This is a genomic window from Janthinobacterium sp. TPC_1, from assembly GCF_056037845.1.
On sequence record NZ_CP195157.1, the window covers coordinates 6,223,230 to 6,280,900 of the forward strand.

Annotated in this window: 48 protein-coding genes and 13 pseudogenes (1 of these 61 only partly in view); 11 read left to right on the forward strand and 50 right to left on the reverse strand. The window is 63.6% G+C overall.

The annotated features are described in order from the left end of the window. Positions 1-72: 72 nt before the first annotated feature. Positions 73-2,328, reverse strand: coding sequence for a CHASE2 domain-containing protein (locus ACQVLG_RS30185; protein ID WP_474292221.1), 2,256 nt, complete (start codon positions 2,326-2,328; stop codon positions 73-75). Next, positions 2,325-3,947, reverse strand: coding sequence for a GAF and HD-GYP domain-containing protein (locus ACQVLG_RS30190; protein WP_474292222.1), 1,623 nt, complete (start codon positions 3,945-3,947; stop codon positions 2,325-2,327). The genes ACQVLG_RS30185 and ACQVLG_RS30190 overlap by 4 nt, the downstream gene beginning before the upstream one ends. 188 nt (positions 3,948-4,135) lie before the next feature. On the opposite strand from ACQVLG_RS30190, the gene ACQVLG_RS30195 reads away from it, so the two are divergent. Next, positions 4,136-5,032 (forward strand): MBL fold metallo-hydrolase, encoded by an 897-nt coding sequence (locus ACQVLG_RS30195; protein ID WP_474292224.1) that lies wholly within the window; start codon positions 4,136-4,138, stop codon positions 5,030-5,032. 46 nt (positions 5,033-5,078) lie between these two features. Here the strand turns inward: ACQVLG_RS30195 and ACQVLG_RS30200 are convergent. The 8 genes and pseudogenes from ACQVLG_RS30200 to ACQVLG_RS30235 all read right to left on the reverse strand — a co-directional run bounded on the left by ACQVLG_RS30200 (position 5,079) and on the right by ACQVLG_RS30235 (position 10,127). Next, positions 5,079-6,093, reverse strand: a pseudogene (locus tag ACQVLG_RS30200) (inorganic phosphate transporter). 39 nt (positions 6,094-6,132) lie between these two features. Further along, positions 6,133-6,759, reverse strand: a complete 627-nt coding sequence (locus ACQVLG_RS30205) for a DUF47 domain-containing protein (protein WP_010400015.1) — start codon at positions 6,757-6,759, stop codon at positions 6,133-6,135. A gap of 94 nt (positions 6,760-6,853) precedes the next feature. Beyond that, the gene (locus tag ACQVLG_RS30210) at positions 6,854-8,239 is read right to left on the reverse strand and encodes a replicative DNA helicase (protein ID WP_034750488.1); all 1,386 of its coding nucleotides are present in this window, start codon (positions 8,237-8,239) and stop codon (positions 6,854-6,856) included. A gap of 135 nt (positions 8,240-8,374) precedes the next feature. Next, positions 8,375-8,830 (reverse strand): 50S ribosomal protein L9, encoded by a 456-nt coding sequence (rplI, locus tag ACQVLG_RS30215; RefSeq protein WP_034783456.1) that lies wholly within the window; start codon positions 8,828-8,830, stop codon positions 8,375-8,377. A 27-nt stretch (positions 8,831-8,857) separates the two neighbouring features. After that, a complete protein-coding gene (gene rpsR, locus ACQVLG_RS30220) occupies positions 8,858-9,148 on the reverse strand; it encodes a 30S ribosomal protein S18 (protein ID WP_010400024.1) in 291 nt (96 codons plus the stop codon). Positions 9,149-9,173: 25 nt separating this feature from the next. Then, complete coding sequence (gene priB / locus ACQVLG_RS30225; protein WP_474295849.1) at positions 9,174-9,494, reverse strand: primosomal replication protein N; 321 nt, start codon at positions 9,492-9,494, stop codon at positions 9,174-9,176. Beyond that, positions 9,494-9,884: pseudogene (gene rpsF, locus ACQVLG_RS30230) on the reverse strand (30S ribosomal protein S6). The gene priB and the pseudogene rpsF overlap by 1 nt, the downstream one beginning before the upstream one ends. 42 nt (positions 9,885-9,926) lie before the next feature. Continuing rightward, a complete protein-coding gene (locus ACQVLG_RS30235) occupies positions 9,927-10,127 on the reverse strand; it encodes a hypothetical protein (protein ID WP_474292226.1) in 201 nt (66 codons plus the stop codon). A 32-nt stretch (positions 10,128-10,159) separates the two neighbouring features. On the opposite strand from ACQVLG_RS30235, the gene lexA reads away from it, so the two are divergent. Continuing rightward, the gene (gene lexA / locus ACQVLG_RS30240) at positions 10,160-10,807 is read left to right on the forward strand and encodes a transcriptional repressor LexA (protein ID WP_230541238.1); all 648 of its coding nucleotides are present in this window, start codon (positions 10,160-10,162) and stop codon (positions 10,805-10,807) included. A gap of 204 nt (positions 10,808-11,011) precedes the next feature. Here the strand turns inward: lexA and ACQVLG_RS30245 are convergent. The 18 genes and pseudogenes from ACQVLG_RS30245 to leuC all read right to left on the reverse strand — a co-directional run bounded on the left by ACQVLG_RS30245 (position 11,012) and on the right by leuC (position 28,949). Then, positions 11,012-12,250 (reverse strand): annotated as a pseudogene (locus tag ACQVLG_RS30245) (cystathionine gamma-synthase family protein). Between the two features lie 43 nt (positions 12,251-12,293). Further along, positions 12,294-13,817 carry an amidophosphoribosyltransferase gene (gene purF / locus ACQVLG_RS30250; protein ID WP_230541096.1) on the reverse strand — a complete coding sequence of 508 codons (1,524 nt, stop codon included), beginning with the start codon at positions 13,815-13,817 and terminating at the stop codon, positions 12,294-12,296. Positions 13,818-13,856: 39 nt separating this feature from the next. Beyond that, positions 13,857-14,345, reverse strand: coding sequence for a CvpA family protein (locus ACQVLG_RS30255; RefSeq protein WP_474292228.1), 489 nt, complete (start codon positions 14,343-14,345; stop codon positions 13,857-13,859). 20 nt (positions 14,346-14,365) lie between these two features. Beyond that, positions 14,366-15,226: an SPOR domain-containing protein gene (locus ACQVLG_RS30260; protein ID WP_474292230.1), complete on the reverse strand. Its 861-nt coding sequence runs from the start codon at positions 15,224-15,226 to the stop codon at positions 14,366-14,368. Between the two features lie 142 nt (positions 15,227-15,368). Continuing rightward, positions 15,369-16,526, reverse strand: coding sequence for a bifunctional tetrahydrofolate synthase/dihydrofolate synthase (folC, locus tag ACQVLG_RS30265; RefSeq protein ID WP_474292231.1), 1,158 nt, complete (start codon positions 16,524-16,526; stop codon positions 15,369-15,371). A 244-nt stretch (positions 16,527-16,770) separates the two neighbouring features. Further along, on the reverse strand, positions 16,771-17,643 hold the full coding sequence (gene accD, locus ACQVLG_RS30270) for an acetyl-CoA carboxylase, carboxyltransferase subunit beta (protein ID WP_474292232.1): 873 nt from the start codon (positions 17,641-17,643) through the stop codon (positions 16,771-16,773). A gap of 197 nt (positions 17,644-17,840) precedes the next feature. Then, positions 17,841-18,644, reverse strand: a pseudogene (trpA, locus tag ACQVLG_RS30275) (tryptophan synthase subunit alpha). Positions 18,645-18,730: 86 nt separating this feature from the next. Beyond that, positions 18,731-19,981: a tryptophan synthase subunit beta gene (trpB, locus tag ACQVLG_RS30280; RefSeq protein ID WP_230541101.1), complete on the reverse strand. Its 1,251-nt coding sequence runs from the start codon at positions 19,979-19,981 to the stop codon at positions 18,731-18,733. Then, positions 19,974-20,657, reverse strand: a complete 684-nt coding sequence (locus tag ACQVLG_RS30285) for a phosphoribosylanthranilate isomerase (RefSeq protein ID WP_230541102.1) — start codon at positions 20,655-20,657, stop codon at positions 19,974-19,976. The genes trpB and ACQVLG_RS30285 overlap by 8 nt, the downstream gene beginning before the upstream one ends. A 22-nt stretch (positions 20,658-20,679) precedes the next feature. After that, positions 20,680-21,510 (reverse strand): tRNA pseudouridine(38-40) synthase TruA, encoded by an 831-nt coding sequence (gene truA, locus ACQVLG_RS30290; RefSeq protein WP_474292234.1) that lies wholly within the window; start codon positions 21,508-21,510, stop codon positions 20,680-20,682. A 145-nt stretch (positions 21,511-21,655) separates the two neighbouring features. Beyond that, positions 21,656-22,996 carry a motility hub landmark protein FimV gene (locus ACQVLG_RS30295; RefSeq protein ID WP_474292236.1) on the reverse strand — a complete coding sequence of 447 codons (1,341 nt, stop codon included), beginning with the start codon at positions 22,994-22,996 and terminating at the stop codon, positions 21,656-21,658. After that, positions 22,993-23,514, reverse strand: coding sequence for a type IV pilus assembly protein FimV (locus tag ACQVLG_RS30300; protein ID WP_474292238.1), 522 nt, complete (start codon positions 23,512-23,514; stop codon positions 22,993-22,995). Before ACQVLG_RS30300 ends, ACQVLG_RS30295 begins: the two co-directional genes overlap by 4 nt. Next, positions 23,475-24,140 (reverse strand): type IV pilus assembly protein FimV, encoded by a 666-nt coding sequence (locus tag ACQVLG_RS30305; RefSeq protein ID WP_474292240.1) that lies wholly within the window; start codon positions 24,138-24,140, stop codon positions 23,475-23,477. Before ACQVLG_RS30305 ends, ACQVLG_RS30300 begins: the two co-directional genes overlap by 40 nt. Before the next feature lie 261 nt (positions 24,141-24,401). Next, positions 24,402-25,529 (reverse strand): aspartate-semialdehyde dehydrogenase, encoded by a 1,128-nt coding sequence (gene asd / locus ACQVLG_RS30310; RefSeq protein ID WP_474292242.1) that lies wholly within the window; start codon positions 25,527-25,529, stop codon positions 24,402-24,404. Positions 25,530-25,574: 45 nt separating this feature from the next. Then, positions 25,575-26,644: pseudogene (leuB, locus tag ACQVLG_RS30315) on the reverse strand (3-isopropylmalate dehydrogenase). 11 nt (positions 26,645-26,655) lie between these two features. Then, positions 26,656-27,303, reverse strand: coding sequence for a 3-isopropylmalate dehydratase small subunit (gene leuD / locus ACQVLG_RS30320; RefSeq protein ID WP_474292244.1), 648 nt, complete (start codon positions 27,301-27,303; stop codon positions 26,656-26,658). Positions 27,304-27,354: 51 nt separating this feature from the next. Continuing rightward, a complete protein-coding gene (locus ACQVLG_RS30325; RefSeq protein WP_010400408.1) occupies positions 27,355-27,477 on the reverse strand; it encodes an entericidin A/B family lipoprotein in 123 nt (40 codons plus the stop codon). Between the two features lie 67 nt (positions 27,478-27,544). Then, positions 27,545-28,949: pseudogene (gene leuC / locus ACQVLG_RS30330) on the reverse strand (3-isopropylmalate dehydratase large subunit). A gap of 332 nt (positions 28,950-29,281) precedes the next feature. Here leuC and ACQVLG_RS30335 point away from each other — a divergent pair. Further along, positions 29,282-30,415 carry a S41 family peptidase gene (locus ACQVLG_RS30335; RefSeq protein WP_474292246.1) on the forward strand — a complete coding sequence of 378 codons (1,134 nt, stop codon included), beginning with the start codon at positions 29,282-29,284 and terminating at the stop codon, positions 30,413-30,415. Positions 30,416-30,467: 52 nt separating this feature from the next. On the opposite strand, the pseudogene ACQVLG_RS30340 reads toward ACQVLG_RS30335, so the two are convergent. Beyond that, positions 30,468-32,358 (reverse strand): annotated as a pseudogene (locus ACQVLG_RS30340) (chemotaxis protein CheA). Further along, positions 32,358-33,211 (reverse strand): annotated as a pseudogene (locus ACQVLG_RS30345) (protein phosphatase CheZ). Before ACQVLG_RS30345 ends, ACQVLG_RS30340 begins: the two co-directional pseudogenes overlap by 1 nt. A 467-nt stretch (positions 33,212-33,678) precedes the next feature. On the opposite strand from ACQVLG_RS30345, the gene ACQVLG_RS30350 reads away from it, so the two are divergent. The 7 genes and pseudogenes from ACQVLG_RS30350 (at position 33,679) to ACQVLG_RS30380 (ending at position 38,243) form a co-directional block, all read left to right on the forward strand. Continuing rightward, on the forward strand, positions 33,679-34,146 hold the full coding sequence (locus ACQVLG_RS30350; protein ID WP_230541112.1) for a universal stress protein: 468 nt from the start codon (positions 33,679-33,681) through the stop codon (positions 34,144-34,146). Between the two features lie 162 nt (positions 34,147-34,308). Continuing rightward, complete coding sequence (locus ACQVLG_RS30355; protein ID WP_034750556.1) at positions 34,309-34,953, forward strand: response regulator; 645 nt, start codon at positions 34,309-34,311, stop codon at positions 34,951-34,953. A gap of 340 nt (positions 34,954-35,293) precedes the next feature. Next, positions 35,294-36,105: pseudogene (locus tag ACQVLG_RS30360) on the forward strand (Crp/Fnr family transcriptional regulator). 261 nt (positions 36,106-36,366) lie between these two features. Beyond that, entirely contained in the window at positions 36,367-36,564 is a 198-nt protein-coding gene (gene hemP, locus ACQVLG_RS30365) for a hemin uptake protein HemP (RefSeq protein WP_034750559.1), read from the forward strand. Positions 36,565-36,649: 85 nt separating this feature from the next. Next, a complete protein-coding gene (locus ACQVLG_RS30370; protein WP_230541113.1) occupies positions 36,650-36,976 on the forward strand; it encodes a hypothetical protein in 327 nt (108 codons plus the stop codon). A gap of 170 nt (positions 36,977-37,146) precedes the next feature. Next, entirely contained in the window at positions 37,147-38,067 is a 921-nt protein-coding gene (locus ACQVLG_RS30375; RefSeq protein WP_474292248.1) for a DUF2325 domain-containing protein, read from the forward strand. Then, positions 38,064-38,243 (forward strand): DUF2325 domain-containing protein, encoded by a 180-nt coding sequence (locus tag ACQVLG_RS30380; RefSeq protein ID WP_474292249.1) that lies wholly within the window; start codon positions 38,064-38,066, stop codon positions 38,241-38,243. Before ACQVLG_RS30375 ends, ACQVLG_RS30380 begins: the two co-directional genes overlap by 4 nt. 59 nt (positions 38,244-38,302) lie before the next feature. Here ACQVLG_RS30380 and ACQVLG_RS30385 read toward each other — a convergent pair. From ACQVLG_RS30385 to ACQVLG_RS30405, 5 genes and pseudogenes are all read right to left on the reverse strand, one after another. Then, positions 38,303-39,666 (reverse strand): annotated as a pseudogene (locus ACQVLG_RS30385) (sulfite reductase subunit alpha). Between the two features lie 12 nt (positions 39,667-39,678). Continuing rightward, a complete protein-coding gene (locus tag ACQVLG_RS30390) occupies positions 39,679-40,719 on the reverse strand; it encodes an FAD:protein FMN transferase (protein WP_474292251.1) in 1,041 nt (346 codons plus the stop codon). Positions 40,720-40,745: 26 nt separating this feature from the next. After that, positions 40,746-41,570 (reverse strand): DUF4198 domain-containing protein, encoded by an 825-nt coding sequence (locus ACQVLG_RS30395; protein ID WP_474292252.1) that lies wholly within the window; start codon positions 41,568-41,570, stop codon positions 40,746-40,748. A gap of 12 nt (positions 41,571-41,582) precedes the next feature. Beyond that, positions 41,583-42,098 carry a DUF2271 domain-containing protein gene (locus tag ACQVLG_RS30400; protein ID WP_034783417.1) on the reverse strand — a complete coding sequence of 172 codons (516 nt, stop codon included), beginning with the start codon at positions 42,096-42,098 and terminating at the stop codon, positions 41,583-41,585. Between the two features lie 32 nt (positions 42,099-42,130). Beyond that, the gene (locus tag ACQVLG_RS30405) at positions 42,131-42,784 is read right to left on the reverse strand and encodes a PepSY-associated TM helix domain-containing protein (RefSeq protein WP_474292254.1); all 654 of its coding nucleotides are present in this window, start codon (positions 42,782-42,784) and stop codon (positions 42,131-42,133) included. Positions 42,785-43,045: 261 nt separating this feature from the next. Between ACQVLG_RS30405 and ACQVLG_RS30410 the strand changes: the two genes are divergently transcribed. Beyond that, positions 43,046-43,546 carry a pyridoxamine 5'-phosphate oxidase family protein gene (locus tag ACQVLG_RS30410; protein ID WP_474292256.1) on the forward strand — a complete coding sequence of 167 codons (501 nt, stop codon included), beginning with the start codon at positions 43,046-43,048 and terminating at the stop codon, positions 43,544-43,546. A 100-nt stretch (positions 43,547-43,646) separates the two neighbouring features. Here the strand turns inward: ACQVLG_RS30410 and ACQVLG_RS30415 are convergent, their stop codons facing one another. From ACQVLG_RS30415 to ACQVLG_RS30485, 15 genes and pseudogenes are all read right to left on the reverse strand, one after another. Then, positions 43,647-43,910 carry a hypothetical protein gene (locus ACQVLG_RS30415; RefSeq protein ID WP_474292257.1) on the reverse strand — a complete coding sequence of 88 codons (264 nt, stop codon included), beginning with the start codon at positions 43,908-43,910 and terminating at the stop codon, positions 43,647-43,649. 171 nt (positions 43,911-44,081) lie between these two features. Next, a complete protein-coding gene (locus ACQVLG_RS30420; RefSeq protein ID WP_230541121.1) occupies positions 44,082-44,471 on the reverse strand; it encodes a KGG domain-containing protein in 390 nt (129 codons plus the stop codon). 194 nt (positions 44,472-44,665) lie between these two features. Beyond that, on the reverse strand, positions 44,666-45,340 hold the full coding sequence (pdeM, locus tag ACQVLG_RS30425) for a ligase-associated DNA damage response endonuclease PdeM (protein WP_474292258.1): 675 nt from the start codon (positions 45,338-45,340) through the stop codon (positions 44,666-44,668). Next, positions 45,337-47,802: a ligase-associated DNA damage response DEXH box helicase gene (locus ACQVLG_RS30430; RefSeq protein WP_474292259.1), complete on the reverse strand. Its 2,466-nt coding sequence runs from the start codon at positions 47,800-47,802 to the stop codon at positions 45,337-45,339. The genes pdeM and ACQVLG_RS30430 overlap by 4 nt, the downstream gene beginning before the upstream one ends. 7 nt (positions 47,803-47,809) lie before the next feature. Then, a pseudogene (locus tag ACQVLG_RS30435) lies at positions 47,810-49,440 on the reverse strand (ATP-dependent DNA ligase). After that, entirely contained in the window at positions 49,433-50,473 is a 1,041-nt protein-coding gene (locus ACQVLG_RS30440) for a ligase-associated DNA damage response exonuclease (RefSeq protein WP_474292260.1), read from the reverse strand. Before ACQVLG_RS30440 ends, ACQVLG_RS30435 begins: the two are co-directional and overlap by 8 nt. Positions 50,474-50,561: 88 nt before the next feature. Continuing rightward, positions 50,562-51,503 (reverse strand): helicase-related protein, encoded by a 942-nt coding sequence (locus tag ACQVLG_RS30445; protein ID WP_474292261.1) that lies wholly within the window; start codon positions 51,501-51,503, stop codon positions 50,562-50,564. Beyond that, positions 51,485-52,246, reverse strand: a complete 762-nt coding sequence (locus ACQVLG_RS30450; RefSeq protein ID WP_474292263.1) for a RecQ family ATP-dependent DNA helicase — start codon at positions 52,244-52,246, stop codon at positions 51,485-51,487. Before ACQVLG_RS30450 ends, ACQVLG_RS30445 begins: the two co-directional genes overlap by 19 nt. Before the next feature lie 106 nt (positions 52,247-52,352). Beyond that, positions 52,353-52,466, reverse strand: a complete 114-nt coding sequence (locus ACQVLG_RS30455) for a hypothetical protein (protein WP_474292265.1) — start codon at positions 52,464-52,466, stop codon at positions 52,353-52,355. Between the two features lie 104 nt (positions 52,467-52,570). Beyond that, positions 52,571-52,753 (reverse strand): annotated as a pseudogene (locus ACQVLG_RS30460) (MAPEG family protein); the annotation flags it as partial. Positions 52,754-52,810: 57 nt separating this feature from the next. Further along, positions 52,811-55,075 carry a response regulator gene (locus ACQVLG_RS30465; RefSeq protein WP_474292267.1) on the reverse strand — a complete coding sequence of 755 codons (2,265 nt, stop codon included), beginning with the start codon at positions 55,073-55,075 and terminating at the stop codon, positions 52,811-52,813. A 241-nt stretch (positions 55,076-55,316) separates the two neighbouring features. Then, positions 55,317-56,213, reverse strand: a pseudogene (locus tag ACQVLG_RS30470) (PAS domain-containing protein); the annotation flags it as partial. Continuing rightward, positions 56,210-57,019 carry a sensor histidine kinase gene (locus tag ACQVLG_RS30475; RefSeq protein WP_474292269.1) on the reverse strand — a complete coding sequence of 270 codons (810 nt, stop codon included), beginning with the start codon at positions 57,017-57,019 and terminating at the stop codon, positions 56,210-56,212. The pseudogene ACQVLG_RS30470 and the gene ACQVLG_RS30475, both read right to left, overlap by 4 nt. Continuing rightward, the gene (locus ACQVLG_RS30480) at positions 56,998-57,354 is read right to left on the reverse strand and encodes a response regulator (protein ID WP_474295851.1); all 357 of its coding nucleotides are present in this window, start codon (positions 57,352-57,354) and stop codon (positions 56,998-57,000) included. The genes ACQVLG_RS30475 and ACQVLG_RS30480 overlap by 22 nt, the downstream gene beginning before the upstream one ends. A 48-nt stretch (positions 57,355-57,402) precedes the next feature. Continuing rightward, positions 57,403-57,671: the end of a chemotaxis protein CheB gene (locus ACQVLG_RS30485; protein WP_474292271.1), read on the reverse strand. It continues 379 nt past the right edge of the window; 269 of the gene's 648 nt are visible here — the last part of the coding sequence; its start codon lies beyond the right edge, outside the window — the gene reads right to left on this strand; the stop codon is at positions 57,403-57,405.

Consider the following 57,671-nt stretch of genomic DNA (forward strand, 5'->3'; position numbering starts at 1 on the left):
CGCAACGCAACAAACAGCGCGCGGAATGCTGAAAAAAGCCGCCATGGGAGTTTTTTCCGGCGCGACGACAGGCTATTTGCTTTGCAATTCCGTCACGCCATCCCAGCCGGCCGGCGGTGGCGTGTCGCGGTATTGCGCCAGGCGCGCCGCATAGAGCCGGTACAGGCCATCGTCGGGAAAGTCCGCCTGCAAGCGGGCCAGCTGCGCGCCAGCCGCCGCCCAGTCGCGCGCGCGCAGCCGGGCCAGCACCGCGTGCCAGCGCTCGATCTGCGCCAGTTCGGCCGCTGCGGCACCGGCCAGCAGGCAGCGCGGCTCGAAGATGGCCACCGCTTCCTGCTTGCCAAGCACGCGTATGCGATCGAGTTCGCGGTACAGGAATTGCGGGGCGGCCGCGCGCGTGGCCTCGCCCACCACGATGCCCACGCCATACAGCTTGCTGGCGCCCTCCAGGCGCGCGGCCAGGTTGACGCTGTCGCCCATCACGGTATAGGCGCGGCGGATGCGCGAGCCCATGTCGCCCACATGCATGGGCCCCGTATTGAGGCCGATGCCGATGCGCAGCGCCGGCCAGCCGCGCGCGCAAAACTGCTGGTTCAGCCGCGCCGCACTTTGCTGCATCAGCAGGGCGCTGGCCACGGCCCGGCTGGCGTGATCGCCAAAGGCGACGGGCGCGCCCCAGAACGCCATCACGGCGTCGCCGATGTATTTGTCCAGCGTGCCGCCGTGGCTGTCGCGGATATCTTCCGACATGGCCGTCAGGTATGCGTTGATGTATTCGCGCAGCGCGGCGGGCGCCAGCTGCTCGGAAATGGCCGTGAAACCGCGCACGTCGGCAAACAGCACCGTCAGTTCGCGGTTCTCCCCCTCCATCGTGTAGCGCTGTGGATCGTCGGCCATCTCGGCCACCAGTTCAGGCGCCACGTATTCGCCGAAACGGGCCACCAGCGCGCGGCCCTTGCGCACCTCGAAAAAATAGCCCCATGCCAGGTTGGCGATGAACAGCGCAAGGATCAGCAACAGCAGCACGGCGCCGCCCAGCACCAGGTCGTGCACGGCATACAGGTACAGGTTGATGCCGATGACGGCCGCCAGCGCGCCCACGCTGGCCAGCATCACGCCGGCCGGCGGCAGCACGGCCAGGGCGCCCGCCAGCAGCAGGCCGAACAGCACGAGCTGCACCAGTTCGAGCGCCAGCGCGTAGTCGGGCCGCGCCTTGAAGCGTCCGTCGAGCATGGACTTGATCAGGTTGGCGTGCACCTCCACTCCCGGATACTCGGCATTCACGGGCGTGGCACGGATATCGTTCAAGCCGGGCGCCGTGGTGCCCACCAGGACGATGGCGCCCTTCAACAGCGCGGGCGGCACAGTGCCGGCCAGCACGTCGGCAGCCGACACATAACGGAAGGCGCCGCCATCGGGACCTCCCGCACCGCGGTACTGCACCGTGGTCGTCAAGGCTTCGCCGACAGGAATCGCCAGCGCGCCGCGCGGCGTGAACAGCATGATGTGTTCGAGGCCGCCGCTGGCCAGTTCGCGCGCCGACAGGGTATCGGCCGTGCCCGTGAAACGAGGGGCGATGGCGCGCGCCTGCAGGTAGACGGCGACGGTGGCCAGCGACAGCGACGGATAATAGCCGTCGCCAATGCGCTGCAACAGGGTCGAGGAACGCACGACGCCATCGGCATCGGTCAGCGCCGTGAAGATGCCGGCCCCCTGCGCGGCCGCCTGCAGGGGCGCGATATTGGCTTCGTAGCCGCGCGCCACGTAGGCCGTGACCGTGCGCCCGTTCAAGTCGGCGACGGTAAAGGCGGGCTTGGGCAGCACGCCCTTCCTTTGCTGCTCCGAGACGCTGTAGCCGAGCACCACGGGCTGGCCGCGCATGGCGCCTGCAAACAGGCCGTCGTAGTCCATGGCCGGGCGCAGTTTTTCCAGTTGCGCCGGCAAGCCGGGCACGCCGGCCAGTTCGCCGCGCGCCAGGCCTTGCAGCACGGCGTAGCCGGAACTGGTGTCCGCTTCGGGAAACGAGATATCGAAGCCCAGCGCAGACACGCCGTAATGGCCGGTGAGCTGGCGCACCAGGCGCGCCTGGATGTCGCGGCTCCAGGGAAAGCGGCCCACGCGTGCCAGGCTTTGCTCGTCGATGTCGACGATGACAATGCGGCGGTCCAGCTGCGGCGTTTCGGCCCGCATGCGCCAGTCGCCCAGCATGGCGTCGAGGCGGGCAATATTCTCATTCCCGGCCAGGCACAGGACAGCCGCCGCCAGCGTCAGCACGATGCCCAGCAGCGACCGCGCCCCGTGCTTGCGCCAGGCCAGCGGCAGCTTCACGGGGTATAGCCCGGAATGGCCGCCTCGTCGACGGCATCGATCTGGCTCGGATGCATGTGCTTTTCAGCGAAGGTCAAATAGACTTTGCTGCGGATGAAGACGTCGAACAGCTCCGGGTCGATATGCCCGTTCAGGCTGAAATTGCCGAGGATGCGCAGCGATTCGGACAGCGGCTTGCCCTTTTTGTAGGGCCGGTCGCGCGCCGTCAGCGCCTCGAAAATGTCGGCGATCGCCATCAGCCGCGCCGGCACCGACATCTGCTCTTTCGTCAGCCCGCGCGGATAGCCCTTGCCATCCATGCGCTCGTGGTGGCCGCCCGCGTATTCCGGCACCTTCTGCAGGTGCTTGGGCCAGGGCAGCGCTTCGAGCATGCGGATCGACACGCTGATATGGTTGTTGACGATGGCCCGCTCGGCTGCCGTCAGGGTGCCGGCGCGAATGGTCAGGTTTTCCGTCTCGTCGGCGTCAAGAAAATCGCACAGTTGGCCGTCGGCCGCGCGCCAGCGGCGCCGAGCGATCTGCCGCACTCTTTCCTGGTCGGCCTGCGCCATGCTTTCGCCGCCTATGTTGACGCGCCGGATGAAGTCGCGCTCTTCGCGCAGCGCCGCCTGCTCCTGCGCCAGCGCGCCGGCGATGGCGTCCTTCTGCTGCGGCTGCGCCGCCTGCTGGCGCAGGGCCGCGATCTCGGCGTCGCGCAGCAGCACTTCGTAGCGCGTGTCGATCAGGGCGATACGGTCGAAAATCGTCTCCAGCTTGGTGGCCTTGTCGACCACGTGCACGGGCGTAGTGATCTTGCCGCAATCGTGCAGCAGGCCGGCCAGCCACAGTTGCTTGCGCTCGTTGTCGCTGAGCCGGAAATCGGCCAGCGGCCCCGTTTGCGTGGCGTGCGCGGCATCGGCCAGCAGCATCGTCAGCTCGGGCACGAACTGGCAGTGCCGCCCCGTGTACGGCGACTTTTCATCAATGCCGATATTGATCAGGGTAACGAGCGATTCAAGCAGCTCTTCCAGCTGCGAAATGAGCAGCTGGTTCGTCAGCGCCACCCCAGCCTGCGCGGCCAGCGCCTCAATGAAGCGCTGGTCGGTGGAAGAAAAGGCGCGCACCTGCCCCGTTTCCCCATCCTTGGCATTGACCAGCTGCAGCACGCCGATCAAATCGCCCTCGTGGTCGCTCATGGGCACCGTCAGGATCGACTGCGTATGGTAGCCATGGTGGCGGTCAAACTCGCGCATGCCGGAAAAATTGAAGCCCTCGTCGCGGTAGACATCGGCGATATTCACGCTGCGGCGCAGGTTCGCCGCATACGCCGCCACCGATGCCAGGTTGGGCTGGCCCGCGCCATCGAACAGGGGCACGCCCGGCACACCGATGTCGGCGCCCTGCGCGATGCCCAGGCTGTCGTTGACGCTGATGTCGAACGCCAGCTGGCGGCCATCAAGCGCGGGCCGGTACAGGGTGGCGCCATCGGCGCCGCTCATGCTTTTTGCCAGCAGCACGATGCGCTGCAACAGCGCGCCGATATCGTGTCCCTCGCCGCCCAGGCCGTGGCCGAGCGCGACACTGAGTTCGGTCAATTGCTCCAGTCTGTGGGCGATTTTCTCAGGGTGCAACTGAGGCATGTGAATGGCGATCAGGTAAGGGAAGAGGAAGCGGGCAAGCGCCAGTGTAACGGCCACCCCGCGCACTGTACATTACTTAGTTACAACAAAATGAAATAACTTGCCATATTGCAACACGTATAAATGTTGCCGCCAATCTCATTAATTAGAATAGAATCAACAATAATTACACTGTAACAAGGTACTGAATGAAATTCACGTTCAGGGGCGTGCGCGGCTCCATCCCCTCCCCGGGCCCGCGCACGGCCCGCTATGGCGGCAACACCACGTGCATCGAAGTGCGCACTGACGACGACAGCCTGATCATTCTCGATGCGGGCAGCGGCATTTTCGCGCTGGCGCAGCAATTGCCGCCCGGCCAGCCCGTCGACGCGCATGTCTTCATCACGCACAGCCACTGGGACCACATCCACGGCCTGCCCATGTTCTCGCCCCTGTTCGTGGCCGGCAACCGCATGCGCCTGCATGGCGCCCTGGACGGCGTCAGCGGATGCGGCATCGAACACGTGATGGCGGTGCAGTTGCAAAACAGCTATTTCCCCGTCAGCGAAGCGGCCATGGCGGCCAGCATCGAATACCGCACGCTGGCGCCCGGCGACACCGTCGACGTGGGCGGCGCGCGCGTGCGCGGCGCGGAAATGAACCATCCGGTCGTCAACCTCGGCTACCGCATCGACTGCGGCGGCGCCTCGCTGTTTTTCAGCGGCGACCATGAACCGTTCTACAACCTGCATGCGCCCGGCCACGCCGACCACGCGGCCTGCGCGGCGCGCAATGCGCAGCGCCAGGCCGGCATCGATGCGCTGATTGCCGGCGTCGACGCGCTGATCATGGATTGCTCATACACGCGCGAGGAATACCCGGGCAAGCAGGGCTGGGGCCACGGCACCTTCGACGCCGCCTTCGACCTGGCCCTGCGCTGCGGCGCGCGGCGCCTGTACTGCACCCACCACGAACCGACCCGCAGTGACGAGCAGCTCGAAGCCGTGTTTGCCGACGTGATGGGCCGCTATGCGAGCCGCCTGGCCGGCCTGCAGGTGTTCCTCGCCAGCGAGGGGCTGACGGTGGAACTGGCCGGCGCATAAAAAAAGGGAGCCGCAAGGCTCCCTTTTTACTGGCGTTGGCTATCCATCACATGATGTGGTGGCCAATCCACCAGGCGACTGCGGCAACAAACGCGGAAGCGGGAATCGTGAAGATCCAGGCCCAGACGATATTGCCTGCCACGCCCCAGCGCACGGCCGACATTTTTTGCGACGAGCCGACACCGACGATGGCGCCCGTGATCGTATGCGTGGTCGACACGGGAATGCCCAGCGCCGTCGAGACGAACAGGGTGATGGCGCCGCCCGTTTCGGCGCAGAAGCCGCCCACCGGTTTGAGCTTGGTGATCTTCTGGCCCATGGTCTTGACGATGCGCCAGCCGCCGAACAGCGTGCCGAAGCTGATGGCCGTATAGCACGAGATGATGACCCACATCGGCGGCATGGCATCGGCCGCGCTCGAGTAGCCGGCGGCGATCAGCAGCATCCAGATGATGCCGATGGTTTTTTGCGCGTCGTTGCCGCCGTGGCCCAGGCTGTAGGCCGCGGCCGATGCCAGTTGCAAGCGGCGGAACCACTTGTCGACCTTGCGCGGCGTCGAGCGCACGAATATCCACGACACGAGCAGCATCATGATCGAGCCGAACACGAAGCCCAGCACGGGTGCGATGACGATAAAGGCCACGGTTTTCCACAGGCCGGCCGCAACCAGCGCGCCCGTGCCGGACTTGGCGACGGCTGCACCCACCAGGCCGCCGATCAGCGCGTGCGAGGACGACGAGGGAATGCCGTAGTACCAGGTAAACAGATTCCAGAAGATGGCGCCCATCAGCGCGCCGAAGATCACGTACTGGTCGATCACGGCCGGGTCGATGGTGCCTTTTCCCACCGTGGCGGCCACGGTCAGCTGGTGGAACACGAAGATGGCGACGAAGTTGAACGTGGCGGCCATGGCAACCGCGGTCTGCGGTTTCAATACGCCCGTCGAGACCACCGTGGCAATCGCGTTGGCGGCATCGTGGAAGCCGTTCATGAAAGTCAAACAGCAGCGCGAGGACGATCAACAGGCCTAGCACGTAGATGCTGATTTGTATGGTCATTATAGTTTCTTTTCTGATTCTGGTTCAGGACAGGCCCAACGCTTACGCGTTTTCGACGATGATGCCTTCGATAATATTGGACACGTCTTCGCAACGGTCGGTCACGGTTTCCAGAATTTCGTAGATCGCTTTCAGCTTGATCAGGTTGCGCACGTCCGGCTCGTCGCGGAACAGCTTGGACATGGCGGCGCGCATCACGTGGTCGGCATCCGATTCCAGGCGGTCGATCTCTTCGCAGATGGCGACGATCTTGCGCGAGTTGTCCATGTTGTGCAGCATGGCGACGGCGTCGCGCACTTTTTCGGTACAGGCCAGCACCAGTTCGGCCAGGCGCTTGGCTTCCGGCGTGACGGCCTTCAGGTCGTACAGCGAGACGGTTTGCGCCGCATCTTCCAGCAGGTCGAGGATGTCGTCCTGGCGCGTGATCAGTTGATGGATGTCATCGCGGTCGATCGGCGTGATGAAGGTCTTGTGCAGCATTTCCACGGTGGCGTAGGTGACTTTGTCCGCCTGTTTCTCGATGCTTTCGATCGCATGCACGCGGTTTTCCAGGTCGTCGAAATTGGTCATCAGGCCGAGCATCTCTTTGGCGCCCTTGACGCACAATTCCGCGTGCTGGTTAAACAATTCAAAAAACTTGCCCTCAGTGGGCATCAAGCGTCCAAACATGTCATTCTCCGTTAAGCATTGAGTCGTGTTATTTACTACAGAAAGCCGCCCCGTTGTCGGGGGCGGCCGATGGAATTGCCAGTGCTGCTGAGTCTTAGTCGCCTTGGTAAAGCGCCAGGCCACCACTGTAATTGCCAAATTTGGTGTACTGCCCCATGAAGGTGAGGCGGATGCTGCCGATTGGACCGTTACGCTGTTTACCGATGATGATTTCGGCCGTCCCCTTGTCCGGCGAGTCGGGGTTATACACCTCGTCGCGGTAAATGAACAGGATCACGTCGGCATCCTGCTCGATAGCGCCCGATTCGCGCAAGTCGGACATGACGGGACGTTTGTTCGGGCGTTGTTCCAGCGAGCGGTTCAGCTGGGACAGCGCGATCACGGGGCAACCGAGTTCCTTCGCCAGGCCTTTCAAGCCCCGCGAAATCTCGGAAATCTCCGTGGCGCGGTTGTCGCCCGGGGTATTGGCCGACATCAGTTGCAAGTAATCGACGATGATCAGGCCCAGCTTGCCGCACTGGCGCGACAAACGGCGCGAACGGGCGCGCAATTCGATGGAATTGAGCGCTGGCGTTTCATCGATATACAACTGCGCGTCGTTCATCTTCTGGATCGCATTCGTCAGGCGCGGCCAGTCTTCGTCGTTCAGGCGGCCCGTGCGCAGGCGGTGCTGGTCGAGCTGTCCGACGGAGCCGAGCATACGCATGGCCAGCTGGGCGCCGCCCATCTCCATCGAGAACACGGCCACGGGCAAGCCGCTGTCGATGGCCACGTTTTCGCCGATGTTGACGGAAAACGCCGTCTTGCCCATCGACGGACGGCCCGCCACGATCACCAGGTCGCCCGGCTGCAGACCGGAGGTCATGCGGTCGAGGTCGATGAAACCGGTGGGCACGCCCGTGATTTCACTCTGGTTGTCGCGGCTGTACAGCTCGTCGATGCGCTCGACCACCTGCGTCAGCAGGGGCTGGATGGCGGTCCAGCCCTGGGCGCCGCGCGCGCCCTCTTCGGCGATGGCGAAAATCTTCGACTCGGCCTCGTCAAGCATCTGCTTGACTTCCTTGCCTTGCGGGCTGAAGGCCGTGCCGGAAATATCGTCGGCGACGGTGATGAGTTTGCGCAGCACGCCGCGGTCGCGCACGATCTCGGCATAACGCCGGATGTTCGCGGCCGATGGCGTGTTTTGCGCCATGGCGTTCAGGTAAGCGAGTCCGCCCACATCATCGGCCTTGCCGAGCTGGGTCAGGGTTTCAAAAACAGTAATGACATCGGCTGGCTTGGAAGCGTTAACCATCTTGACGATTTGCTCGAAGATGATGCGATGGTCATAGCGATAGAAATCCTCCGCATGCATGAAGTCGGCGATGCGGTCATATGCAGCATTGTCGCGCAGCAGACCACCGATGACGGATTGTTCTGCTTCGATCGAATGCGGCGGAATACGGAGGGAATCCAGTTGCGGATCAGAGGGGGCGTTCATGGCGCGAATTATACCCGCTTCGGCGTGCTGGCAAAAATAAAGGGCTGAAAATGAGCGAAAAAAAGGCCACAAAAAAGCCGGGCGAACCCGGCTTTTCATAGTACGGCAGCGCTTGCGGGCCAGGCCCGCAGACGATTACGCGTTCGCGTCTGGAACGACAGCGATTACCACTTCAACGACCACGTCGGTGTGCAGAGCAACCGAAACGTTGTGCTCGCCAACGATCTTCAGCGGGCCGGTAGGCATGCGGATTTGTGCTTTTTCAACAGCAAAACCTTGCTTGGTCAGCGCTTCAGCGATGTCGAAGTTGGTGACGGAACCGAACAGACGGCCATCGACGCCAGCTTTTTGAGCAACTTGAACGGTCAGGCCGCTCAGTTTTTCGCCTTGGGCTTGCGATGCAGCCAGTTTGGCGGCAGCAGCTTTTTCCAGTTCGGCGCGCTTGACTTCGAATTCAGCCACAGCGGTTGCCGTAGCACGACGTGCCAGGCGTTGTGGAATCAGGAAGTTACGTGCGTAACCGTCCTTGACTTTGACGACTTCGCCGAGGTTACCGACGTTTACAACTTTTTCTAACAGAATGATTTGCATAGTTCTTCTCCAGGAATATCTGACCGATTAAGCGTGGTGCAGATCGGTGTATGGCAGCAGCGCGAGGAAGCGAGCGCGCTTGATTGCGGTGTCGACTTGGCGCTGGTAGTGCGCTTTGGTACCGGTCAGGCGTGCTGGCATGATCTTGCCGTTTTCCTGGACGAAGTCTTTCAGCGTATCGACGTCTTTGTAGTCGACTTGCTCAACGTGAGCTGCCGTGAAGCGGCAGAACTTCTTACGTTTGAACAAAGGGTTTTGCTGTTTGCGTTTTTCTTTAAGCTTGAGCTTATTTTTGTCGAACTTTTTACCGAATGCCATGTCAGGCTCCTGTATCTAAAATGCGCTAGTCAGAATTGACTGCACTAAAATCAATGATGTGAAACACCAAACTCTTGCTGTTGCGGCTTTTTCTGGCCAGGAAACCCGTGAACTGATACACCCCGCCCAAGCTTGCCTGACTGAACCGGCCTGAGATTTCGCCAGCGGCTAGCGCGGCAACATCAAACTCGGTCAAACGGGCAATCCCTGCTTCCATCTGCTGCGAACTGTGTTGCAATACTGCATTCACAATCGGCAGCCCTGCCGGGGTATAGCGCAATATTTCGCGCTCGGCAATGATGGCGGTTACTTGTAGCTGGTTCAGCGCACGATCCTGGTCAAGAATTAAGCGGCTGCGGCTGGAGCGGCTGCTGGTGCTTCGGTCGGTGCGGTGGCTTTTGGCCGCGTCTTCGCGTTGTACCGATTTCATCATCGGCGAAGGAGCTGTTTCAGCTTTCTTCATTTTAACGGTCAGGTGACGCAACACGGCATCATTGAATTTGAATGCTGTTTCCAACTCGACCAGGGTCTCGTTGTCGCACTCGATGTTCAGGCAGATGTAGTGTGCTTTAGGCAGCTTTTGGATCGAGTAAGCCATTTGACGGCGGCCCCAATCTTCCACGCGGTGAACCGAACCGCCGCGGGTGGTTACGCTGGCTTTGTAGCGTTCGATCATCGCGGGCACTTGCTCGCTTTGGTCCGGATGGACGATAAAGACTATTTCATAATGACGCATGCAAACTCCTTCAGGTCGGATTGATAATCGCCCACCCCGGCGTCAAGACGGGTGTGGGAAGGTCAGCCGAAGATTATAACCGCCTTTTGCAAACGTTTCAATCATTCCTTGCGCCAGCGCCGGAAAAGCCCGCGCGCCGCCGCGCTTTCCACGCCTGGACAAGTATTTCTTGCGAAATTCGCCGAAAACACGGAAATCCCCTTGCATAGTGGGCGATACTGTACAAAAATACAGACTGTTCATATAGACAGCATTTTAGTATGCACCCACCGCTCATGATCAAGCTGACAGCACGACAAGAACAAATTCTGAACCTGATCAAGGACGCGATTGAAAACACGGGTTTTCCGCCCACCCGTGCCGAAATCGCCAATGAACTGGGTTTCAAATCGGCCAACGCGGCCGAAGAGCATTTGCAGGCCCTGGCCCGCAAGGGCGCGATCGAGATTTCTCCCGGCACCTCGCGCGGCATCCGCCTGATCGGTGCGGCGGCAAGTGCGGCAGCCGAAGCCCTTGCATCGAAAGTGCCGCCAGCCCTGCTGATGTCGCTGCCCCTGATCGGCCGCGTGGCGGCCGGTTCGCCGATCCTGGCGCAGGAAAACCTCGAAGCGAGCTACAACGTCGATCCTGCCCTGTTCTCGGCCAAGCCCGACTTCCTGCTGAAGGTACGCGGCTGGTCCATGCGCGACGCCGGCATCATGGATGGCGATTTATTGGCCGTCAAAAAGGTCGACAGCGCCAAGAACGGCCAGATCGTCGTCGCACGCATCGGCGACGAAGTCACCGTCAAGCGCTACAAGAAGACGGGTTCCGTGATCGAACTGTTCCCGGAAAACCCCGACTTCAAGGTCATAACCGTGTCGCCGGAAGACGAGTTTGCCCTGGAAGGCCTGGCCGTCGGACTGATGCGCAGCTGGCATTGATTGAGCGCGCCCTCATAAACCTACTGCGCAGCCCACTCTCGGGCATCCGTTGCTCGCTGTACCAATGTACAGCTCCGCTACTCAACCCGATATTGGGCTTGCTCGCTACGGTTTCTGAAGGCACGAAGACATTACCATTGAACGGCGAAAAACAAAGGGCCGCAACAGCATGACTGTTGCGGCCCTTTTCATTTATCCGGCTACCTATACATCGAGTGCCTGGCGGAAATCCTCAAGCAAATCCACCTCATCCTCGATCCCGACGGAAACGCGGATCAGCGACTCGGCGATGCCCATGCTGGCGCGCCGCTCGGCGCCCATCTCGTAAAAGATCGTGTGGGCGACGGGAATGACCAGGGTGCGCGTGTCGCCGAGGTTGCTCGCTGGAATAGCCAGATTCAAACGATTGAGGAAATCGAAGCAATCGATGCCATCCTTCAATTCAAAGCTGAACAGCGAACCATAGCTGCGGAACAAGTCGCTCGCCAGCGCGTGCTGCGGGTGCGAGGCCAAGCCTGGGTAATGCACGGCGGCAACGCGCGGGTCGGCGGCCAGCATGGTGGCCAGCGCCAGGGCGTTCGAGCAGGTGCGGTCCATGCGCAAGGCCATGGTTTCCGCGCCGACCGCGAGATGGTGCGCCGCTTCCGGCCCCAGCGAGGCGCCGAAGTCGCGCAAGGCCTTGGCGCGGATTTGCGCGATGCCCCACTGCGCGGGCGCCGCTTTTGTAATTGTCGAAAATATTCGGATAGCGCGTCCAGTCGAACACGCCCGTGTCCGTCAAGCTGCCGCCCAGCGCATTGCCGTGGCCGCCAATGGATTTCGTCAAGGCATTGACCACGAGGCCCGCGCCCACGGCCTTCGGGCGGAACAGATACGGCGTCGTCATGGTGTTGTCGACGATGTACAAAATGCCTTTCTCGCGGCACAAGTCACCGATTTTTTTCAGGTCGGCGATCTGCGTGCGCGGATTGGCAATAGTTTCCACAAAAACAATCCGCGTGGCCGGCGTGATGGCGGCCGCCACGTTGGCCACATCTGTCGCATCGACGAACGACACGGCGATGCCCTGCCCCGTCACCGTTTGCCACAGGCTGTTGGTGTTGCCAAACAGAAAGGCCGACGACACCACATGGTCGCCCGCGCGCAGCAAGGATTGCACCACGGCGCCGATGGCGCCCATGCCGGTGGCGAAGCATAAGGTCGCCACACCGTCTTCCTCTTGTTGACCTTGTCTTCCAGCGCGGACACGGTGGGATTGCCCTGGCGGCCGTAGCGGAAGCCCGGCTCCTTGCCCTGGAACACGGAAGCGAGTTGGCGCGCGTCGCCGTAGCCGAACGCGACGGAGGTGTGCACGGGCTTGTGCAGCGAGCCGTGCTCGATGCCCTTGCGGCGGTCGTTATGCAGGATGGTGGTGGTAAAGCCGTAGTTTTTTTTATCGTTCATGATCGCGGAGCAAAAAAAGCCCGGCGCTAGCCGGGCAAGATAATTACGCTTCTGTCGTTGCCAGGTTCAGGTTCAGCTGGGAACGTGGCGTATCTTCGGGCGCTGCCGCCTTCGGATGGTGGCGCGCATATTCCAGGCGGTCCAGGTATTCCTGCGACACGTCGCCCGTCACGTAGACGCCGTCGAAACACGACGCCTCAAAGTTGACCAGGGCCGGGTTGACGTCGGCGATCGCCTGCTTCAGCGCGCCGATATCCTGGTACACCAGGTAATCGGCCGTGATTTCGCGGCACACTTCTTCCGTCGTGCGGCCGTAAGCGATCAGTTCGTCGCGCGTCGGCATGTCGATGCCGTACACGTTCGGGTAGATCACCGGTGGCGCGGCCGAGGCGAAGATGACCTTCGTCGCGCCCGCTTCGCGCGCCATCTGCACGATTTCACGGCTGGTGGTGCCGCGCACGATGGAATCGTCGACCAGCAACACGACTTTATCCTTGAATTCGGATGGAATCGCGTTGAGCTTCTGGCGCACGGATTTCTTGCGCGCCGCCTGGCCCGGCATAATAAAAGTGCGGCCGATGTAGCGGTTCTTGATGAAGCCTTCGCGGTACTCGATGTTCAGCGCCATGGCCAGCTGGATGGCGGCCGGACGCGACGAGTCGGGAATCGGCATGACCACGTCGATATGTACGCCAGGCAACTCGGCGCGGATCTTTTCGGCCAGGTATTCGCCCATTTTCAGGCGCGTGGCATACACGGAGGCGCCGTCGATGACGGAGTCGGGACGGGCCAGGTAGACGAATTCGAAGACGCACGGGTTCAGGCTCGCGTTGTCCGCGCACTGGCGGCTGTGTAATTGCTTGTCGGCATCGATGAAGACGGCTTCACCGGGACCGATGTCGCGCACGAAGCGGAAGCCCATGCCTTCCAGGGCCACGGATTCGGAGGCGATCAGGTATTCGGCGCCCTGCTCCGTTTCGTTGATGCCCAGGCACAGCGGACGGATGCCGTGCGGGTCGCGGAAGGCCAGCAAGCCCACGCCGGCGATTTGCGCCACGGCAGCGTAACCGCCCTTGACGCGGCGGTTCAGCACGGTGACAGCCTTGAAGATGGCGTCCGGGTCCAGGTTCAGGCCCGTCGTCGCTTCCTGGATTTCATGCGCCAGCACGTTGAGCAGCACTTCCGAGTCGGAATCGGTATTGATGTGGCGGCGGTCGTTCTTGAACATTTCCTGCTTCAACTGTTCCCAGTTGGTCAGGTTGCCATTGTGCGCCAGGGTGATGCCGAACGGCGCATTCACATAAAACGGCTGTGCTTCCTCTTCGCTCGAGGAACCGGCCGTCGGATAGCGGCAGTGACCGATGCCCGAGTTGCCCTGCAGCGAACGCATATTGCGCGTACGGAAGACGTCACGCACAAGGCCGTTGGCCTTGTGCATGGAAAACATACTGCTGTGATTGGTCGCAATCCCTGCCGCGTCCTGACCGCGATGTTGCAAGAGCAACAATGCATCATAGAGCAATTGATTGACAGGTTGATGGGAAACGACGCCGACGATGCCACACATGGTGTGCTCCTAAACTGTGCTACTGATTTTAAAAAAAATTCAAAATTTCACATGCTGCGCGTAAGCGGCAGGCAGATAAGGCTTGATGGCGCGCGCGCCTTGCTCCGCGTAAGGGCTGAGCAGCGCGTTTTTCCAGAATGGCTGCTGCGGTATGGATGTCATGCCGCACAAGATGACGGCGGTCAGCACGATCACAAGACCCCGCGCCAGGCCGAACAGGCTGCCCAGGGTGCGGTCGGCCAGACTCAGGCCCGTCACCTTGACGAGCGCGTCGACCGTCATGGACAGCAATCCCATCAAAATGCGCACGCCGATGAACAGCACGACGAAAGCCAGCAACAAACGGATGGCTTCGCCCGGCACGGCTTCCGGCAAGAATTTTGCCAGGGTCGCGCCATAGGCGTTGGCAATGACGAAAGCCACGATCCAGCTGACCAGGGACAGTATTTCCTTGACCAGGCCACGCATCATGCTGATCAGTACGGAGGTCACCAGCACGAACAGCACCAGGTAATCGAAAATCGTCACGCGCGTTCAGCCTTGCAACATCACGCCGGCACCAGCGAGCCGCCCAGGCCCAGCTTTTGCAGCTTGGCGCGCGTCTTTTCCGCGTCTTCGCGGCTGCCGAACGGCCCCACGCGCACGCGGATGCGTTCGCCTGCCGGGCTGGAGACTTTCTGCGTGTACGACTTGATGCCCGCTTCGCGCAGCTTGTCCTGCAATTCGTCGACCTTGTCCTGCGTCGCCAGCGCCGCCACCTGCACCACGAACTTGCCGCTGCCGGCATCGTGGGGCTTGTCTTGCGCTTTCTCTTGCGGCTTGCCTTCCAGAATCGCCAGCGCGCGCGCGGCATCGTCGGCCGATTGCGCCGGCTTGGCAGGCTTGGTCTCGGGCTTGGCTTCCGGTTTTACCTCATGCTTGGGCTCCGGTTTCGCCTCAGGCTTGGGTTCGTGCTTCGGTTCCGGCTTGGGCTCGTGTTTCGGTTCCGGCTTCGGCTCCACCTTGACCGGTTTCGGTTCGGGCTTTGGTTCCACGTAGGCCGGCTTGACGGTAGCTGGCTGGACGGCGGCCAGCACGGGGGCCGGGGCTGGCGCGGGCTTGGCCGCAGGCGGCAGCGGCGCGTCGACGATTTCCTCGGACTGGTCCAGGCCATTCGCGGCAGCCTGGGCCGGAACGGCCGGCACGGGCGCAGGCGCCGGTGCCGGCGCAGCCTTTTCCTTCGATGGAATGTCGATGGCGATATCGTTGAACGGCGCTTTCGGCTCGGAATCGAGCAGCATCGGCAAGCCGACAGCCACGCCCAGGGCCAGGGCAATGGCCCCGACCAGGCAGGCGACGGCGTGCGCGCTTTTTTTCAGGCAAGACCGGATCCGGCGCTTCCTTGCCGCCACGGCGCGATCCGCCGCCACCGGAGGTGTTGGCGGCGCGCTTGCGGGTCGGCGACTGCGCTTCGCCAGGGACATAAAAGCCGCTGTCTTCGCCAGAGGATTCTTGCTTGTTTTTAAACAGTTTCGAGAACAAGCCCATGCGTGATTTTCAGTCGAGTGCGTTTCAGTGAAGTGAGGATTTTCGGGCCTTCATCACGCCGGCAACGGTGAGGAAAGAACCAAAGACCACAATTCTATCATTCTCACCGGCCCGGCTCATTGCATTTGCAAAAGCTTGTGCCGGATCATCGAAAATAGACACAGTATGCTCGCTGCTGTCGGGTTTATCTTCCAGCATGATCTGCACCTTGGCGGCCAGTTCGGAAGCCGTGGCCGCGCGCGGCGAAGGCAGGCCCGTCAGACACCAGTGGTCGACGTGCTCGCTCATCGCGGCCAGCACGCCATCGATATCCTTGTCCTGCATGGAACCGAACACGGCGTAGGTGTACGGGTGGAAACCCATATTGCCCAGGTTCTGGTTCAGGGCCGACGCCGCGTGGGGATTATGTGCTACATCAAGGATCACGCTGGGGCGGCCAGGCAAGACCTGGAAACGGCCCGGCAATTCCACCGTCACCAGGCCCGTGCGCACTTCCTGCGCGCCCACGGGCAGTTTCAGCTTCAGCACTTCCAGCGCGGCCAGCACGGCCGTGGCATTGAGGATCTGGTTGGCGCCGCGCAAGCTCGGGTAGGCCAGCGAATTGCGGCGCTGCTCGCGCCCGCCGTAGTTCCACTGCTGCTTGTCGCCCGAATAGTTGAAATCGCGGCCCATCATCAGCCACAGGTCGGCGCCGATGGCCTCGGCATGATCGATCAGCGACTGCGGCGGCACGGGGTCGCTGCAGATGGCCGCCTTGCCCGGACGGAAGATGCCGGCCTTTTCAAAGCCGATCGCTTCGCGCGTATCGCCCAGGTAATCCGTGTGGTCGATGTCGACGCTGGTGACGATGGCCACGTCCGCGTCGATCACGTTGACGGCATCGAGGCGTCCGCCCAGGCCCACTTCGAGAATAGCCACATCGAGCTTGGCTTGCGACAACAGGTGCAGGATGGCCAGGGTGGTGAATTCGAAATACGTGAGCGGCGTATCGCCGCGCACGGCCTCGACGGCCTGGAAGCTGGCGACGAGCTGCTCGTCGCTGGCCATCTCGCCCAGCACGCGCGCGCGCTCGTTAAAATCGAGGAAATGCGGCTTGATGTACAAACCCACTTTGTAGCCGGCACGCAACAGCACGGATTCCAGCATGGCGCAGGTGGAACCCTTGCCATTCGTGCCCGCCACATGATCACGGGGCAGGTAAAAGCGAGCTGCATGCGCGCCTTGACGGTTTGCACGCGATCCAGGCCCATGTTGATCTGGGTTTCCGAATGGCGGGTTTCCAGCAGGGCGAGCCAGTCCGGCAAGGTGGTGGGGAGGTTTTGCATGGGAGACTTCTTGATGAGGAGACAGTGCGCAAGGCGCGCAAACGGTATGGCGTGGCAACCGGGCGGGTCCGCAGGACACCGCCCGGCCTGTTACTTTGACATTAAGCCAAGACTTCGACAGCCTGGTTTTGCAACAAGGCCAGCAGACGGGCGATTTCTTCGCGCATCTTGCGGCGGTCGACGATCATGTCGACGGCGCCCTTGGTGACGAGGAACTCGGCGCGCTGGAAGCCTTCCGGCAGTTTTTCGCGCACGGTGTTTTCAATCACGCGCGGGCCGGCAAAGCCGATCAGCGCTTTCGGCTCGGCGATGACGACGTCGCCCATGAAGGCGAACGAAGCGGACACGCCGCCCATGGTCGGATCGGTCAGCACGCTGATGAATGGCAATTTCTTTTCCGACAACTTGGTCAGCATGGCCGTGGTCTTGGCCATCTGCATCAGCGACAGCAAGCCTTCCTGCATGCGCGCGCCACCGGTGGCGGTGATGCAAATGAACGGCACTTTCTGTTCCAGCGCGATCTGCGCGCCGCGCACGAAGCGCTCGCCGACCACGGAACCCATGGAGCCGCCCATGAATTCGAATTCGAAGCACGCCACGACCACCGGCAAGCTCATGATGGCGCCGCCCATGACGACCATCGCATCCGTCTCGCCCGTCGCTTCCATGGCCGATTTCAGGCGGTCCGGGTATTTCTTGCTATCCTTGAATTTCAAGGTATCGACGGGCAGGATTTCCTGGCCAATTTCATAGCGGCCGCCGGCGTCGAGCAGGCTGTCGAGGCGTTCACGGGCGCGGATGCGCATGTGGTGGTCGCATTTCGGGCACACGTGCAAATTCGATTCCAGGTCCGTAGTACACAGCACGGCTTCGCACGACGGGCACTTGACCCACAGGCCTTCCGGCATGGTCTTGCGCGCGGCGGCGTCCGAACGCTGTATGCGCGGTGGCAGCAGTTTTTCCAACCAACTCATATTTTCTCCTTGGGCCCTTGTTGGGGTAGCGTCGGTGGACGCCCCCGGCAGACGGTCAACGGCGGCGCCCCGCAGGACGCCGCCAAAAATTTTATCTATTGCACAATAACAGGCAAATCAGTGGCCGAAGTGTAGCCGTTTATCGCCGGGCTGTCGAACTTTGCCGCCAACGCATCTTGCGCAAACGGCAAGCTTGCTCAGGCGTCCAGTGCGGCGCGGATGCCTGCCGTAAAGCTGCGCACGGCGTCCACGGCGCCCCCTTCCGGCGCATTTTCAATTTCCTGGATGATGCGGCTGCCGATCACGACGGCATCAGCCACCTTGGCAACGGCCATGGCCGTGGCGCCATCGCGGATGCCGAAGCCCACGCCGATGGGTAATTTTTACATGCTGGCGGATGGCCGCGAGGCGCTCTGCCACCTGTTCCGTATCAATGTTACCGGCGCCCGTGACGCCTTTCAGCGACACATAATAGCTGAAGCCGCCGCCAACCTTGGCCACTTGCGCGATGCGCTCTTCCGTCGAGGTGGGCGCCAGCAGGAAAATCAGGTCGAGGCCCGCCGCCCGCATGGCGCTGGCGAATTCCTCGCACTCTTCGGGCGGATAGTCGACGACGATGGCGCCATCGGCGCCGGCAGCTTGTGCTGCATCAATAAACGCGGCGCTGCCGATGCGCTCGATGGGGTTCGCATAGCCCATCAGCACCACGGGCGTCGTCTGGTTCGTTTCACGGAACTGGCGCACATAGCCGAATACGTCGTGGATGCCGACATTGAATGCCAGGGCCCGCTCGCAGGCGCGCTGGATCACGGGACCTTCGGCCATGGGGTCGGAAAACGGCACGCCCAGCTCCAGGATGTCGGCGCCGCCCTCGACAAGCGCGCGTGCATCATCAGCGGCACGGTGGCGTCAGGGCCGGGGTCGCCGGCGGTGATGAAGGTGACCAGGGCGGTCTTGTTGTTGGATTTTAAGTTGGCAAAGGTGGTGGCGATACGGGACATGGGGAGCTTTCTTTATCGGTGGAGGATGTCGGATTACGCGCTTGCGCGCTAATCCGACCTACGCGTTATTGAGAATTGACAGTTGTTTAACTGAAATTCAATCCCATGCGTTCCGCCACCGTATGCATGTCCTTGTCGCCACGGCCCGACAGGTTGGCCAGCACGATCTGGTCTTTCGGCAAGGTAGCCGCCAGCTTGGCCGCGTAGGCCAGCGCGTGCGACGACTCCAGGGCCGGGATGATGCCTTCGATATGGCAGCAGTCGTGGAAAGCCTGCAGCGCCTCGTCATCCGTGATCGACACGTATTGCGCGCGGCCCGAATCTTTCAGCCAGGCATGTTCCGGACCGACGCCCGGGTAGTCGAGGCCGGCCGAGACGGAATGCGTCTCGATGATCTGGCCGTTTTCATCCTGCAGCAGATAGGTGCGGTTGCCGTGCAGTACGCCCGGAAAACCGGCCGTCAGCGACGCCGAGTGCTTGCCCGTATCGAGTCCTTCGCCGGCCGCTTCCACGCCGATCAGTTTGACGTCTTTCTGGTCGATGTACGGGTAAAAGATGCCCATGGCGTTCGAGCCGCCGCCGATGCAGGCCAGCACGTAGTCGGGTTGGCGGCCCGTCATTTCCGGCATCTGCACCAGGCATTCCTCGCCGATCACGGACTGGAAATCGCGCACCATCATCGGGTAAGGATGGGGACCGGCCACGGTGCCGATGATATAAAAGGTGTTTTCGATGTTGGTGACCCAGTCGCGCATGGCTTCGTTCAGCGCGTCCTTGAGGGTCTTCGAGCCCGATTCGACGGGCACGACGGTCGCGCCCAGCAATTTCATGCGGTACACATTCTGCGCCTGGCGCTTGACGTCTTCGCTGCCCATGTAGACCACGCATTCGAGGCCAAAGCGGGCACAGATGGTGGCCGTGGCCACGCCGTGCTGGCCGGCGCCCGTCTCGGCGATGATGCGCGGCTTGCCCATGCGCTTGGCCAGCAGGGCCTGGCCGATCACGTTGTTGATCTTGTGCGCGCCCGTGTGGTTCAGGTCTTCGCGCTTGAAGTAGATTTGCGCGCCGCCGGCCATCTGGGACCAGCGCTTGGCGTGGTAGATGGGCGACGGGCGGCCGACGAAGTGTTTCAGCTCGTAGCGGAATTCTTCGAGGAATTCCGGATCGACGCTGTAGCGCGCGTAGGCGTCCTTCAGCTCGGCCAGCGCGTGCGTGAGCGTTTCGGCAACGAAAGAGCCGCCGTACGGGCCAAAGTGGCCGCGCAGGTCGGGAAACGGGTAATCGGTGGCGTGGAACAATGCGGCGGCTGCGCCGGGCGAGTTGGTGTGGTCATTCATGGTGGTTTCCTCTGGCAATGATGGCATCGGCATCCCCCACCGCGGCGATGAACGCGCGGACTCGGGATGCGTCCTTGATGCCCTTGGACGCTTCGACACCACTGCTGATGTCGACGGCGTAAGGGCGCACGCGCACCACTGCGTCAGTCGCGTTTTGTACGCTCAAGCCACCACTTAAAACGACCCGAGGCGCGAGTTCTTCTGGAATGAGGGACCAATCGAATACCTTTCCTGCACCGCCATACGCATCCACATAGGTATCGAGCAAGAGGCTCGAGAACAAGGGACTGGCGGCGCGATAGCGCTGTTCGTATTCTAGCAAATCTTCAAAGCTGGTGTCGGGTTTGACGCGGAACACTTGCGTAAACGGCGTCTGCACGGCGCCAGCCAGCGCGGCGCTGTGTTCGGGCGTCTCGTCGCCGTGAAATTGCAGCAGAGATAAAGGCGCCACGGCCCTGGTGGCCCGCACCTCGTCCACCGTGGCGTTGACGAACAGGCCCACCGCCGTCACGTACGGGGGCATGGCGGCGATCAGGCTGGCGGCCTGCCCGGGCGTGACGTAACGGGGGCTTTTCGGATAAAACACGAAGCCGATGGCGTCGGCGCCCGCCGCCACGACAGTCTGGATGTCTTCGGCGCGGGTCAGGCCGCAGATCTTGATGCGTGTGCGTGGCATGTTCATCCTTTATTGATGCAGATCAAAACCAGGGCAAGGCGCTGCTACTGTCTTGAGGCAACTCCCATTTCGGATCGTAATCGATCTGCGCCAGGTACAAGCCGTCCGGCATGAAGGTGGGCGCCGCCGCGTGGCGATCCTTACTTTCCAGCAAATGCCCGAGCCAGTCCGGCTTTTCGCGCCCCGTGCCGATATACACGAGCGAGCCAACCAGGTTGCGCACCATATGATGCAGGAAGGCATTGGCCGTAATCGTAAAAATGACGCAATCGCCGCGCCGCTCGATGCGGATGTCGTGCATCAGCTTGACGGGCGACTTGGCCTGACATTGCGCGGCGCGGAAGGCCGTGAAATCGTGCCAGCCCAGCAGCGGCTGCACGGCTTGCCGCATCAGTTCCACGTCCAGCGGGCGGAAAAAGAAGCCGGCGCGCCCCTCCACCAGCGGCGAACGGGTAGCGTTGTTATACAACACATAATGATAAGTGCGCGCACGGGCGCTGAAACGGGCGTGGAAGAAGTCATTGACCGTCGGATTGCCTTCGAGTTCCTTGGCCCAGCGCACGGCGATCGATTTCGGCAGGAAGGCGTTGACGCCGCGCACCCACGAGTGCACATCGCGGTTCAATTCCGTATCGAAATGCACGACTTGCTCGAGCGCATGCACGCCCGTATCCGTGCGGCCGGCGCAGGTGGTGGCCAGGCGCACGCGGGCAAACTGCTCCAGCGCGTTTTCCAGCTGGTCCTGCACCGTTTGGCCGTCTTCCTGCTTCTGGTATCCATGCCAGGCCGTGCCGTCGTACTGCAGGCCCAGGACGATACGCTTGAATGGCGTTACTGTCGTAATATTTTGCATCGAAGCATTATACCGGGCGCAGGCGGCCCTGCCCTCCGACCTCACAAGCGCCTGAGACGGCGTTCAGGGCAAGGCGCGCGGTCGAAGACAGTACGAATAGTACGGCGAGACCGTGCAACGCTGCCATGGACGTCGTATCAGGTGCTTAGCTCAGCAAAGCTCGCATCGTATTCGCCTTGGCGACTTGCTCTTCGCTGCCGCCCTTGATGACCTCATCGATCAGCTCGCGCGCGCCTTCCTTGTCGCCGATTTCCTGGTAAGCGATCGCCAGGTCCAGCTTGGTATCCATTTCCATGTGGATGGCCGACAGCGGGTCGTCCACGCCCACGCTGGCCGCCTTACCATCGTTGAGGTCCAGGTCGATGCCGGACAGGTCGAATTCCTGTGCTGGCGGTATGGCTTCCGGCAAGGTGGCTGGTGTTTGCGCATCGTCAAACAGGCTGTCGATCGACGGCTCGGCCGCCGCGACGGGCGCGGCAGCGGGCGCCACGGGCTCGTCGAGGTCGAAATGGGCCAGGTCCACGTCTTTCAACGGATCAGGCAAAGGCGTCAAACCGGCACCCACGCCATTGACGGGACCGGCTGGCGGCTCCAGGTCCAGGCCGAAATCCATGCTGGCGTCGTACTGCGCATCGTGCGCATCCTGCGCGGCAACGACCGGCTTGCTGTCCGGCCCCGGCATGACGATCGGGTCGCTGGTGGAAACGGGCTCGAAATCGAGGCTGTCGAGGTCAAAATCGAGGGGATCGCGCACATCGCGGGCCGTCACGGAAGATACCGGCTCGGCCGGCGCCAGGTCTGCCAGCGGCGCAGGCGTCGACAGATCGTCGGGCAAGTCCATGCTCTGGCCATGCACGTCGTCGCCCGCACCCTTGCTCAGGCTGACGACGGCGTCGTCTTCCGTATCGCCATACAGGGGGTTGGCAGGATCGAGCGCCAGGCCCAGGGCGGCCGCCTGCGGCCACTCTTCGCCCTGGCCGCGCGTCAGGCTGTACAGCTCGCTGGCCTGGTCTTCGAACGCGCGCACATCGTTGCGGGCCGAATAGATTTCCAGCAGTTTCAAACGGGCCGCATGGCGTTCCGGGTGGATGCGCAAGGCTTCCTTGAGGATATCTTCCGCCTGCCCATCGCGGCCGTAGGCGATATACACGTCGGCTTCGGCAACGGGATCCGTTTCATTGCCTTCAAGCATGCTGGCGCCCGCTGCGGCGGCCACGCCGGCAGCGGCGGCGCCCGTGCCGAACAGGTGGTTGCTCGCCTCGGACTGCTGGTCTTCCGGCGCCAGGCCGGATGGCGGCGTTACCGGCGCTTCCGGCTCGAACACGGGGGCGATATCGTCCTGGGCCGGCGGCGTCTCCTTGCGGCGGCGCGCAATCACCAGCGCGGCCACGGCGGCCAGCAGCGCGGCCAGGCCGATGCCGATGGCGCCCAGGTGGTCGTTGATCTTGTCGGCAAAGGTCGGTTCCAGCGGCGACGGTTTTTTCACCAGCGGCACCGGTTTCGCTTTCGGAACAGCGGCTGGGCTTCGGCGGGCGCGCTGGCGATGGCGCTGGCCGCTGCACTGGCCGACGCGCTGGCAGCGGCCTCGGCCGGTTTGACGGGCGCGGGCGCGCTCTTGTCGGCCATGGCCTTGCTCTTGACCGCCATCAACTTTTCCAGGTCGCTGACGTTCTTTTCCAGCTCCTTGACGCGCGCGGCCGCTTCATCGACCTGTTTCGCCTTGGCGATCTTGTCTTCCTCGCTGGCGACGGCGCTCTTGCCGGCCGACTTGGCCGCCGGCTCCGCCTTCGACAGTTTCAATTTATCTTGCGACTCGCTCACGGCCGTCGGTTTTTCCTGGACCTTGGTCGCTCCGATCTTGCCGGCCGTGCTTTGCGCTGCCTGCGCGGCCTTGGCCGGCTTGCTTTGCGACACCTGGCCCGCCAGCTTGTTGCGGTAGGCTTCGAAATCGATGGCATGCGCCGTCACGATGCCCTTCGCTTCGGCCGCACTGGTGGCGCGCACGGCGTCCGCGCCGGCACGGCCAGGATGCGCCCGGCCTGCATGCGGTTCATGTTCTCGCCCTTGAAGGCATCGGGATTGGCGCGGTACAGGGCGACGAGCATCATGTCGAGCGAGACGCCCGAAGGCTTCAGTTCGCTGGCGATGCGGCTCAGGGTGTCGCCCGTCTTGACCTTGTATTCGCCCGCCGCCTTTTTCGCCGGCGCGGTCTCCGCCGCAGCGGCCGGCTTGGCCTTGCCTGGTTCGACTGGCGCCGTCACTTGCGCGCCGCGCGTCTGGCGCGCTTCGGGCGTGTCGAGCACGAATGCATATTCGCGCACCTGGCGCCCGCTCTTGCTGCTCAGCTCCAGCAGCAGGTCGACCATGGGCTCGGCCACGGCTTGCGCCGAGCTGATGCGGATGAAGGACTTGCCGTTGCGATTTTCCACGGCAAACGTCAGTGCGTTCAGCGCGGGATTGAATTCCACGTTGGCCTGGCGGTAGGCCTCCGGCGGCGCCAGCTTGGCCAGCAGACTGGCTGCCTCGCCCGGCTTGACGGCCGATAATTCGACCTCGGCGCGCAGCGGCTGGCCGGCGGCGGACAGCACCGTGATCTTGCCCAGCTCGGCTGCGGATACCGCCGGTGACAATAACACCGCACAGGCGACAGCGCTGCTGAGTGTTTTAATGGCAAGGGAGGCGACCCGGGGACGAGTGTGTACAGGCATAGTTGGCGGCATCTTAGTTGACATGGGAAAACTGTTACTTTTCCAGAGGTATCAACATATCATCATGCCCAGAGCTATGCAAGCTCCGCATGGTTGAGCCTTGACGGGCTCGGGACGAAAAAAAAGCCGGGAAAACTGCCCCGGCTTGATCTGCATCAGCAAATTATTGCTGATTTATGGCTGTTACGCGTCGAGCAAAATGCGCAGCATGCGGCGCAGCGGCTCGGCCGCGCCCCACAGCAACTGGTCGCCCACGGTGAAGGCGGACAGGTATTCGCCGCCCATGCTCATCTTGCGCACGCGGCCGACTGGAATCGTCAGGCTGCCCGTGACGGCCGCTGGCGACAGGTCGCGCACGGACGCTTCGCGCGTGTTCGGCACGAATTTCACCCATTGATTGTTGCTGGCGATGATGTCGTTGATTTCATCGAGCGGCACGTCTTGCTTCAGCTTGATGGTCAGCGCCTGCGAATGGCAGCGCATGGCGCCGATGCGCACGCACAGGCCGTCCACAGGAATTTCCTTGGTACCGAAGTCGATGCCGCGGCCGAGGATCTTGTTCGTTTCCGCGCCCGCCTTCCACTCTTCCTTCGACTGGCCGTTGCCCAGATCCTTGTCGATCCACGGGATCAGGTTGCCGGCCAGCGGCGCGCCGAACTGCTTGATTTCATCCGGGGAATAGCCGTGCTGGGTGGCCAGCACCTGGCGGTCGATTTCCAGGATGGCGGACGCCGGGTTCTCCAGCAGCGCCTTGACGGAGCTGTTGATGGTGCCAAATTGCGTCAGCAGTTCGCGCATGTGCTGCGCGCCGCCGCCCGAGGCCGCCTGGTAGGTCATCGACGTCATCCAGTCGATCAGGTCGTGCTGGAACAGGCCGCCCAGGCCCATCATCATGCACGACACGGTGCAATTGCCGCCGATATAGTTCTTGACGCCCTTGCCCAGCGCATCCTTGATGACGTGCAGGTTGACGGGGTCGAGCACGATGACGGCATCCTTTTCCATGCGCAAGGTCGAGGCCGCATCGATCCAGTAACCGTTCCAGCCCGTTGCGCGCAGCTGCGGGAAGACGGCGCTCGTGTAGTCGCCGCCCTGGCAGGAAATGATGATGTCGCACTTGGACAGTTCGGCGATGTTGTTGGCATCCTTGAGGATGGTTTCATTCTTCGCCATGGCCGGCGCCGCGCCGCCCGTGTTCGACGTCGTGAAAAACACCGGTTCGATGTGGGCGAAATCGCCCTCTTCCTGCATGCGCTGCATCAGGACCGAACCGACCATACCGCGCCAACCTACCAAGCCAACTAATTTCATTACCATTCCTCAAGATGAGACGGCGACTGCCGTCATTGAAATATTTTATCCTAATGCCTTGACCACCGCATCGCCCATCGCCTCGGTGCCGACCAAAGTCGTGCCCGCTTCGTGGATGTCGGCCGTGCGCAGCCCCTGCGCCAGCACTTGCTTGACGGCGCCTTCGATACGGTTTGCCTGCTCTTCGCGGTTCAGCGAATAGCGCAGCATCATGGCGGCCGACAAGATCGTCGCCAGCGGATTGGCGATGCCCTTGCCCGCGATATCGGGCGCCGAACCGTGCGATGGCTCGTACAAGCCCTTGTTGTTGGCGTCCAGCGAGGCGGACGGCAGCATGCCGATCGAACCCGTCAGCATGGCGGCCGCGTCGGACAGAATGTCGCCGAACATGTTGCCGGTCACCATGACGTCGAATTTCTTCGGCGCCCGCACCAGCTGCATGGCCGCGTTATCGACGTACATATGATCTAGCGCAACATCGGGGTATTCCTGTGCACGTCAATGACGATGTCTTTCCAGAACTGGAAGGTTTCCAGCACGTTCGCCTTGTCCACGCTGGTCAGTCTCTTGTCGCGCTTTTGCGCGGCCTGGAACGCCACGTGGGCGATGCGGCGGATTTCGCCTTCCGCATAGCGCATGGTGTCGAAACCTTCGCGCTGGCCCTTGAACGGACCGTCCGGGCACTCGCGCACGCCGCGGGGCTGGCCGAAATAAATGTCGCCCGTCAATTCGCGGATGATCAAAATGTCCAGGCCGGAGACCACTTCCGGCTTCAGGGTCGAGGCGCCCGCCAGTTCCGGGTACAAGATGGCCGGACGCAGGTTGGCAAACAGGCCCAGGTTCTTGCGCAGGCCCAGAATCGCCTGCTCCGGGCGGAACTGGCGCTCCAGGTTGTCGTACTGGTAGTCGCCGACGGCGCCGAACAGCACGGCATCGGCTGCTTTCGCCAGCGCCAGCGTGCCTTCCGGCAAAGGGTGGCCATGGGCCGCATAGCCGGCGCCGCCCACGGGCGCCGTTTCCAGCTCGAACGATTCGCCCAGCACATTCAAGACCTTGACGGCTTGCGCGACGATTTCAGGACCGATGCCGTCGCCGGGTAAGATTGCAATTTTCATATTTTTATCGATTAGATGACATTGGCGAGCCACGGTTGAGTGGCGAGGTGGCGCTCTTCGAAGGCGCGGATATCGTCGGCATGGCGCAGGGTCAGGCCGATATCGTCGAGGCCATTCATCAGGCAATATTTGCGGAAGGCGTCGATCTCGAATGGGTAGGAGACGGAACCATTGCTGGTGCGCACGCACTGCTGTTCCAGGTCCACCACCAGCTTGTAGCCGGGGAAGACCTTGACTTCATTGAACAGGTGCTCGACCTGGCTTTCCGACAGCACGATGGGCAGCAAGCCGTTCTTGTAGCAGTTATTGAAGAAGATGTCAGCAAACGAGGGCGCGATGATGGCGCGGAAGCCATATTGATCGAGCGCCCACGGCGCGTGTTCGCGCGAGGAGCCGCAGCCGAAATTCTTGCGCGTGAGCAAGATCGAGGCGCCCTGGTAGCGCGGCTCGTTGAGCACGAACTCCGGGTTCAGCGGACGGCGGCTGTTGTCCTGGCCCGGTTCGCCATGGTCGAGGTAGCGCCATTCGTCGAACAGGTTGGGGCCGAAGCCGCTGCGGTGGATCGATTTCAGGAATTGCTTCGGGATAATCGCGTCGGTGTCGACGTTGGCGCGGTCCAGCGGGGCCACCAGGCCTTCGTAAATCGTAAATTTATCCATGCTGTTTCTACTCGGTAAGACGCGCGGCGCAGGGCGCCGGCACGTCGCGGTTTATTTTCCGCCGGCGCCAGTGACGACCTGGCCGACTTTCTGCACATCGCGGCCGATGCCGGAGACGGTGTTGCAGCCGGACAAGATGACGGTGGCGATGAGGAGGGCGAAGAGTTTTTTCATGATGAGTTCTCGATAAGAAATAAGGGACTGAGACCGCTAGTGTAAACAGCGGCGCCAGTCCCTGCCGTCATCGCAAAGCCCGCACGTCGACAAAGTGGCCGGCGATGCCTGCCGCCGCCGCCATCGCGGGCGACACCAGGTGCGTGCGTCCGCCCTGCCCTTGCCGGCCCTCAAAGTTGCGGTTCGACGTGGACGCGCAGCGTTCGCCCGGTTCCAGGCGGTCCGCATTCATGGCCAGGCACATGGAGCAGCCCGGCTCGCGCCATTCGAAGCCGGCATCCTTGAAGATGCGGTCCAGTCCCTCGCGCTCGGCCTGGTCTTTCACCAGGCCGGAACCGGGCACGACCAGCGCCAGGGTGACGTTCGAGGCGCGGTACTTGCCGCGCACCACGGCGGCGGCAGCCCGTAAATCCTCGATGCGCGAATTGGTGCAGGAACCGATGAAGACCTTGTCGATGCGGATGTCTTCGATGGCGGTATTCGGTTTCAGGGCCATGTAGACGAGCGCCTTTTCCATCGCATCGCGCTTGACGCTGTCTTTTTCCTGTGGTCAGGATCAGGCACGCGGCCATCGACGCCGACCACCATTTCAGGCGACGTGCCCCAGGTCACTTGCGGCACGATGTCTTGCGCGTTGAGCGTGACGACGAGGTCGAAGCGGGCGCCCGGGTCCGAATGCAGGGTGCGCCAATAGGCCACGGCGCGTTCCCAGTGCGGGCCGGCCGGCGAAAACGGGCGGCCCTTGACGTAATTGATGGTGGTGTCGTCCACGCCGATGATGCCGGCGCGCGCGCCCGCCTCGATGGCCATGTTGCACACCGTCATGCGGCCTTCCATCGACAGGGCGCGGATGGCCGAGCCGCCGAATTCGATACAGTAACCGGTGCCGCCGGCCGTGCCGATCTTGCCGATGATGGCCAGCACGATATCCTTGGCCGTCACGCCGGGCGGCAAGGCGCCGTCGACCTGCACCAGCATGGATTTCGATTTCTTTTGCAGCAAGGTTTGCGTGGCCAGCACGTGTTCCACTTCAGACGTGCCGATGCGTGCGCCAACGCGCCGAACGCGCCGTGCGTCGACGTGTGCGAATCGCCGCAGACGACCGTCATGCCGGGCAGGGTCGCGCCCTGTTCAGGCCCGATCACATGCACGATACCCTGACGCTTGTCGTTCATATTGAAGTAGGTCAAGCCATAGTGCCTGGCGTTCTTGTCCAGGGTTTCCACCTGCAGGCGCGAGACCGGATCGGCAATGCCGTCGACGCGGCTGGTGGTGGGCACGTTATGGTCGGCCACGGCCAGATTGGCGGAAATGCGCCACGGCTGGCGGCCCGCCACGCTGAGGCCATCGAAGGCTTGCGGGCTGGTGACTTCGTGCAGCAGGTGCCGGTCGATGTACAGAATTGTCGTGCCATCATCTTCGGCCCGAACAACGTGGGATTCCCAAAGTTTGTCGTAAAGCGTCTTCATCATGATTTATGCAGCGTTGCCACAGCCTGTAGTAAGTGATCAAGTGATACCAGGTCATACGGTGATCCACAAGGATTATGCCATATATATTGGGCAACACAGAACCGAAATAGGCAAAAGCGTGGGATTGGCGATACAAAGTTCGGCGACTTTGTTGGATATGAGCTGGAAATTGCCGATATCGGCATATCGGCGACACGGCGGCCCCATCTGCGGACAGGCTGCCGAACGAGCCACGGCGCGACCAGAAAACGATACTTTTTCTTCAATCTTTCGTGTATTGTATTTCGACAATAATGACCGGCGCACCCGCGCCGCCACACCTGGGGACCTCGATGAAACTGCATTTATTGGCGCTGGCCGCGCTGCCCTTGGCCGGCGCCCATGCGGCGGCCGCCACGCCGGGAGAAACCTGCGCGCAGGACTTGCGCGCCATTGCGCCTTTCTTGTTGGAAAACGATACGGGCGCACGCGCCCACCTGGCGCAAAAGGGCCAGGCCTACTTCGACCTGGCGCTGGCCACGGCCGCAACGGCGGCGGCCGGCGCGGCCGACGGCAAGGCGTGCGACGCGATCCTGATCCAAAACTATGCGGGCATGTGGCGCAAGGGCCATTTGCACGTGAAGCCGGGCAGCGCGCTCGACATCGCCAAACCGGCGCCGGCCCAGCCCGCCGCGGCGGGACAGGCGGCGCCCTCGAAGGAACCGGCGCTGCAGATCTTGTCGGACTCGACCGTGCTCCTGGTCCTGCCCAGCTTCCACGGCCGCTACCGCGCCGCCGTGGCCAGCCTGCTCGAGACCCACCGCGACGCGCTGGCCCAGCGTCCCAACTGGATCCTCGACGTGCGCCGCAACGGCGGCGGCAGCGACAGCACGTATGCGCCGCTGTTGTCCTGGATCAGTTCCGGCGAAATCGTCAGCATGGGCGCCGAATGGCTGTCCACGCCGGCCAATATCGCGGGCCAGGAGAAAGTCTGCGCGCTGCTGGCGCCCGGCGACCAGGCATGCGCGGCCTTTGCGGCCCAGGCCGTGGCGCAGATGCGTACCGTCCAGACGGGCCAATACGCGCCGCAGCAAAGCGGCGGCACCATCAGCTATGCGCGCGTGGAGACGCCCGAGCCGCGCCGGCCGGCGCGCGTGGCCGTGCTGGTCGACCGCGACTGCGCCAGTTCCTGCGAAGAATTCCTGCTGGCGGCGCGGCAAAGCTTTCACGTCAAATTGATCGGCCGCAACAGTTACGGCGCGCTCGACTATTCGAATCTGCGCCTGCACATTCTGCCTTCGGGCTTGCGCCACCTGCAATACGCCACCTCGCGCTCGGCCCGCCTGCCGCAGCTGCAGGTGGACCTGGGCGGCATCATGCCCGACATCTACCTGCCGCCGCCGAAGGACGAGGCGGGCCGCGACGATGAGATCGTGCGCGTGCGGCGCTGGCTGGAAGGCGGCACGCTGCGACCGGACGGCGCATAAAAAAAGCCCGCTGCGCAATCTGCGCAGCGGGCTTGATTTTTCAAAGCAAAGCTTATGCCGCCATGCGTACCGTGCCGCGGCAGCCGTCCATCAGGAAGGACAGCCCCACCACAGCACCAGCTCGCCTTCTGCCGAACGGGCCGTGCCCGTGATGCCTTCCACGGTGATGGCCGTCATCGGCTTGATCACCAGGTCGGCCGTACCATCGACGGCTGCGACGGCCAGGATATACGGCTGTGGCGCGGCGACAACAATGCCCACGCGCTCGCTGCACGATTCGTAACCCAGCGAGCCGGCCAGCGACCGCACGGGCAATGGACGGCCCTGGTCTTTCAGCACGGGCGCGCCGCCCACTTCCATGAAGGTTTCCGGCAATTCGACGACGCGCTGCACCACGGCCATCGGCAGCGCCAGCGCGGCACCCGAGGTCGATACCAGCATGGTCGGCACGATCGACAGTTCGATCGGCAGGCGGATGGCGAACTTGGTGCCCTTGCCCAGCGTCGACTCGATGTGGATGGCGCCGCGGTTTTTCTCCACGGCAGTTTTCACCACGTCCATGCCCACGCCGCGTCCCGAGACGCTGGATGCCACTTCCTTGGTCGAGAAGCCCGGCAGGAACACCAGCTGGAAACATTCGTCGTTGCTCAATTGCGCGTTTTCGCTGATCAAGCCCTTTTGCTGGGCCTTGCTGCGCAGGAAGACCGGGTCCATGCCCTTGCCGTCATCCTGCAGCACGATCATGACACTGTTGGCTTCCTGCCAGGCTTTCAGCGAAATATACGACTTGGCGGGCTTGCCGGCAGCCAGGCGCGCTTCCGGCGATTCGACGCCATGGTCGAGCGAGTTGCGCAGCATGTGCACGAGCGGGTCGTACAGGCTGTCGACCACCACGCGGTCGACTTCCGTCTCCGCGCCTTCGATGGTCAGTTCGACATCCTTGCCCAGGTCCTTGGCCAGTTCGCGCACCAGGCGCGGGAATTTCTGGAACAGACGGCCCACGGGCTGCATGCGCGTGGCCAAAGTCGCCCGCTGCAGTTCCGTCGAGTAGCGCGAAGCGCGTTCCAGGGTTTCCGCCAAGGTCGCCATCAGGGTGGCGGCCTGGCCTTCGAATTTGAATTGAAGCAAGCGTTCGAGCAGCACGGCAGCCTGGTTGGCGGCCTGCACGGATTCGCCGGCCACTTCCAGCAGCGCGTCGAGCTTGACGGCGTCGACGCGGATGCTGTCTTCCTTGACGGGCGCGGCATGGCGCACTTCCGGACGCTCTTCGCGCCGTTCCGCGCCATCCCAGGCCTTGGCGGCCGGCTTGGCGGCAGCGGCAGCAGCGGCGGGCGCAGCCGCGGCCACGACGGCAGGGGCAGCGGCGACGGCGGACACCGGCGCGGCAGCGACCCGGCTGCCCTCGGGCACGACGGCGTTATACATGCCTTCCCAGTCCAGGCCATCGGCGCCGGCGGTGGAAACGGCAGCGGCAGCGGCAGGCGCCGCCGCCACGGCCTCGGCAACGGGCGCGGCCACTTCCGCCACCACGGCGGCGGCTGGCGCAGGCGCATCCATGCCCTTGCCTTCGATGGCATTCGTCAGGATGTGTTCCAGCTCTTCCGGCATGGCGGCAAGCTTTCCGGCGCAGAACCATTGGCCAGTTCCGTCAGCTGGTCGGCGACGAAACCGGACGCCTGCAGCGCCGCCTCGATGGCGATCGGCGTCACGGGCGCGGCGCCCGTGCGCAAGGCGTCGAACAGGTTTTCCGTCAGGTGGCAGGCCGCCACCAGCGCGGGCAAGCCCATGAAACCGGCGCCACCCTTGATGGTGTGGAAGGAACGAAACACGGCATTCAGTGTTTCCTTGTTGTCAGGATCACGCTCGAGGCGCAATAAGTGCTCTTCTACATTAACCGCAAGATCCATCGCCTCAACGACGAAATCCTTGAGCATATCGTCCATTAGAATCCCAAATCCGCAAGAAGGTCGTCTACATTATCCTGGTCCAGCGCCACCGACGGCACGGACGGGCCCTGCATCAGCGGCACCGGCTTTTGCGCCAGTTTTTCGCGCACCTCGGCCGGCGCGTTGTCGCGCAACAGCTGGGCCAGCTCGTTTTCCACCGTCTTGGTGATGTTGACCACTTTTTTGATCAGCTGGCCCGTGATGTCCTGGAAGTCCTGCGCCATCATGATTTCCAGCAAGCGGGCTTTTTCCGCTTCCGTCGCCTCGGCAACGGCTTGCGCGAACTGGCGCGAATCGCCGGCCAGGGCCTTGAATTCTTCCAGGCTCAGCTTGCCGTCGAACAGCGCCGTCCAGCGGCCGTCCATGTCCTTGGCCTTCTTCGACAGCACGTCTTGCGCCGGCATGCCTTCGTCGAGCGTGTTCAGGACCTTGTTGGCGGCCTGCTCCGTCAGGGTGGCGACATATTCCAGGCGGTCCTGCGCGTCGACGATCTGCGACGACGCTTCCGTCAACGCCTTGTCGTAGCCCAGTTCGCGCAGCGAATCGTGCAGCAGGCGCACGATGCCGCCCAGGCGCTCGAACATCGGCTTGTCGGACTGGTCGACGGGATCGGCCGCTTCGCCAGGCGCGGCAACTGCCGCGGGCGCCGCTTCCGCGACGGCCGCTCGGCCGCTGCGGCTGGCGCCGGCACGGCGGCACTGGCCGACACGGAGTCGAACAGGGCGTCAAAATCGTCCTCCGCAATCACGGCGGGAGCGGGCGCGGCGGCAGGTGCGGGCTGAGCCGCTGCCGCACTTTGCGCAGATACTTCATCGAATAATGCATCGAAATCATCAGCGGCGTTGGTCATATCCCTGCTTCTCCATAATTTGTCAAAATTCCGCCTGAACTGTGCGTTTTACAGACTGATACCCACAATGTCTCGATTAAGATGATTTGAGGCAATACCGCTGCGATGGTGCGAGTGTAGCAGGGCGCCGCCCTGTTGGTAAATCTCAAAACGCGCTTCCTGGTGCAAAGCTTGTCCACAAGAGCTTTTCCGTCAGGAAATAAGTGTTCCTGCTGTTGTATTTTGAAATACTACCATTGGCGTGCGTGCAAGACCACGCATGACACAAGAAATCCTGCTCCCGGGCGCCTGCGCAACAGCGCCATACGGACATCGTTGCAGGTAAAACACGATCTTTCTGCCAATGTTGTCTATACTGAAGGTGCAGTTGTATTGATAATTATCAAGTCTTTACATGAATACAATGCTGCCGCCCCGTCTACAATAAGAGGCGTTGCGCGCGCTGAGTCACCGCCAAAGGACCTGCCATGTATAAGAAAATTCTGATCGCCACGGACGGTTCCACCGTCTCCAACTTGACGGCCTGTGCCGGCGTTGCCTTTGCCGAACAGATGCACGCCGATATCCTTGCCGTGTACGTGGCGCCCGAATACCAGTACCCGGTGTACATCGAAATCATTCCACCAAGCTATCCCAGCGAAGAGGAATACCGCATCGCCATGCGCAAGGCGGGCGCCGACCACTGGCAGCCCATCCTCGACGCGGCGGCCAAGCGGGGCCTGCAAGCGACGGGCTTGACGGCCTTTTCCGACAGCCCGGCCCTGAAAATCGTGGAAGTGGCGCAATTGCAGCAATGCGACCTGATCTTCATGGGCTCGCATGGCCGCAGCGGCTGGGGTCAGTTGCTGCTGGGCAGCGTGACCAATAAAGTGCTGTCGCACTCGAAATTGCCGGTGCTCGTGCATAGGCTGATCAAGGAACCCCCGACGAAATAAGGGGTCACATGGCCATGGGGCCGCCGCGGCCTGCACACCTGCACATTAAGAAAAAGGCAAATCCGCGGCCATTTCAGTTAAAATGACAATGTTTCTCGCTTCTCAACAATTGGCCGCCACGAAACGGCCAGAGCAGACTACACGCTTCCAGATTGCCCGCCTATGATACGTATTGTGATTGCCGACGACCACACCATCATGCGTGAAGGATTGAAGCGCATCCTCGACGGCGCACCGGATATCGATATCGTGGGTGAAGCCATCGACGGCTTCGAAGTGCTCAACCACGTGCGCCAGGGCGGCTTCGATCTGTTGCTGCTCGACCTGTCGATGCCGGGCCGCAGCGGTGTCGACCTGATCCGGCAAATCCGCAGCGAAGCACCCAAGCTGGCCATCCTGATCCTCACCATGCACGAGGAAGAACAATATGCGGTGCGCGCCATCCGCGCCGGCGCGCAAGGCTATCTGACCAAGGAAAGCGCGGGCACCCAGCTGGTGGGCGCCATCCACAAGGTGGCGTCGGGCCGTCCCTACATCAGCGCCGAGGTGGCGGAGCAACTCGTGCTCAACATCATGATGCCGAATGAAAGCTTGCTGCATAAACAGTTGTCGGACCGCGAATTCGAAGTCTTTTCCCTGCTGGTGGCAGGCAAGTCGATCACGGAAATCGCCAACAATCTGCACCTGAGCGTCAAGACCGTGAGTACGCACAAGACGCGCATCATGCAAAAGATGGGCATGAGCTCGCTGTCTGAAATGGTCCAGTATGCCGTCGCGCACCGCCTGCTCTCCCCCTTCAAGACCTAAGTCCAACGGCGCGCGCCCGCGCGTCGACTGTAGGAACAATCCTACTTCATCTACCACAGCTCCTACTGCCATATTCAGCCACTGCTGATATTAATTGCATACGGTTGTTGGCATACTGAAACCAGTAATCAAGTTGCTGGGAAGTTATTTCATCACACAGCAAGTCTTCAGCGAATTGAGCATTACCTGCCTGGACGCGCGCCGCCGGCCCTTGCCCGCCCGCCGCCCTGTGCACCCCGTCATTCAACTCTGAACTACCTGTCACCAGGAGATGAACATGCTGTCCACGCAAACGCCTGAAACCCGCGCTGCCGCTCCATCGCTGCCCCCTGCCACTCCGATGGAAGCGGGGCGCCAGCGCCAGGGCCGGCTATGGTCGAACCTGAAGGAGGTGTGCGACCTGCTGCATATCTCCAGCGCTTGTACCATCGCCGCCGACGAACTGCTGTTCCAGCACGTGCAATTCAAGACGGGCCAGCGCGTGCACACCATCGGGCAACCGTTCGACACCCTGTACATCGTCAATTCGGGCTTCCTGAAAACCGTGCTCATCGACGAATTCGGCAATGAGCAGGTCCTCAGCTTCCCCATGAAAGGCGACATGCTGGGCGTCGACGGCATCCACTCGCGCCATTATTCCTCGGAAGCGGTGGCCCTGTCGACTGCGACTGCGACCTGATCCTGCTGCCGTTCAAGAAACTCACGGCCCTGGGCAGAGTCCACCTGGAACTGGAAAACGTCATGTATGGCGTGATGAGCCGCGAACTGGTGCGCGAGCAAGCCATGATCGGCATGCTGGGCGCCCTCAGCGCCGAAGCCCGCGTGGCGCGCTTCCTCGTCTCGCTGGCCGACCGCTTCGCGCAGATGGGCTACTCGAGCAAGCTGTTCAACCTGCGCATGACGCGCCACGAAATCGGCAGCTACCTGGGGCTGACCCTGGAAACAGTGAGCCGCACCTTGTCCGCCTTCAATGAAATCGGCCTGATCTCGGTCGATCAGCGCACCATCGGCATCAAGGATCCGGAGGCCCTGAAAACCCTGCGCCGCCTGCCGCCCTCGCGCTCGCGCGCCAAGCAGCTGGCCGCCGCCAAGCTGAAAGCCGATACGGCAGCGGCCGCCGACGCTTCGGCGCAACTGCTGGCCACGATTTAGCGCCACCCGATTCACGCCAACCGATTCCTTCCAGCTTGGCACAGGCTTGACCCGGCCAAGGCGCACCGCCTTGCCGGGTCTTTTTTGCTGTCCGCCCCTTCTGCAGCCCGCTGGCGCCACCGCGCGCCCCGCACACGGCACGCCCCTCCCCGGCAGTCAAAAAAAAGCCTGCATCCGGCACAAATAAGCCTTGCTTTTCGGGCCACATTCAACAATAATGCAAATACGAATCATTCTCAACTGAGATAAAGAAAGCCCAACATGCAAAGCTCAAAACCAGCCTTGATCCAGGATGCCGCTACCGCCCACGTCCGTCCGCCCGTCAGCATGGCCCAGCCGGCACGCCGCATCACCAGCGAAGCGCTGCTGCAGCAGGGCCGCGAAGTGGAGATTGAGCACAGCGGCAAGATCTATCGCCTGCGCGTCACCCAATTGAACAAGCTGATCCTGACTGCCTGAAGCAGCACGGCAGCCAGTCACCACACTCGCCAGCCAGTCGCGCTCCTTGCGCGCAGCCAGCCAAACCACCGTACAGGAGTGTTTGATGGCGCACGACCGACCTTCCCCGATGTTTCCTTCCCCGCAAGGCCAGCAGCCTGAATTGCTGTTGTCGGCCGTGCTGCACCTGATGTCGCACTACCATGCGGGCAGTCCCTGCGAGAAACTGGCCGGTGTCATCGAACGCCATCTGCAAGTACTGTCCAGCTCGCCCGGCCTGGGCCCCGTGCTGCAAGCAACCTGCCAGCAATTGTCGCAGCAATGGGCCGCCCTGGTGGCGCTGCACCGCCCCGCGCCACCGAAGGCCACCCTGCTCGAGCGGCTGGCACGCCTGCTGCGCGCCAGGCCCCCTGCCTCGCCCCTGCCGCAATAATTTCTCATCAACACTCCCACCGCCCAACAGGATATCGCCTGTGTGACAAAGACCAGTCCCTGCCCGTCATCAGCAATTGCGCCCACGCCGGCACGGAAACGGCCGCGCTCGCTTCGCGCCGCCGCCGGCTGTGGGAACTGTCGCACACCTGCCATTGCCCGCTGGTGGGCGTGGGCTTGCCATTGGGCTACCTGCGCAAGCTGGTGGGCAAGATGACGGGCGGGCGCGTGCTGGCCGACGACTACGAAGTGCACGTGGGCGCCGTGACGGAATGCGGCGCGCGCAACCGCCTGTCCGAAGCGCTGCAAAAGGAACTCGAACGCCGCTACGCCCCCGTGATCCTGCGCTTTCGCGGCGCCAAGAGCACGGAACAAGTGGCCGAACTGTGGCGCACGGCCGTCGCCAACGGCGACGTGTCGGGCGCCTTCTGGGCCGGCCTGACGCACCCGCGCTGCGACGCCGAACTGGAAGAGCAGATGTGCCGCGACCTGCACATGATCCAGCACCAGGCCGGCGCCTGCGTGCGCGCCGACATGGCAAATTTTACGGCCTTGCAGGAAGAAAATGCGCGCCTGGCGCACGAACTGGCCAAGCTGCAACAGCGCAGCCAGGCCATGCTGATGGAAAAGACGGGCGAACTGGAACGCCAGGAAGCCTTGCTGCTGCGCACGCGTGCCGAATCGATCGGCAAGGATAGCCTGATCGACGGCTTGCGCCTTGAGCTGGCGCAATTGCAGGCCGCCGTCCCCGCGCTGGAATCGCGCACGCGCCTGGTCGAACGCCTGGCGCAGATGGATGAGCGCGAAAAGGAATTGCGCCAGCAAATTGCGGACTTGAAACAAGCCCAGCCGCGCCAGGCCGCCGCCGTGCCGCCACCGGCTGCCAAGCTGGAAGTGCCGACGGGCGGCAAGCTGAAAATGCCGATCCGTCTCGTCGATCAAAGCGTCTTGTGCGTGGGCGGGCGCAGCGGCAATGTCGCCACCTACCGCGCCCTGATCGAGCGTGTGGGCGCGCAGTTCGCCCACCACGACGGCGGCTGGAAGACAATGCCAACCTGCTCGATTCGAGCCTGGCGGCGGCCGACCTGGTGATTTGCCAGACGGGCTGCATCAGCCACAGCGCCTACTGGCGCGTGAAGGATTATTGCAAGCGCACGGGCAAGCGCTGCGTCTTCATCGACAACCCCAGCATCTCCAGCCTGGCGCGCGGCTTGCAGGAAGTGAGCGGGGAAATGGAGCCGGCCGCGCTGGACGCCATCGAGCCGTAAGCGGGCTTGCCCAATAAAAAAGGACTGGCCCGGCCAGTCCTTTTTTTATGTGCAGCCGGTCAATACACATCGCGCCGGTAGCGCCCTTCGGCCGCCAGCGCATCGAGCGCGGGCCGGCCCAGCATTTCCTGCAGCGCCTGGTCGACGCCGCCCGCCATGCCCGCCAGGCTGCCGCAGATGTAGATGGCCGCGCCCTGCTCCAGCCACAATTTGACTTCATCGGCATTGCCGCGCAGGCGGTCCTGCACGTAGGTGCGCTCTGCCTGGTCGCGCGAAAACGCCAGGTCCAGGCGTGGCAGATCGCCACTGGCGTGCCAGCCTTCAATTTCTTCGCGGTAATGGAAGTCGTGGGCGGCATTGCGCTCGCCAAAGATCAGCCAGTTGCGCCGCTGCCCTGCCAGCACGCGGCTTTTCAGGTGGCCGCGCAAGCCGGCGATGCCGCTGCCGTTGCCGATCAAAATCAATGGCCGCTGGGCATTGTCTTCCAGCCGGAAGCGTTTGTGCTGGCGCAAGCGCAGCTGCACCACGTCGCCGACAGCCGCCTGCGCCGTCAGCCAGCCCGAGGCCAGGCCCAGGCTGCCGTCGGGATGCGCATGCTGGCGCACCAGCAAGTGCACGCCGCCATCGCGCGGGACCGAGGCGATCGAATATTCGCGCGGTTGCGCTGGATCAAGCGGCGCCGCCACCTGCACCAGGTCGCCCGATTGCCAGTCCGGCAAAGCGCCCGCCACGGGCGCCAGTTCCACGTGATAGATGGCGCCGCCCGCGCTCCCGGGTTGAGCAAGCGCCGCTGCATCAATTTCCAGTCGCCAAAGGCGGGCGCGCTCCAGTCGGGCGCATCGCTGGTGCCGGCCAGGTGGCTCAGGTGCTGGAACCATTGCTCGATGGCCGCACTGGCGCTGCGGTCGACTTCGATACGCTCGAACAGGCGCGAGGCGCCCTGTGCCGCCAGCCAGGCGTCGAGCGCGCGGCCGAAGCCGCAGAACTGGCCATAGCTGCGGTCGCCCAGGGCCAGCACGGCATAGTGCAATTGCGGCAGCGCCAGCTCGCCCGTCATCAGGCGGCCCATGAAGGCGGCCGCATTGTCGGGCGCGTCGCCTTCGCCATAGGTGCTGACCAAAAACAGGGCCCGTTCCGCTTGTTGCAGATCAAGGGCCGTGAGTTCGGCCAGCGCGCACAGGCGCACGGGGATGCCGGCCAGTTGCAGGCTCTGCGCCGTTTGCGTGGCCAGCTCTTCCGCATTGCCCGTCTGGCTCGCATACGCCACCAGCCAGGCGGGACTGTTCGCCAGCGCCGCCCTGGCGGCGTCCGACGCGCGACGTTTGGCGCGCGCGCGCAGCCAGGGCGCCAGGCACACGCCCGCATAACTGAGGGACAGGGCGGCCAGCAAGGCCAGCCGTGTCGTATCGTGCGTAAAAATCATGGAATTAATCGTTCATTCGTCAAGCATGGCCAGCATGTGGCTGCTCAGCGTTTCGTGAAAGCCAGCGCCGTCGCGCTGCAGGAAGCGCGCGGCCAGGCCCTGCTCTTCTGCCAGCGCCATGCCGGCCTCGACACCGAGCACGGTCAAGGCCGTCGACCAGGCGTCGGCCGCCATGCATTGTTCATGCACGACGGTGACGGAAGCGAGTTGATTGGCGATCGGCATGCCGCTGCGCGGATCGATGGTATGCGAAAAACGCGCCGTGCCATCCTGGAAGAAACGCCGGTAGTCGCCCGACGTCGCCACGGACAAGCCATGCAGCGCCAGCAGCATTTCCGCCGGATGCTGCGCATTCTCGGCATGATCGGCGGCGCCATCGACCTGTTCCAGCATGACCCACCACGGCTGGCCGTCGGGTTTGCTGCCGGCGCCGCGCAGCTCGCCGCCCACTTCGACCAGGTAATGATGGATGCCCTGGCTGTCCAGGTAGCGGGCCAGGCGATCCACGCCATAGCCCTTGGCGATGGCGGACAGATCGAGCTGCAAGGCGCCCGGCTGGCGGACGCGGCGGGCCGGCAAGTCCAGCTCCAGGCGGCGGCGCTGGCGCTGCGCCAGCAGCAGGGCCACCGTTTCGTTGGTCGGCGGCAGGAAACCCGGTTCATCGTAGCGCTGGCGGGGGCCGAAGCCCCACAGGTTGACGAGGGCGCCCGCGCACGGGTCGTACGCGCCGCCCGACGCCTGCGAGACGTGCATGGCAAAGCCCAGCACCTCGCAAAACGCGGCGGGCAGGCTGTGCCAGCTGCCGGGCTCGGCCCGGTTGAAGCGGCCCAGGTCGGACTCGTCGCTCCAGTGGCTCATTTGCGCCACGACAAGGTCCAGCTGCTGCTGCAAGCCCTGCTGCAGGTCGGCGCTGCCCGCGCGTCCCGGCATGGCGGATTCGACCAGGCGCACCGACCAGCTGGTGCCCATGGTCAAGCCGCGCAAGTCCCGGATCGCGGCGCCGGGCGGCGCGACCTGATCGGAAATATGCTGCGGCAGCAGGACCCGGCGCATCGGTGCTCTCGTGACGATGCCGCCGCTTACTGCGGCAGCACTTCCACGGTGGCCGCGTAGGTCATGCGGCGTTCGGGCATGGCTGGCGGCTGGCCGGCCACGGCAGGGGCTGCCGCAGGCCAGGTGCTGCTCAGGTAATACATGCCGGCGGCCGGCACGGTGAACGTGATTTCGCCCTTGGCATCGGTGCTCTGGCGGATTTCACCGAGCACGCCACGGTAGCGCACGCCGCCTGGCACCAGGCTGAAGGCCTGATTCGCTGCCGGCTTGCCATCGACCAGGAAACGCCACGTGGCTTTTTCGCCCGCGCGCAAGTCGTTCGGGTGCGTCACCGGCACGAATTCCAGGCCCACGCCCGTCGGCTTGAATACTTCCGTGCTGGTTTCGCCATTGCTGAAGAAGGTTTCCAGGCGCGCCGCCGTGCGCGTGATTTTCAGCTCTTGCGCATCGGCCGGTACTTCCTTCTTGAACGTCTCTTCGTTGCCGCGGAAACGCTTCAGCTCGCCGTTGAGCTTGTAGCTGCCCATGACGTTCTGCGACACGATGGCCGCTTTATAGGTGCCCGGCTTTTCCATCTTCACGTCGAAGACGCTGCGCAAGCGGCCCGTCACCGTGTTCGCCGGCGCCACTTTCGCGCCATCGGGACCGATGACTTGCAGCGCATCCAGGCGCAGCGGCTGGTGGTCGATCTCGAACAGGCCGTCGGAGACGGCCGCGTCCACCGTGACCCAGGCGTCCTTGCTTTCCACCATCGTGCTCGACGGCACCATCCAGCCGCGGTGGGCGTGGGCGTTCATGGCCAGGCCGGCCAGGGCCAGGGCGATCAGCGGTTTATTCAGTTGCTTCAACATGGTAGAGGCGCCTTAAGGTTTGAGTTGGACGACGACATTGCCGAGTTCTTCCTTGCCCTTGGCCGGCACGGACTGGGCCGATTTCAGCGGCCACTGGAACGGCACGCGCACCAGTTCGCGTCCGCCCGCTTCGCGCGCCGCTTCCACCACCACCTGGTATTCGCCGGCCGGCAGCTTGTCGAGCAAGGCCTTGGCACCGGGGAAAGTCAAGGTATGTTCGCCGGGCGCGCGCGTGGCGCCGCTGACGCCGTCGACGGGCATGGCCAGGTCGCGGCCGCTCTTGCGCCACCATTGGCGCATGTCCTTCAGCCATTTCTCGCCCGCCTTGTCCTTCTTTTTCACGTCATACAGCACCGTCAGGTTGCCGACGACCTTTTGATCGGCCGTTTCCAGCCATGCCGCCACGTAAGGACGATGGTATTCCGCCACGTTCAGTTGCGGGATTTCAATCTTGAGGGCCAGGTCGGCCGCCATCGCCGACGTACCGATCAGGGGAAGGCCAAGCGCCAGGGAGTAGCGTAATTTCATGGTGTGCCTGTAAAAAGGAAAAATAAAAACGATCAGTGGATAAACAGCAAGGCGATCGCGCAGGGTATCAAGATACCGAGGCCAACCATCGGCCAGGTAAAAGGCCGGTTGGCCGCGTGGAACTTCAAAATCAATAGTCCCGTCAGGCAAAACACGATGCAGGCGCCGGCAAAGATGTCGATGAACCAGCTCCAGGCCACGCCCGTGTTGCGGCCCTTGTGGACGTCATTGAGCCAGGATACCCAGCCCCTGTCCGTCAATTCGTATTCGGCGGCCCCGTCTTCCAGGCCGATGCGCAGCCAGGCGTCGCCGCCCGCCCTGGGCAACGGCAGGTAGACCTCGTCGACGCTCCATTCGGCGGGACGGCCGCCCGCATTAAGCGACCATTGCTTTTTCAACCATGTTTCAGCAGCGGCCGGCATCGGTGCGTTGGCGCCATCGTGCTGCGCGGCATACGCGGCCAGTTCCGTGACCAACGGGGCCGGCAAGGTCGCCTGCTGGCGCGTGACCGACGGCTTGGCTTCGATCTGGCCAGCGTGGTTCAGGGTGATGCCGGTAATGGCAAACAAAAACATGCCCAGCAGGCAAAGCGCCGAACTGATCCAATGCCATTGATGCAAGTTCTTCAACCAGACGGCGCGGCTGGCGTTGTTCCTGGCCTTGTCGGCGGCGCCCGCATTACCCATCGAGGGCTCCCGGCAAGGAGCGGGCCAGGTGGCGCGACAAGTCAGTGTGCTTCATTCCCATCCTTCAATCAAAGTGCATGCCGATATTTTCAAACAAATGATAATGATTATCATTTATTAAGTCAATACATGGGGCACGCCGCCGGGCCAGCGTTTTGTAACAGCTTTGAAACAAAGCACCACTGTACGTAAGCTGCCGTACAGAGCCGCATGCAGCATCCGCCTATGCTGTTGTTCAGGACAACCAACAAGGGAGCACCCATGCAAGCGTATTCCAGCGAACAGCTGGCCAGCATCGCGTCCAGGATCAAGGACATCAAATTCGGCATGCTGACCACCAGCGACGACATGCGCACCCTCACCAGCCGGCCGTTGACGCAGCAGCAGGTCGACGGCGACGGACACATCTGGTTCTTTGTCTCGGACGAGGCAGCCTATACGCGCGACTTGCCGAACAATCCGCAAGTCAATGTCAGCTTCGTCGACACGGGCGACAGCCTGTACGTGTCCGTCTGCGGCCACGCGCAGCTGCTGAAGGACCGTGCCAAGGCGGAGGAATTGTGGAATCCGCTGGTAAAAGCCTGGTTCCCGGGCGGGCTCGACGATCCGAAGCTGTCGCTGATCAAGGTGACGATCCAGTCGGCAGAATACTGGGATAGCAGCGCCAGCAAGATGATGCAATTCTATGAGATGGCCAAGGCCGCCATCACGGGAGAGCCGCCGAAAGACCTGCTGGGCGAACACGGCCGCATCGACCTGTAGCAAGGCCGAGCCAGGTAGACGCGCCAACAAGCCGCCGACGTGCGCGAACACGTCTGGCGGCTGACCCTGCGGGGATTATCAGATAATCAAGAATAAAAACTCAGACGCCCGTACTGCCCGTCGTGTCGGGGGCATCGTCGGCGCTCTGCCGGCTTTGCCCGGTGGAAGCGGACTGGTGATGGGGCAAGCGGTCGGCGCGCCGCACTTCGCCGATGGAGAACAGATCGTCGCCGATATCGAGGCCTTGCTCGCTATCGACCAGCACGAAGTTTTCGGCCGAGTCGGCCGTGCTTTGCTTGTTGCCCGCCGTGGACGGCGTGCCGCCCTGGCGATTGCCCGGTTGCGGCGTATTCGAATTGCCCATCATGTTCTCCCTGATCATCGATGCGAATTGACTGCGAGATCATTGCCAGCGCAGCTATTTCATCATAGTCCATGGCTGCTGCAATGCATCAAAATTTTGCCGCCGACAAGCGCGGCAACTGGCCGGCGGAAATACGGGGATTCCCGCCGGCCAGACCGGCCTTGCTGGCGCTTACTTGTTGCGCGAGCCGGACGAGCCCGAGCCTGACCCTGAACCTGCACCGCCGCTTTGCTTGTTACCACTGTCGCGGTTGCCTTCCTGGTTCACGCTGGCATTGTCGCGCGAGCCGCTGGAGCTGGCGGCGCTTTGCCGGTTGGCATCGTTCTTGTGGCTTTGGCTGCCCGCACGGCGTGCCTCTTCCGACGTAAATTCATGGGCCGTGCCTTTTTCATGCGCCGCGCGCCCCCCTTCGCTGGCGATTTCGCGCTGCTGGGCCGGGTCCATGGAAGCGAAGCCCCGTTTGCTGGTATCGCTTTGCTTGCTGCCGCCGCTGCCGCCACTGCTGCTACTGGTTTTACTACCTTGACTACCTTGCTGTTTATTGTCGCTCGATGTGGCCATGATGATCTCCTTGATCGATGGAATCAGAAAACAGTGCAAACCATGCAATTCTTCCCCCTCGCATGGCAAGGGAACCGTCATCTTAGTGCGCGCATGGGGCGCTAGAAATAGGAGGATGGCAAGAGCGCATGTAGGATGAGTCCCGCCCGTGGTGGCGCAGTTACTTTCAGTTTTCCACCAAAAGTACCAGACACTCAGCAGTTAGCGGGCAGCGGAAAAATCGCCTCATCGGCCGTCACGTAGACGCGCTCGCCGGCGCCTGGCCGCATCGCATGGCCGCCCGTAAAGGCGCCAAACGATGGCAAAATGGCACGCTCGCGGCCCAGCAGGAAACACGGCAGGCGCAGGCCTCCACGCTCTGTGCGCAAGTGAAACACGGGATGCACGTGGCCGGCCAGCACATAGCCGGGCGCCACGGTGTCCGGGTGATGGCAGAATGACAGCCTGCCCACGCTGTGCGGTTCATCGACCATGCGGATGCCCAGCGCGGCGGCCGGATCGCCCGCATGCGCATCGTGGTTGCCGCGCACCACCGTCAGGCGCACGTCGGGATGGCGCGCGCGCCAGGCCAGCATGGCCGCCACGGTGGCGGGCGCATGGGCGGCGCGCGCGTGCAGAAAATCGCCGAGAAAGACGATTTCCTCGCAGGCGTAGCTGGCCAGCAAGGCGTCGAGTGCCAGCAGGTTTTGCGTGGTAGTGCCGCGCGGCACGGGCACGCCCAGCGCGCGAAACGCGGCCGCCTTGCCGAAATGGATGTCCGCAATGATCAGCATCCTGCGCGCCGGCCAGTAGACGGCCTTGTGCGCCAGCAGCCAGACGCTTTCGCCGGCCAGCTCCACCACGCAGTGCGCTTGCTGCGGGCCGTTCATGCGGCCGCCTTTTCCAGCGCGCTGACCAGCCGCGCCACCCGGTCCGACAGCTTTTCCGTCGTCAGCTGTTCGCGGAAGCGCTCGACCATCAGGCCGAAGGCAAACGGCGAGGCGCGCTCCAACGGCTGCAGGGAAATATTGCGTTCATGCAACTCGCGCAAAGTGGCGCGCAGCCGCGTCAGTTCCAGTTCCTGCTCCAGCACTTCGCGCTGCGCCTGCGTGAGCAGCAAATTGGCCGCATCGTGCTTGCGGAACACCTCGAAAAACAGCGAAGACGACGCCTGCAGCTGGCGCGCGCTTTTCGGCTGGCCCGGATAGCCCTGGAAGACGAGGCCGGCGATGCGGGCGATTTCGCGGAAGCGCCGCTGCGACAGTTCCGTCGCGTTCAGGCTGGCCAGCACGTCTTCCAGCAAATTGTCCGTGCCGAACAGGGCCACCCCCGCGCCCGTCGCAGCGCCGAACAGCGACGCAAACGCGATATCGTCCGCGCCCAGCAATTCAAAACCGTAGTCGTTGACGGCAATCGACAAGGTGGCCGGCTGCACGCGGGCGATGCGGTAGGCCAGCAGCGAGGCCAGGCCCAGATGCACGGAGCGGCCCGCGAATGGATACACGAACAGGTGCCGGCCTTCGCGGCTGGACAAGGTTTCCACCAGCAAGCCGGTGCGCGTGGGCAGGCTGGACCATGCCTGCTGGATGGCCAGCAGCGGCGCCAGCGCGCGCATTTCCGGCCCGCTGGCTTTCCCCTCCTGCGCCAGCTGCAGCTGGTCCAGCACGGCGTGCGCCAGTTCCGACGACAGCGGCATCTTGCCGCCCTGCCAGCGCGGCACGGCGCCGCGGCTGCCCGTGGCGCGCCGCACGTAGGCCGTCATCTCGTGCACGCGCACGAATTCGAGGATGCGCCCGCCAAACAGAAAATGGTCGCCCTGCTTCAGGCGCGCGATAAACGATTCCTCGATGCTGCCGATGCGTCCCCCGCCGAGGAACTTGACCTGGATCGCCGCTTCCGAGACGATGGTGCCGATGCTCATGCGGTGGCGCCGCGCCAGCGCCACGTCCGGCACGCGGTAGATGCCGGCATCGTCGGGCAGCACTCTGCGGTATTCCGGGTACACCGTGAGGCTTTGCCCCCCGCGCGCGACAAAATCGAGCGCCCATTGCCACTCATCCAATGTCAAGTGGCGGTACGACCAGGCCGCGCGCACTTCCTGGTACAGGGCCGGCGACTCAAAGCCGCCGCCCAGCGCGATCGTCACCAGGTGCTGCACCAGCACGTCGAGCGGCTTGTCCGGCACGGGGCGCGCTTCCAGGTGGCCCTGTGCCAGGGCGGCGCGGGCGGCGGCCGCTTCCAGCAATTCCAGGCTGTTGGTGGGCACCAGGGTGACGCGCGAAATGCGCCCCGGCGCGTGGCCGCTGCGTCCCGCCCGCTGCACCAGGCGCGCGATGCCCTTCGCGCTGCCCACCTGCAGCACCCGCTCGACGGGCAGGAAATCGACGCCCAGGTCCAGGCTGGACGTGCACACGACGGCTTTCAGCTCGCCCGTCTTCAGGTGCTGCTCGACCCACTCGCGCACTTCGCGGTCCAGCGAACCGTGGTGCAAGGCGATCAGGCCGGCCCAGTCGGGCCGCGCATCGAGCAGGTGCTGATACCACAGCTCGGCCTGCGACCGCGTATTCGTAAACACCAGGGTGGTGGCGCTGCCTTCGATTTCGGCGATCAGCGGCTGCAGCATCTGGATGCCCAGATGCCCGCCCCAGGGAAAGCGCGTGGGGTTGACGGGGATCAAACTGTCGACGAGGATGCGCTTCCTGACTTTACCTTCCACCAGCACGCCAGCATTTTGTTCTCCCAGCAAGACGTCCTGCGCCTGCCGCAGATTGCCCAGGGTGGCAGACAGGCCCCACGTCATCAGGTTTTCCTGCCAGCGGCGCAAACGGGCCAGCGCCAGTTGCACCTGCACGCCGCGCTTGCTGCCCATCAATTCATGCCACTCGTCGACGATCACCGTTTCCAGCAGAGCGAAGCGTTCCTGCGCGTCCGCCTGGCTCAGCATCAGGGACAGGCTTTCCGGCGTCGTGACGAGCACCTCGGGCCAGGACTTCGCCTGCCGCGCCCGCTGGGCGGCGCTCGTGTCTCCCGTGCGCGCCTCGATGCGCCAGCCGGGCGCCAGCGTTTCGCCGGACGCCTGCAGCGCGCGCACCGTGTCGGCCGCCAGCGCGCGCATGGGCGTGATCCACAACACGCGCAAGCCCTGCTTGCGGCTCTTGCGCGCCAGGCGCTCGGCGCGCAGCAAGGCGCCGAACCAGACGGCATACGTCTTGCCGGAGCCCGTGCTCGCATGCAGCAGGCCGGACTGGCCCTGTGCGCCAGCCCGCCAGACGGCGCGCTGGAAGGGAAAGACCGTCCAGCCGCGCTCCGTGAACCAGGCATCGATGCGCTGCGCCAGCGCGCTTTTGCTCATCGCTTGCTCATGTAGTCTGGGCCAGCATGGCCTTCAGGGTGGCCAGCGTATCCGCGTCGGCGATGGCCTTGTCGTCACGCTGGCGCAGGATGCGGGGAAAGCGCACGGCGATGCCCGCCTTGTGGCGGCTGGAAGCGGCGATGCCTTCGAAACCGATCTCGAACACCATCGTGGGCTTGACGCTGCGCACGGGGCCGAATTTTTCTATCGTCGTCTTGCGGATGGCCGCGTCGACCTGCGCGATTTCCGCGTCCGTCAAGCCCGAATACGCCTTGGCGAACGGCACCAGCTTGCGTTCTTCACCACCCTCCTCATCCCATACGGCAAACGTATAGTCCGTGTACAGCGAAGCGCGCCGGCCATGGCCCGCCTGGGCGTAGATCAGCACGGCGTCGATGGCATACGGATCAATCTTCCACTTCCACCAGGTGCCCACGTCTTTCGTGCGGCCCACGCCATACGCGGCCGCCACAGCTTTCAGCATCAAGCCTTCCACGCCGCGCGCCCGCGATTCGTCGCGGATGGCGGCCAGGGCGTCCCAGCTTGCCGCTTCAACACGCGGCGACAGCCGCAGCGCGGGCGCATCCACCTGCGCCACCACGGTTTCCAGCAGCGCGCGGCGCTCCAGCTGGGGCAACTGGCGCACGTCCACGCCATCGAGTTCCAGCACGTCGTAAGCCACCAGCACGGCGGGCAGCTGAGCCAATAGTTGGACGAGACCGTCTTGCGGCCCATGCGTTGTTGCAAATCGGCAAATGGCGCCGGCACGCCGCCCGGCTGCCAGATGAGGATTTCGCCATCGAGCACAGTACCCTCGGGCAAGGCCAGCTGCGCCAGTTCGGGAAAGCGCTCCGTGATCAATTCCTCGCCCCGCGACCACAGCCAGTTCACGCCATCGCGGCGCAGCAGCTGGGCGCGCATGCCGTCGTATTTCCATTCGACCAGCCAGCCGGCGAGCTCGCCCAGGGTTTCCGGCGCCGCCTGCAGGGGGTGCGCGAGGAAAAAGGGGTAAGGCTGGCCGCCGCGCAGCGCATGCTCGCCCTCCGACGGCGCGGCGATCAGCTTCAAGAATCCCGCGCCCGTGGGGCTGACCTTGCCATCGGTCCAGCCCATCAGGCGCTGGGCGATCAGCTTGCTGTCGACGGCGGCGATGGATGCCAGCGCCCGCGTCACCAGCAGTTTTGAGACGCCCACGCGAAAGCCGCCGCCGATCAGCTTGATCAACAGGAAGCGTTCGCGCGTTTCCAGCTCGTCCCAGTACCCCAGCAGGGCGGCGCGGATGGCGTCCGGCGCCGCGCCGCGCAACGGTGCGATGCGCTGCTCGACCCACTCGGCCAGGCCGATGTCGCTGCGCTTGCCCGGCGCGGGCAGGATCAGGGCGATGGTTTCCGCCAGGTCGCCCACGGCGTGATAAGCCTCGTCGAACAGCCAGGCGTCGAGGCCCGCCCGTTCCGTCGCGTATTCGCGCAGCAATCTGGTGGGCACGGCCTGGCGCGGCTTGCCGCCGGCCAGGAAATACACGGCCCAGGCCGCATTCTCGGGCGAGGCGCCGCGAAAATAGGCTTGCAGGGCCGCCAGCTTGCGGCTGGTGGAGGTCGTCTCGTCGAGCTCCCCGTACAGCCGGGCAAATTCACGCATGGCTGACGTCCTCCGCCGCCGCGGATGCACCGGGCGCACCGTCATCGGCCTCGTCGTCGCCATATTCCGTCTCGAAACCGCCCGCCTGCCAGCCGTTGTGCCGCAGCCAGCGCACCATCACGGGGATCGAACCGTGGGTGACGATGATGCGTCCGGCCTGCGTGGCCTTGATCGCCTGCATCAGGCCGGGCCAGTCGGCGTGGTCGGACAGGACAAAACCCCGGTCCACGCCGCGCCGACGTCGCGCGCCGCGCAGCAGCATCCAGCCGCTGGCGAACGCATCGCTGTAGTCGCCGAAACGCTTCATCCACGGCGAACCGGCAGCCGACGGGGGCGCGATCACCATGGCCGTCCTCAGGGCGGCCTTGTCCGTCACCTGGTCCACCATGACGGTGGCGGGCAAGGCCACGCCCGACTCGCGGTAGACCTGCGTCAATGCCTGCGCCGCGCCATGGCAGATAATGGGACCGATGCTGGCGTCCACGCCCGCCAGGATGCGTTGCGCCTTGCCGAAGGCATAGCAGAACAGCACGCTGGTGCGCCCCTCGGCCGCATTGCCGCGCCACCACTGGTTGATGTCGTCGTATATTTCCTGCGGCGCCTGCCAGCGGTAGATGGGCAAGCCGAAGGTCGATTCCGTGATGAAGGTATCGCAGCGCACGGGGTCGAATGGCGCGCAGGTGGGGTCGGGCTGCAGCTTGTAGTCGCCGGACGCCACCCATACTTCGCCGCCGTGCGCCATGCGCACCTGGGCCGAACCGAGCACGTGGCCGGCCGGATGCAGCGACACTTGCACGCCGTGGTGTTCGATGGTCTCGCCATACGCGAGGCCCTGGATGGACACGGCGCCCAGGCGCGCGCGCAGCACTTGCTCGCCGGGCGCGGCGCACAGGTAGTGCCGGTGCCCGACGCGCGCATGGTCGGCGTGCGCATGCGTGATGATGGCGCGCTCGACGGGACGCCACGGGTCGATGTAGAACTGCCCCGGCACACAGTACAAGCCTTCCTTGCGCACCACTACCATGTCCGCCATGCCCAGCTCCCTACGAAAAAACCGCCTTGGAATGGGCTGATTCTAGCGCTCTTGCGCCAGATCATCTGTCAGACAGCGCACACTGGATTCACGCCGGTGCGACAAACTCGGCCATGAAGGTGCGCGTGGTATTTTCCGGAAAGGCAATCGTGACCTGGTCGCCGGCCACCGACAGCACGGTGCCGATCTGGTAGCGTGGCACGCGCACGCGGCTGCCGACGGCGATCTGGGGCGCCGGCGGCGATGGCGCCTGGGCAGGCGCCGGCAGCTCGTCCAGGGTGATGGGCATGGCCAGCGCGGGCGGCGACTGGCAATTGTCGCAGGTGCAGCAGCGCTCGAAAGCGCCGGCGTCGCCAAAGTAATCGAGCAACAGTTTCCAGCGGCACAAGCCGCTTTGCGCATACGCGACCATCTGGTCGAGCGCCTGTTTGTCGCGCTCCTGCTTGTCGACGTAGATCTGCGCCAGCTGCGCATACGCGGGCGAGCTGGCCGAGGTCGTTCTCAGGCTGTAGCCCAGCTTGCGGTCCTGGCGCAGCAGCTTGCCGTCTTTCAACAGCTTCAGGCATACCTTCAGGTGGCCGTCGGAAAACTCGGGCAGACTGGACGCCAGCGCAGCGAAAGCAAACGTGGCCGGCAAGTCTTGCGCTGCCGCAATGATGGCGGCCAGTTCGCCGGCTGTCGGGTAATGCTTCGCCAGGAAAAACTGCTGCACCCGCTTGTCTTCCTGGAAGTACAGCAAGGTGCAGTCGGCGGGCAAGCCGTCGCGCCCCGCCCGGCCCGATTCCTGGTAGTACGCTTCCAGGTTGGCCGGCACCTGCAAATGGATGACGAAGCGGGTGTCGGGCTTGTCGATGCCCATGCCAAACGCGTTGGTGGCCACCATGATGCGGCGCTCGCCGCCCATGAACAAGTCCTGGTTGTGCTTGCGCTCGCGTGCCGCCAGCTTGCCGTGGTAGCGGGTGACGCTCTCGCCCAGTTCCTCCAGCCGCGCCGCCAGCTCCTCGACGGCTTTTACCGTGGCCGCATACACGATGCCCGTCCTGGCGTCTCGCGCAGCAGGCGCAGGACTGCATCCTGTTTTTCTGCGGTATTCGTGACCTGGATCACGCGGTAACGCAAATTGGCGCGGTAGATGCCTGTATTGATGACGTTCAGCTTGCGCGCTTCCAGTTGCGCGTCGATATCGGCCACCACTTCCCCGGTGGCCGTGGCCGTCAGCGCCAGCACGGGCGGGCGGCCCAGCGCGCGCAGGGCGGCCGCGATGTCCAGGTAGGCGGGACGGAAGTCGTGGCCCCACTGGGAAATGCAATGGGCTTCATCGATGACGGCCAGGCTGGGCGGCGCGCCGGCCAGCAGGGACAGGAAGGCGGCATTGGTGAGGCGTTCCGGCGTGCAAAAGATGATGAGCCGGCCGCCCTGGGCGATGCGGGCGATGGCGTCGTCTTCCTCGGCGCGCGACAGGCTGCTGTTGAGCTGCACGGCCGTGATGCCCAGTGCGTGCAGCTTTTCCAGCTGGTCTTTCATCAGCGAAATCAGCGGCGACACGACCAAAGTCGCGCCCGGCAACAGGGCGGCGGGCAGCTGGTAGCACAGCGACTTGCCGCTGCCGGTGGGCATGATGGCCAGGGTGTCGCGCCCGGCCAGCACGCTGTCGATGACGTCCTGCTGGCCAGCACGCAGGCGCGCGATGCCGAATACCGAGCGCAGCAGGCGCTGGATCTTGCGCTGGCGGGCGCGGCCCGGATCTTGCACTGCAGAAATAGTAGTCGCCATCGTGGTCCGGTCCCTGACATGCCGGCGCCAGTTGCCAGCTTGCCGCCACTTTACGGCCGGGCCTGGCGCACCGCCATAGGACTGGCGCCACAGCTGGCGTAGGAATTCAAGAAGCGAACAGGATGGCCCAGAACAGCATCAGCAGACCGGCGATCGACACGCACCAGACGAGCGTGCGCACGACGGGCACGCCGAACGCGTACAGGGGCAGATATAGCACGCGCGCGGCAAGGTACAGGGCCGCGCCATAGAGCGTGAGCGCGCTTTCCTGCGCGCCGTCACGTGGGCGATCAGCACGGCGGCGGCGAACAGGGGCAGGGTTTCGAACAGGTTCGCCTGGGCCCGCTGCAAACGGCCCGTGATCTTGCCCACGGGCGGGCCTTCGCCGTCGCGCGCGCTCACGTTATACGCCGTGCCCGTTTCGCGCGTGCGGAACAGCGCGGGCAGCAGGATTTGCACCAGCGCCAGCACGAGGCTGCAGGCGAGCATGGTCAGTTCAGGAGTCATCTTTACCTCTGCGGGTGGTGGGTGGGACGGGCAGGCCGCCGAGGCGGCGCGTGCCCGTCAGGGTTGGTCGAGTGCCGCTTGCAACTCCGTCAAGTCATAGGGCTTGCGCAAGACACTGGCGGAAAAGCCCAGTTCATCCATCGATTCCTTGCCATAGCCCGTGGAAAAGATGATGCGCATGTCCGGTTTTTCGCGCAGCACCATGCGTGCCAGCGCGATGCCGGACATGCCGGGCAGGCTGACATCGGTAAACAGGATATCGAAGTCTTGCTCATTAAGCAACTCCCACGCCGCCTCGCCATCGGACACGCCGCTGACCGTGTGGCCCAGCATGCCCACCAGTTCGCACACCATCAGCTGGGAATCGAGATTGTCTTCCACCACGAGTATCTTCATCGATGTCGGCATGTCCCCCTGCGGTTCCGGCGCATGGCCCGTCAAGTCCAGTCCCGGCGTGCCGCTTCCCCGCACGCTGGCCGCCGCGCTGCCGGTCGCCAGCGTGCCAGCCACGGGCGCACCGGACCGTTCAAACTGGCGCGCGCGCATTTGCTGCTGGCGGTTGGCCAGCACATGGCGCAGCTTGCGCGCCAGCTCTTCGCGCCGGTATGGCTTGCTGAGCAATTCCACGCCCGCGTCCAGCCGTCCTTCGTGCACGATGACATCCTGCGCATAGCCGGACGTAAACAGCACGGCAATGTCGGGCTGCAACTCGCGCGCCTGGCGCGCCATCTCCGTGCTGCTGACGGGGCCGGGCATGATCACGTCCGTAAACAGCAAGTCGATCTGCGCGCCGCTGTGCAGCACGGCCAGCGCGCTTTCGCCATCCTCGGCCTTGAGCACCGTATAGCCGAGCGCCCCCAGCATGTCGACCACGGTGGTGCGCACGCCCACGTCGTCTTCCACCACCAGCACGGTTTCCGTGCCGCCCGTGACGACGCCGCTCAATTCCAGTTCCTCGTCCGCTTCGGCCATCAGGGAACGGGGCAGATAGATTTTGACTCCCGTGCCCACGCCAGGTTCACTGTAGATGCGGATATGGCCGCGGCTTTGCGTGACAAAGCCATACGCCATCGACAAGCCCAGGCCCGTGCCCGCGCCTTCCGGCTTGGTGGTAAAGAAAGGCTCGAACGCGCGCTGCAGCACGGGGCCGCTCATGCCGCGGCCCGTGTCCGTCACCGACAGCATCACGTACTGGCCCGCCGGCACGTCAACCAGATTGTGCACATACTGTTCGTCGAGCACGACGTTGCCCAGCTCGATGGTCAGCTTGCCCACGCCATCCATGGCGTCGCGCGCATTGATGGCCAGGTTCAGGATGACGTTCTCGATCTGGCTGCGGTCGACCAGGGTATTCCACAGCCCGCCGCCGCCCACCAGCACGATGTCGATCGCTTCGCCCAGGGCGCGCCGCAGCAGCGCATCCATGTTGCGCACCACGCGCGCCAGATCGGCCACCACGGGTTTGAGCGGTTGACGCCGCGCAAACGCCAGCAGGTGCGACGACAGCTTGGCGCCCCGCTCGACGGCGGCAATCGCCGTGTCCAGGCGTTGGCGCATGAGGCCATCCGTGCCCGCCAGGTGCTGCAGCAAATGCAAATTGCCGGAAATGATTTGCAGCACGTTATTAAAATCGTGCGCGATGCCGCCCGTCAGCTGGCCCACGGCTTCCATCTTTTGCGCCTGGCGCAAGGCGTCTTCGGCCTTGGTGCGCTCGCTCACTTCCTGTTCGACCCGGTGCTCGAGCGTTTCGTTCAATTCATGCAGCGCCTTTTCCACGCGGCGCCGCTCCGTGATGTCCGTCTTGACGGCGATCAGGGAACGCGTATGACCCTGCTCATCGACGAGGCGACTGACATTGCTCGACACCCACACTTGCGAGCCGTCGGGCTTCAGGTAGCGCTTTTCCAGCGAGAACGACTCGCCCGTTTCCACCAGGCGCCGGAACAGCACGCCGTTGCCGGGCACATCCGCCGGATGCATGATGTCGTTCATGTTCAGGCTCAGCAACTCTTCGGCGGAGCGGCCCAGCATGCAGCACAGGGCCCCGTTGACCCGCTGGAAACGGCCGTCGAGGCCCAGCTCCGACAAGCCCACGGAAGCCTGTCCGAAAATGGCCGCCATGCGCTCCTGGCTGGCGTTGAGTTCATCCTCGATCTGGCGCCGTTCCGTCACGTCGAACGACACGCCCACATAGCGGCGCTGTCCCGGCACGCGTCCGGCGAACACCTCGCCCTGGCGCGCGATCCAGCGCAGCGCGCCATCGGCGGACGGGACGGCGGATGCGGTACTCCACGTATTCCAGCGGATTGGGCGCCAGATCAAGCTTGCTGGGGCCAACCTTCGTCAAGTCCCGTTCGTCAACCAGGCTCACCAGCAGGCGTTCCGTGACTTCCACCTCGTCGGCAATGCCCCACAGGCGGCGGAAGGTGGGCGACACCACCATCGCGCCCGTCTCGGGGAACCATTCGAAGGTGCCGATGCCGCCCGCCTGCTGGGCCAGGCGCAAGCGCTCCTCGCTTTCCATGCGTTCGGTAACGTCGATGCCTTCGACGAGGATGCCCGTCACCGTGCCCTCGTCATCCTTGATGGGCTGGTACACGAAGTCGATCTGGCGTTGTCCCGTTTGCCCATCCGCCGTCTGCAAATCCACTTTGACCTGGCGCCCTTCGAAGGGCACGCCCGTGCGGTAGACCTGGTCGAGCAGTTCGATGAATCCCTGTGCCTTGACTTCGGGCAAGGCCTCTTCGACGGACCTGCCCAGCAGATCGCGGTGGCCCACCAGGCGCAGATAATGTTCATTCGCCAATTCAAACACGTGACGCGGCCCGCGCAGCAGGGCCATGAAGCTCGGTGCCTGCTGGAACAGGGCGCGCAGCAGCGCCCGCTCCTCGCCCAGGCGGCGGTTGGCCGCGCGCACGGCCTCGCTCTCCATCTGCAAGTTGGCGTTGAGTTTGCCCAACTCGGCCGTGGCCAGTTTCAGCTGGCGCCCCTCCTCCATGCGCGCCGTCAACTCCAGCGCCGTGCACAGCACGCCATCGACCTGGCCATCGGCGCCATGCACGGGCGCGTAAAACAGGTCGAAACAGACGTCCGTGCGCTGTCCGTCGCGCAACAGCGGCAAACAGCATTCGCGGTGCACCTGCGTCTCGCCGCGCAATCCCGCCGCGAGGATGCGCGCGTTCCAGTCCCAGATTTCCGGCCAGACGGCCGGCACCGTGCCGCCCAGCGCCGCCGGATGGCGCGCCCCGGCGATCTGGATGTAGTCGTCGTTGTAGATCATCACGTGCTGCGGGCCCCACATCAGCACCATCGCCATGGGCGAATTGAGCACGATGTCGACGCTGGCGCGCAAATGGGCGGGCCAGCCATCGACGGCGCCCAGGCTGGTGGCGGACCAGTCGCGCTGGCGCACCAGTTCGCCCATGCTGCCGCCGCCGCGCGGCCAGGTTGGCGCGCTCATGTGGGCAGTTCCGCTTGCACGCGCACCTGGCACTGGCGCGGGATGCGCACCGTCGCCAGCGTGCCCTGCGCGGCCGTCGAACTGAGCTCAACCGTGCCGCCGTGGGCCTGGACGAACATGTTCACCGTGTACAGGCCCAGTCCCAGGCCCTGCCCCGTCCGGCGCTTTTCACCCGCCTGCTGGAACGGCTCGAACAGGGTCGGCAGCAAGGCGGCGGGAATCACGCCACGATTGGCGATGCGCAATTCAATGCTGTCGGCGGCGCGCCCGTCGAGGGCCAGCTGCACGGGCGCACCCGCCTCGCCATGCGTGAGGGCATTGCTGAGGAGGTTAGAGATGACTTGCGACAGCAAGCCCGCATCGCATTGCCCGTGCAGCTCGCCCACGCTGCTGAGCTCGATAAGCGGGGCTTGGCCGGCCGTCTCGAATTCCTCGACGATGGCGCGCGCCAGCGCCAGATAGTCGTGCGTACTGCTGCGCAACTCCATCGTGCCGGAACGGATGCGCGCCAGGTCCAGCAACTGGTCGACCATGCGCGCCATGCGCTTGGCGCTGCTTTCGATACGCTGCGCCGTGACGATCACCTTCGGGTGGTCGCTCATCATCGGCAACAGCATGGCGCCGTTCATGACCACCGACAGGGGCGTGCGCAAGTCGTGGCCCAGCACGGCCGTGAACAGTTCATTCAGGTGCAGCGCATGCTTGAGCTCGTCGAGCTGGGCCGACAATTCACGCTTTTGCTGGTATAGCTGCACCAGCACCGCCACCTTGCTTTGCAAGGCTTTTACGTCGATGGGCTTGTACACAGGAAATCGACGGCGCCCGCCTCGTAGCCACGGAAACTGTAGCTCGGTTCGCGCGAAGCGGCCGTGAGAAAAATCAAGGGAATGCTGCGCGTGCGCTCGCTGCCGCGTATCAGTTCGGCCAATTCAAAACCATCCATCTGCGGCATTTGCACGTCGATCAGGGCCAGTGCCACTTCATGCGTCAACAGCAATTCCAGCGCTTGCGCGCCCGAGCTGGCTTTCAGGATGACAATGCCAGGCCGCGCCAGCACGGCTTCGGCGGCGACCAGGTTTTGCGCGATGTCGTCAACGACGAGGATATGGATAGGTGCGGTCACGGAGTAGTCTTCAGGCATCGTCACGGCAAGATGCCATAATATTTCGATATGGATATAAATATTGCTTCAGTTTTTGCATATATTACACGCACTGCACCACTCCCATTCACTTGTCCCCCGCGTTGTCCAGCAAGGCCAGGCTGGCTGCCATTTGCGGCAAATCGAGCACGCGGTCGGCGCGCCCCGCTTGAGCGCGGCGGCCGGCATGATGCCGCAACTGGCCCGCTGCGGGTCTTGCACCCAGGCACTGCCGCCCAGCTGCCGCACGCGCGCCAGGCCCGCCGCGCCATCGGCCGAGGCGCCCGTCAGGATGATGGCCAGCATGGCGCGCCGGT

Coding starts and splice junctions, on each gene's coding strand:
- ACQVLG_RS30420 (WP_230541121.1), bottom strand. CDS start 44,471: ATGGCCACATCGAGCGACAATAAACAGCAAGGTAGTCAAGGTAGTAAA.
- ACQVLG_RS30415 (WP_474292257.1), bottom strand. CDS start 43,910: ATGGGCAATTCGAATACGCCGCAACCGGGCAATCGCCAGGGCGGCACG.
- asd (WP_474292242.1), bottom strand. CDS start 25,529: ATGAAATTAGTTGGCTTGGTAGGTTGGCGCGGTATGGTCGGTTCGGTC.
- ACQVLG_RS30405 (WP_474292254.1), bottom strand. CDS start 42,784: ATGGGTAATGCGGGCGCCGCCGACAAGGCCAGGAACAACGCCAGCCGC.
- ACQVLG_RS30195 (WP_474292224.1), top strand. CDS start 4,136: ATGAAATTCACGTTCAGGGGCGTGCGCGGCTCCATCCCCTCCCCGGGC.
- hemP (WP_034750559.1), top strand. CDS start 36,367: ATGCAAAGCTCAAAACCAGCCTTGATCCAGGATGCCGCTACCGCCCAC.
- ACQVLG_RS30235 (WP_474292226.1), bottom strand. CDS start 10,127: ATGAACAGTCTGTATTTTTGTACAGTATCGCCCACTATGCAAGGGGAT.
- rplI (WP_034783456.1), bottom strand. CDS start 8,830: ATGCAAATCATTCTGTTAGAAAAAGTTGTAAACGTCGGTAACCTCGGC.
- ACQVLG_RS30370 (WP_230541113.1), top strand. CDS start 36,650: ATGGCGCACGACCGACCTTCCCCGATGTTTCCTTCCCCGCAAGGCCAG.
- ACQVLG_RS30355 (WP_034750556.1), top strand. CDS start 34,309: ATGATACGTATTGTGATTGCCGACGACCACACCATCATGCGTGAAGGA.
- pdeM (WP_474292258.1), bottom strand. CDS start 45,340: ATGAACGGCCCGCAGCAAGCGCACTGCGTGGTGGAGCTGGCCGGCGAA.
- ACQVLG_RS30430 (WP_474292259.1), bottom strand. CDS start 47,802: ATGAGCAAAAGCGCGCTGGCGCAGCGCATCGATGCCTGGTTCACGGAG.
- ACQVLG_RS30205 (WP_010400015.1), bottom strand. CDS start 6,759: ATGTTTGGACGCTTGATGCCCACTGAGGGCAAGTTTTTTGAATTGTTT.
- ACQVLG_RS30480 (WP_474295851.1), bottom strand. CDS start 57,354: ATGCCTGAAGACTACTCCGTGACCGCACCTATCCATATCCTCGTCGTT.
- ACQVLG_RS30190 (WP_474292222.1), bottom strand. CDS start 3,947: ATGCCTCAGTTGCACCCTGAGAAAATCGCCCACAGACTGGAGCAATTG.
- ACQVLG_RS30400 (WP_034783417.1), bottom strand. CDS start 42,098: ATGAAATTACGCTACTCCCTGGCGCTTGGCCTTCCCCTGATCGGTACG.
- ACQVLG_RS30335 (WP_474292246.1), top strand. CDS start 29,282: ATGAAACTGCATTTATTGGCGCTGGCCGCGCTGCCCTTGGCCGGCGCC.
- leuD (WP_474292244.1), bottom strand. CDS start 27,303: ATGGATAAATTTACGATTTACGAAGGCCTGGTGGCCCCGCTGGACCGC.
- truA (WP_474292234.1), bottom strand. CDS start 21,510: ATGCAAAATATTACGACAGTAACGCCATTCAAGCGTATCGTCCTGGGC.
- ACQVLG_RS30325 (WP_010400408.1), bottom strand. CDS start 27,477: ATGAAAAAACTCTTCGCCCTCCTCATCGCCACCGTCATCTTGTCCGGC.
- lexA (WP_230541238.1), top strand. CDS start 10,160: ATGATCAAGCTGACAGCACGACAAGAACAAATTCTGAACCTGATCAAG.
- ACQVLG_RS30390 (WP_474292251.1), bottom strand. CDS start 40,719: ATGCGCCGGGTCCTGCTGCCGCAGCATATTTCCGATCAGGTCGCGCCG.
- ACQVLG_RS30395 (WP_474292252.1), bottom strand. CDS start 41,570: ATGTTGAAGCAACTGAATAAACCGCTGATCGCCCTGGCCCTGGCCGGC.
- ACQVLG_RS30285 (WP_230541102.1), bottom strand. CDS start 20,657: ATGCCACGCACACGCATCAAGATCTGCGGCCTGACCCGCGCCGAAGAC.
- ACQVLG_RS30210 (WP_034750488.1), bottom strand. CDS start 8,239: ATGAACGCCCCCTCTGATCCGCAACTGGATTCCCTCCGTATTCCGCCG.
- ACQVLG_RS30350 (WP_230541112.1), top strand. CDS start 33,679: ATGTATAAGAAAATTCTGATCGCCACGGACGGTTCCACCGTCTCCAAC.
- accD (WP_474292232.1), bottom strand. CDS start 17,643: ATGAGTTGGTTGGAAAAACTGCTGCCACCGCGCATACAGCGTTCGGAC.
- ACQVLG_RS30410 (WP_474292256.1), top strand. CDS start 43,046: ATGCAAGCGTATTCCAGCGAACAGCTGGCCAGCATCGCGTCCAGGATC.
- ACQVLG_RS30440 (WP_474292260.1), bottom strand. CDS start 50,473: ATGGCGGACATGGTAGTGGTGCGCAAGGAAGGCTTGTACTGTGTGCCG.
- ACQVLG_RS30450 (WP_474292263.1), bottom strand. CDS start 52,246: ATGGCGACTACTATTTCTGCAGTGCAAGATCCGGGCCGCGCCCGCCAG.
- trpB (WP_230541101.1), bottom strand. CDS start 19,981: ATGAATGACCACACCAACTCGCCCGGCGCAGCCGCCGCATTGTTCCAC.
- rpsR (WP_010400024.1), bottom strand. CDS start 9,148: ATGGCATTCGGTAAAAAGTTCGACAAAAATAAGCTCAAGCTTAAAGAA.
- purF (WP_230541096.1), bottom strand. CDS start 13,817: ATGTGTGGCATCGTCGGCGTCGTTTCCCATCAACCTGTCAATCAATTG.